The sequence below is a fragment of the Streptomyces sp. L-9-10 genome (assembly GCF_004151105.1).
Taxonomy (GTDB): Bacteria; Actinomycetota; Actinomycetes; order Streptomycetales; family Streptomycetaceae; genus Streptomyces.
This window is the reverse complement of the sequence record NZ_PHRF01000050.1, coordinates 114,673-171,821: the sequence shown is the minus strand read 5'-3', so window position 1 is coordinate 171,821 and position 57,149 is coordinate 114,673. Positions and strand designations below refer to the sequence as shown.

Here is a 57,149-nt window from a genome sequence, read left to right as displayed (position 1 = left end):
GAAGAGGCCAAGGACAGGGCGGAAGAAGCCACAAAGACCGCGCTGAAGTCCGCCATGCGGACACTTCAGGGTCTCGCCAGCGAACAGCAGCTGGCCATCACCAAACTTCAGGACAAGTACGGCGAACTCCAGATTCTCCAGGACCTCCTGGACATCGACCACATGAATTCGCAGTTCGCCCGGCGTGCGCAGTCCATCGCCGTGCTCTGCGACGGATGGCTCGGCCGTCAGCGCGATCCGGCCTCGCTGTACGACGTGGTCCGCAGCGCGAAGGGCCGCATTCGCCACTTCACCCGTGTCGAGATCCGGGCCCAGAGTAATTTCGCCATTGTCAGCCGGGCCGTCGAGCCGGTCGCGCTCACCCTCGCCGAACTGCTGGACAACGCCACCAGTTACTCGGCGCCGGAAACAGTGATCGAGATCAATATCCGGCCCGTGCCCAAGGGCGTCTGCATCATCGTCGATGACGCCGGTGTCGGCATGAACGAGGAGGAGAAGGCCAGGGCGGCCAAGCTCCTGTCGAGCGAACGCTCCCCCGGCGTCTCCGGCCTCGGCAATCCGCCGCAGTTCGGCTTCACCGTGATCGGCGTGCTCGCCGCTCGCTACGGCTTCACCGTGTCCGTGGATTCCACGTCCCCCTACGGCGGTGTGCGTGCGGTGGTGCTGCTCCCCGACGAGCTCCTCACCGCCCTGCCTGAGCGCGCGCCCGAGCCCAAGCCCACGCCCGAGCCCAAGGAGTTCCCCACCGTGGCAGCGTCCTCCCCGATGCCGCCCGAGGAAAACCCGGTGGCTCCCTCGACCACATTCGGCGGTCTCCCGAAACGCCGGCGGAGAGGCGCGATATCCATCGTGCCGACAGCCGACAGTTCGGACGCCCCGGCTCGCTCCAGCGAACAAGCCGCCTCCGTCATGGGCGCGTTCCAGCGGGGTACGCAATCGGGCCGCCGTACCACCAACGCAAGCAGCGAAGGGCATGAGACTCAGTGAATTACGATCTGTCATGGATGCTTGACAGTGCCCTTGAAGTACCCGAAGCACGGCACGCGATCCTCGTCTCGGCCGACGGCCTGCTCATGGCCCGCTCGAAGGACGTCGGCAAGGATCACGCCGATACCGTCGCCGCGGCGATGAGCGGAATGCAGTCGCTGAGCCGCACGGTCGCCGACTTCTGCGGCGCACCGCCGAACAACCGGCCGCACTGGCGCCAGACGCTGGTGGAGTTCGATCACGGCTGGGTCTTCCTCATCTCCGCGGGCGAGGGCGCCTATCTCGGCGTTTCCGCGTCGCCCGACGTCGACATGGCCGAGATCACCTTCCGTATGCAGCAGCTCGTCGGCCAGCTCGGCAAATCCCTGACCAGTCCCCCTCGCGAGATTGCTGACACCAAGGCATGACCACAACAGATGAGCCGGATCAGGAACCAGTAGCGCCGCAATTAGTGCGACCGTATGTCATCACCAACGGCCGCAGCCTGCTCGGTGACCATGAGTTCTCCTTGATCACTCTGGTCACAGCGGCCGAGGACGTACCCAGAGCGGCGACTCTCGATCCTGAGAAGCGCCGTCTGCTGGACTTGTGTTCGGGTGGCTATCTCTCGGTCGCCGAAATCGTCGGACACTCTCATCTCCCCGTGGGTGTCGTCAAAATCCTGCTGTCCGACCTCACGGAGGAGGGGTATCTCTTCACACGCGCCCCCATACCTGCCGCGAAACTCGTCGACCGGCAGATACTCGAGGAGGTGCTGAATGGTCTTCAAGCCCGCTTTGGATGACGGTGTCTATCTGCGCGAGTCAGTGCAGACCGCTGCGAAGATCCTGGTGGTCGGGCATTTCGCGGTGGGCAAGACGACATTCATCGGGACCATGTCCGAGATCCCGCCGCTGCGTACCGAAGAACTGATGACGCAGGCCGGCGAGGGAATCGACGACCTCAAGGGCACGCCCGGCAAGACCACGACGACGGTGGCCATGGACTTCGGCCGCCTCACGCTCAGCGACAGGCTGGTCCTCTACCTCTTCGGCACACCCGGACAGCAGAGATTCGTCCAGGTGTGGGAAGACATGTCCCGGGGCGCACTCGGGGCATTGGTGCTGGTGGATCCCGAGCGCCTCGAAGAGTCCTTCCCCGTGATGGACCTCGTCGAACACTACGGAATTCCCTACACCATAGCGGTCAACCGATTCGACGACACAGCGACCCATCAGGACGAGGAAATCCGAGAGGCGCTCGATCTGCTGCCCGAGACGCCCCTCGTCAATTGTGACGCGCGGGACCAGCGGTCATCAGCGAACGCCCTCATCGTCCTCGTCCGCTACCTCCAGTCACGCCTTCGCTAGGAGTTCGGCATGCAATCTCATTCGGAATTCCAGGCTCCGCCACCTGGCTGCCCGGCGCACAACAGCGGCTTGCGTGTGCCCCTGTACGGTCCCGAGTTCGCTGCCGACCCGGACGCCTTCTACGAGCACATGCGGCAGTACGGCCCGGCCGCGCCGGTCGAGCTGGCCCCCGGGGTGGAGGCCTCGCTCGTCACGGACTACGCGGCGGCGCTCCATGTACTCCAGAACCCCGAGGCGTTCGCGCGGGACTCGCGCCGCTGGCGCGCGCTCAACGAGGGGCGGGTGCCCCTCGACAGCCCGGTCCTGCCCATGATGATGTACCGGCGGAACCCGATGTTCACCGACGGCGCGGAGCACTTGAGGCTCCGTCAGGCCGTGACGGAGAGCCTGGCCAAGATCGACACGCACCGGGTGACCCGGCACGTCGAGCGCGTGGCCTCGTACCTCATCAGCCAGTTCAGCGGCCGGGGCAAGGCCGATCTGATCGGTGACTACGCGCAGGTGCTGCCGCTGCTGGTCTTCAACGACCTGTTCGGCTGCCCGGCCGAGATCGGTGACCGGCTGGTCTTCGGGCTCTCCGGCATCTTCGACGGCATCGACGCGGAGAAGGCGAACGAGGTCCTGACGGAGGCGCTGAGCGAACTGGTCGCGCTCAAGCGGGCCACGCCCGGCGAGGACGTGACCTCCTGGCTGATGCAGCATCCGGTCCGGCTCACCGACGAGGAGATGATCCATCAGATCCTGCTGCTCATCGGTGCGGGTACGGAGCCGCTGTCGAACCTGATCGCCAACTCCCTGCGGGTGCTGCTGTCCGACGACAGGTACACCGACGGACCGCACTCGGCCGGCCTGCTGGTCGAGGACGCCATCAACGACGTCCTCTGGAACAGCACCCCCATAGCCAACTACGCCGCGCACTACCCGCTGTACGACGTGGACCTCAACGGCAGCAAGCTGGACGCCGGTGACCCCGTGCTCATCAGCTTCGCCGCCGCCAACACCGACCCGAGCCTGTCCGTGAGCCGTCAGACGCTCAGCAAGCGGGCGCATCTGGCCTGGGGCGCCGGCCCGCACGCCTGCCCGGCGAAGGACCCGGCGCTGCTCATCTCCGTCCTGGCCATCGAGAAGCTGCTCAACGGCCTGCCGGACATCGAGCTGGCGGTGCCCGCGGACACGCTGCTCTCCCGGCCCGGTCCGTTCCACCGGGCGCTCAGCGCGCTCCCGGCCCGTTTCACCCCGGTTCGGAGAGAGAAGTCGGAATCGGTACCGTATCCGGCGAACATCGGGCGTACGGCCGGAAATGCCCCCGCGCAGGAGTCCCAGAACAAGCCGCAGAAGGGTAGCTTCTGGAGCGGATTCCTCGCCTGGTGGAAGGTGTGAGATCCGCAACAAAGCGGGGTCCTTTACCTTCGCATGAAGGTTCAACCGTAGGGGTAGACAGGGTGGGCGAATCTTACGTGATGCCTTGAATAAGGAGTCTCTGTGGAGCCCTCCCTGACTACCTCGTCAGTAGATCGACGCGCTGTAGTCTCCATATTCTCCCGTCTGCGTACGTCCAATGGCCAATCGAATCCATTGCCTCTCTACGCAGAACTCAGAGCGATGGGAGATGTCATCCCCGCCCCCTGGGGCGGGCATCTGGTGACCTCCTTCAACCTCTGTGACCAGGTACTGAGGAACAAGGCATGGCTGGTTCCCGACAGCGAGTGGCGTGCCAGGCAGGGCGCGGCAACCCGTTGGAACGCCTCCTCTTCCCGGGAAATGGGAAAGACTCTGCCCGCCCTGAACCCGCCGCACCACACCCGGGTGCGGCGGTCGGTCGGGAACACCTTCGACCGTAAATCCCTCGCGAATTCCAAGGATTCCGTCGAGAAGGCCACGGAGCGATTGCTCGACCGGCTCACCGATAAACTGCGGAGCGGTCAAGCCGATTTCAGTTCGCTCGTCGGCGACGAATTGCCCATCATCACGATCGGCGAATGGCTCGGGCTGCCGCCCTCCGATTACCACTTGCTCCGCTCGCTCACCCGCGATCAGGTGTACTCGCAGGAATTGCTGCCGACACCGAGTCAGCTCGCGCTGTCGGACGCCGCCACCGCCCAATTGCGTGAGTACTTCACAGCGGTGATACGCGAACGCCGCCGCGCGCCGGGCGACGATCCCATCTCGGAGTGGCTGCGGACCTGGGACGATCTCGAAGCCGACCAGGAGACGGTCGACGAGGCCGTCTACTTCCTCTCCTTCCTCTTCCTCCTGGCCGCGCCGGAGACGACGTCGACGCTCCTCTCCCACATGGTGTGGCTCCTGCTGAAGCACCCGCGCCAACTCGCCTGGCTGCGCACGCATCCGGAGCACATACCGGGCGCCGTCGAAGAGGTGCTCCGCTATGACTCGCCGAACCATGTGATCAGCAGGGTCGCCGCGGAGGACACCACCCTGGGCGGCGCGGATGTCCAGCGGGACCAGATGGTGCATCTCCTGGTCGGCGCCGCCAACCACGACCCGGAGCAGCACACCGAGCCGGAGCTCTTCGACGTACGGCGCAAGGCCGCGCACCTCAGCTTCAGCGGCGGGATCCACTACTGCGTCGGCGCCCCGCTCGCCCGGCTGGAGGCGACGACCCTGCTGACGTCCCTGCTGAGGCGGCTGCCCGATCTCCGTCTCGACGGGGATCCCGTCTGGGCGCCCCGCGTGGGTTTCCGGCGGATGACGGAACTCCCGGTGACCAGGGCCTGATCCGCCGTCAGGGCAAAAGGGACGCGATATTCGCAACGCGGCGCACGGCGACGCGACACATTGAGAACCGACATCTACACAGGGAACAGCGTGGTGGACGAGTTCAAGGCACTCCGGGTCATACAGGACGGGCCCGTGCTGAAGGTGGAGTTGAACTCCCCCGAGACCGGCAATGCCGTCTCCGGCACGCTCCTGGACGAACTGCTCTCCGTACTGGGCACCCTTCAGAACGACCCCGGAATACGGGTGTTGATCCTCTCCGGCGCGGGAGACGACTTCAGTCTCGGCGGAGATCGCGCGGAATTCGCCGAATTCCTGGCCGCGGACCCCAGTGGGGCGAGTCTTCGCATCCTGGGCAAGAAGGCACGCCGGGTCTGCGACGCGCTCGCGACGGCCGACGTGGTCACCATCGCGCGCCTGCACGGCGGCGTCATAGGGGCGGGACTCGCTCTCGCGGTGTTCTGCGATCTGCGGGCAGGGGCGGACGACTGCCGTTTCCGTATGCCCGAACTCGCCCTGGGTATGCCTCCGGCCTGGGGAGGGGCCCTGCCGAGGCTGATGCAGGAGGCGGGCGCCGCCAGGGTCCGCGAGCTGCTGCTGACCGGCGACAATTTCGACGCGGCGACGGCGGTGGAGCTGTCCGTCCTGCACAAGGTCGCCCCGATGGCCGAGCTCGACAGCGCTGTCGAGGCGTGGGTCAGGCCGATGGTCCGCCGGTCCCCGGCCGCGCTGCGCACCGCCAAGGTGATGCTGAACGCGTACGGGTCCGCGAGCCGTCTCGCGGACACCACCCTGCTCGACGCGGAGCTGATGACCTCGGCGCTGACCATGGCGGCGGCTGCCTCCCGTCATCGCTGACATCGGTGAGCCGCACAACGGAACCCGTGGCGAATCCGCGCGATGTCAGCCGGCCGAGCCCGTGAAGTGTTCCCGTATCAGCGACTGCACCACCGGCAGGTCGCGTGCCATCAACGCGTCGAGCAGCGCGGTGTGTTCGGCGGCGTCCGCGACCAGATCGGCGCGGCGTACGGCCGGGGCGCTGACCAGCGGCCACTGCGAACGGCGGTGCAGATCGTCGGCCACCATGACCAGTTGCTCGTTGCCCGAGAGGGCGAGCAGCGCGTGGTGGAAGGCGCGGTCGCACTCCGCGTACGCCGCCCGGTCCCCGACGGCGGCCGCGGCGCCCGTCGCCTCCGCCAACGGGGCCAGTCGTGCCCACCGTTCCGCGGGTACGGTACGGGCCAGCCGCAGCATCACCGGCACTTCGAGGAGCGCGCGTACCTCGGCCAGTTCGGCCAGTTCACGGGCGCTGCGTTCGATGACGCGGAAGCCGCGGTTGAGCACGACCTCGACGGCGCCCTCCAGCGCGAGCCGCTGCATGGCCTCGCGTACGGGGGTGGCGGAGACGCCGAAGCGCTCGCCGAGCACGGGAGCGGAGTAGACCTCGCCGGGCGCCAGCTCACCGCTGACGAGCGCGGTGCGCAGGGCGTCGAGGATCTGTCCGCGTACGGAATGACGGCGCACCGGCGGGGACGGGCACGCGGGCGGAGGCGGGGACGGTGCCGAGGACGGAGGCGGGGAAGGGGACGGTGGCGGGGAGTGCGTAGGGGCTCCGGCCCCCTCCCGCTCACTGTGTGTGTGCTCGCCGCGCGCCTGCTCCGGCACCTGCCGGGATCCGGGGGCCGGCGCGCCGGGCACATACGGCCGCGGCACGGCCGCGTCGCGCGCTCCGCCCTGTTCCATTCCTGTCCACCTCCTTCTCCTCGCCTGTGCACGATAGGCCGACCGGGCCGCAGTTCAAACCTCGATCACATCGGGTAAGGTAAGGCTTACCTGCAAACGATCCCGATTCGGTGGTCCCTGCATGACCCTGCCCACCCTGCTGCCCGGCCTCCTCGCCTCTCCCGTGACGGACGCGTACGCCCGTCTGGCCGAGGTGTTCCCCGCGCTGAGCATCGACCAGCTCACCGAGAGTGAGCGGCCCCCTGCCGGGAGCGGCTGGGTGAGCGCGGCGGATCTGGCGGCCGGGGGCGCGGCCCTCGATACGTTCCTCGCCTGGGACGAGGAGCAGGTGCGCCGGGACTACGGACAGGAAGCGCGCCCCGATGTGGTCGCCGGCTTCGCCTTCCACCGGTACGCCTGGCCGGCCTGTCTGCTGATCACCGTGCCCTGGTTCCTGCACCGCAGGGTGCCCCGCCTGCCCGTCGGGACCGTGTCCTTCCACCGGGCGCTGGGCCGGATGACCGTACGGATCGATGAGTTCGCCTGCCTGCCGGACGACCCGGCCGCGACACTGCCCGGCGCCCGGATCGTCCCGGACGAGGAGGCCCTGCGCGCCGAGGTGCGGGAGGCCGTCGCCGGTCATCTCGCACCGGTCCTCGACGGTTTCGCCCCGCGGATGCGGCGCGGCCGGCGGGCGCTGTGGGGGATGGCGACCGACGAGATCGTCGAGGGCCTCTGGTACATCGCCCATCTGCTGGGCGAGGAGCGGTACGCGATGGCGGAGCTGGAACGGCTGATGCCGGGCACGACCGCGCCGTATGTCGGTACGGCGGGTTTCCGTGAGCTGACCGGACCTGACGGCGAATCTTTGCCGACCCGTGACCGGGCCAGTTGCTGCCTCTTCTACACACTGCGCCCCGAGGACACCTGCGTCACCTGTCCGCGTACCTGCGACAACGACCGGGTCCGGAAGCTCGCCGCGACCGTCTGACCCCGCGTCACCCTCGGTCCCACGCCACCCGCAGGGGTGATATTAATCGAACATGACAGCCACCTGCCGAACGGCGGTGTCAGCCGTTCGTGCCTCTTCACGTGCTGCACCGCCTCGTTGGTGTTCTCTTGTCCCGAAACCCCCTGAGCGTCACCGCACTTCCGCCAAAATGGCGTCCCAAACGCCCTACTGCGATGCAAGGAACACCGCATGCGACTGACTGACATATCGCTGAACTGGCTGCTTCCCGGCGTCGTCCTGCTCGTCGGAATCCTGGTGGCGGTGGCGGTGTTCGCGCGCGGCAAGCGCGCGGCTGACAAGCCCGCACCCGTCGAGGATTCGTGGGAACGCAGCGAGGAGCGGCGCAGGCGCAAGGAAGCCATCTACGGCATCGCCTCCTACGCACTCCTCTTCTGCTGCGCGGCGGTCGCCGCCGCGCTCTCGTTCAAGGGCCTGGTCGGCTTCGGCCAGGAGAACCTCGGTCTCAGCGGAGGCTGGGAGTATCTCGTCCCGTTCGGTCTCGACGGAGCGGCGATGTTCTGCTCCGTGCTCGCGGTGCGCGAGGCCAGCCACGGCGACGCGGCCCTCGGCTCGCGGCTGCTGGTGTGGACGTTCGCCGGTGCCGCCGCCTGGTTCAACTGGGTGCACGCGCCCACGGGTCTCGGCCACGAGGGTGCTCCGCAGTTCTTCTCCGGCATGTCCCTCTCGGCCGCGGTCCTGTTCGACCGCGCGCTGAAGCAGACCCGCCGCGCGGCACTCCGCGAGCAGGGTCTCGTCCCCCGTCCGCTGCCGCAGATCCGGATCGTACGGTGGCTGCGGGCACCCCGCGAGACCTTCGGCGCCTGGTCGCTGATGCTGCTGGAAGGCGTCCGTACGCTGGACGAGGCGGTCGACGAGGTACGCGAGGACCGTCGCCAGAAGGAGCAGAACCGGCACCGCAGGCGGGAGCAGGAGAAGCTGGACCGGGCGCAGATCAAGGCGCTCAACCGCCAGCACCGGGCCTGGGGCCGGGCACGCGGCGGCCGTCAGGTGGCCCTTCCCGCCGTGAACGCGGGATCGGGCTCGCCGCCGGCCGTCGAAGCCGCCGCGGAGCCTGCCATAGTGGAGCCCGGCCAACTGAACCAGCACTCCCGGCTCTCCCTTCAGCCCGTGAAGGCCAGTGAGGCTCCCACTCCCCGTACGGTCGATCTGACCGCGGAGGACGACACCATGGCGCTGCCCAGGCTCGACTCCCTGGAGCGCAAGCTCAAGGATCTGGAGAAGCAGTTCGGCTGACGCGGACAGGTCCGCCGACGCGGGCGGGCCGGCTGGAGCGGCCTCGGGGGAACAGCACTCGGACCGGTGTGACGGACAGCCGTCACGCCGGTCCGCTGTTTCGTCCCGGCCCGCGCTCTCCCTCACCCGTCCTGCCGCCCTCACCACGCTCTCCCCCGCACCACGCTCTCCCCCACACCGTGCTCACTCTCTTACCGCGCTCACCCCTTCACCGGCCTTACGCCGCCTCGCCGTTGAGCTCGAACCACACCACCTTGCCCACCGGCCTCGCCCGTATCCCCCAGTCGTCCGCGAGACTCCGAACCAGCGCCAGCCCCCGCCCGTGCGTGGCGTCGTCGGGCACCGGCCGCTCCGGCGCGGGCGGCGTCGGCACCCCGGCCACGAAGTCCCGTACCTCCACGCGCAGCCGGGAGTCCGCGATGGTCGCGGTGACCACGGCGCCGTCGTCCGTGTGCACCAGCGCGTTCGTGACCAGCTCGCTGATCAGCAGCTCGGCCACCGCCGCGGAGTCCCGCTCCTGCCAGTGCCGCAGCATCTCCCGCAACGCGTGGCGTACTTCGGGGACGGCCGCGAGATCGGCGCCCCCGACTCTGCGCCGCAGACCTCTCATCACTCTGTCCCCCCGGTCATGACGTCCCTCTCCCCGATGGTCCTGACCCGCCCCACGCTCGTTTGCGTACAGGAGATGCATTCCCCACCCGGAATAGACCACTCATCGTGTTCATCACCTGATCGCCGCAGCGGGGGCACGGGGCGCGCGACGGGTGCGCGAGGACTGCCCGGGGAAGTGAGGGGGGAGTGAAACCGTGCGAACCGATCCCGAGGAGCGAGGAGCACCGATGCACGACGACCGATCCCTGGTGGAAGGGCGGCTGGAGCGGGCGCTGCGCCAGTTCATCCGTCCCGCGCAGTACGCGGCCCGGGAGCCGCTCGCGCTCTCCGTCTGGCACGCGCCGGGCGAGCCCGTGCCGGTGGAGCAGGCGCTCCAGGGCGGCTACGAGCCGTTCGCGACCGGCACGGAGTGGGGTTCTCCCTGGTCCACCAGCTGGTTCCGGCTGGAGGGCGTGGTCCCCGAGTCCTGGGCCGGACGGCCGGTCGAGGTGGTCATCGACCCCGGGTTCACCGGTGAGGGGCCCGGTTTCCAGGCCGAGGGCCTGGTGTACGACGCCGCGGGCGTCCCCCTCAAGGGCATCCATCCGCGCAACCGGCACATCCCGGTCGCCGCGCCCGCGGCCGGTGGCGAACCCGTCCGGCTGCTGCTGGAGGCGGCGGCCAACCCGGCCGTCCTGCACGACTTCGAGCCGACGCTCCTCGGTGACGTACTGACCGCGGGCGACCGTCCGCTCTACCGCTTCGCCGCCGCCGACCTGGCCGTCCTGGACGAGGAGGTCTGGCATCTGGTCCTCGATGTCGAGGTGCTCACGGAACTGATGCGCGAGCTGCCCGCGGACCGCTCACGCCGCCACGAGATCCTGCGCGCCCTGGAGTCGATGCTCGACGCGCTCGATCTGCACGATGTGGCGGGCACGGCCGGCGCCGCGCGCGCCGAGCTGACGGAGGTGCTCTCCCGGCCCGCGTCGCCGAGCGCCCACCGGATCTCGGCGGCGGGGCACGCGCATATCGACTCGGCCTGGCTGTGGCCGCTGCGGGAGACCGTACGGAAGGCGTCACGGACCTTCGCCAATGTCACTGCGCTCGCCGCCGACTACCCCGAGCTGGTCTTCGCCTGCTCACAGGCGCAGCAGTACGCCTGGGTGCGGGACCACCAGCCGCACATCTGGGAGCGGATCAAGCAGGCGGTGGCGGACGGGACATGGGCGCCGGTGGGCTCCATGTGGGTGGAGTCGGACGCCAATATGCCGGGCGGTGAGGCGCTGGCCCGGCAGATCGTGCACGGCAAGCGGTTCTTCCAGGAGGAGCTGGGCGTCGAGACGGAGGAGATCTGGCTGCCCGACTCCTTCGGCTACACGGCGGCCTTCCCGCAGTTGGCGAAGCTCGCCGGGGTGAAGTGGTTCCTCACGCAGAAGCTCTCCTGGAACCAGTCGAACAAGATGCCGCACCACTCCTTCTGGTGGGAGGGCATCGACGGTTCGCGGGTCTTCACCCACTTCCCGCCGGTCGACACGTACAACTCCCAGTTCCATGGCAGCGAACTGGCCCACGCGGAGCGGAACTTCGCCGAGAAGGGGCGGGCGTCCCGCTCGCTGGTGCCGTTCGGCTGGGGCGACGGCGGTGGCGGCCCCACCCGGGAGATGATGGAGCGGGCACGGCGGCTGAAGTCCCTGGAGGGCTCGCCCCGGGTCGAGATCGAGCACCCGGCGGCGTTCTTCGCGGCGGCCGAGGAGGAGTACGGCGACCGGGCCCCGGTCTGGTCGGGCGAGCTGTACCTGGAGCTGCACCGTGCCACGTACACCACCCAGGCCAAGACCAAGCAGGGCAACCGCCGCGCCGAACATCTCCTGCGGGAGGCCGAGTTGTGGGCGACGGCGGCGGCACTGCACTCGGGGGGCCGCGCCGCTTCGTACGCGTATCCGTACGAGGAGCTGGACCGGATCTGGAAGACGGTGCTGCTGCACCAGTTCCATGACATCCTGCCGGGCTCGTCGATCGCCTGGGTGCACCGGGAGGCGCGCGCGACGTACGCGGCGGTACAGGACGAGCTGACGGGCATCATCGGGGAGGCGCTGGCGGCGCTGGGCGGCGACGGGAGCGCGGTGGGGGTGTGGAACGCGGCCCCGTTCGCCCGCCGCGATGTCGTCGCGGCCCGCGCCTCCGATGTGGCGGAGGGTGTCGTGACACAGCCGCTGGCCGACGGTGAGGTGCTCGCCCCGGCCCTGGTCAGGGCGGTGGCGCCGGGCACGTTCACCACGCTCGCCCCGGCCCCCGTGACGGCGGTACCGGCCGACGGCGGCTTCGTGCTGCGCGATCAGCGGCTGGAGGTGGTCATCGACGCGGACGGGCTGCTCGCCTCCGTACGCGATCTCGTCGCGGGCCGCGAGGTGCTCGCGCCGGGCGGCCGGGGCAATCTGCTGCAGCTGCACCCGGACCACCCCAATCAGTGGGACGCCTGGGACATCGACCGGCACTACCGGCACCGGCACACCGATCTGACCGCCGCCGACTCCGTCGAGCTGATCGAGGAGGGGCCGCTGAGGGCGGCGGTACGGGTGGTGCGGACGTTCGGGGCGTCCCGGATCACCCAGGAGATCAGTCTCACCGCCGATACCCGCCGGATCGATATCGTCACCGAGGTCGACTGGCAGGAGTCGGAGAAGGTCCTCAAGGCCGCGTTCCCGCTCGACGTGCACGCCGAACGGTCCACCGCCGAGGTGCAGTTCGGCCATGTGCACCGGGCGACGCACGACAACACCGGCTGGGATGCCGCCCGGTTCGAGATCTGCGCGCACCGCTGGCTGCGGGTCGCGGAGCCCGGCTACGGCATCGCGGTGCTCAACGACTCGACGTACGGGCACGATGTGACCCGGACGCCGCACCCGGACGGGCTCGGCACGACCGTACGGCTGACGCTGCTGCGCGCCCCGCACAGCCCGGACCCGGAGACCGATCTGGGCACACACCGGTTCCGGTACGCGCTGCTGCCCGGCGGGACGGTGGAGGAGACGGTACGGGAGGGCCTGGCGCTCAATCTGCCGCTGCGCGTGGCACCGGCGCCGGAGCAGCCGCCGCTGGTGAACGCCGACCACCCGGCGGTGACCGTGGAGGCGGTCAAGCTCGCCGAGGACCGCAGCGGGGATGTGATCGTACGGCTCTACGAGTCGGCGGGCGGCCGGGCCGAGTCGACATTGCGGGTCGGTTTCCCGGTGATCGGCGCACGGGTGACGGATCTGCTGGAACGGCCGCTGCACGACGCGGAGACGGACGAGGAGGGACTACGGCTGCGGCTGCGGCCGTTCCAGATCCTGACGCTGCGGCTCACGCCCGCCTGAGCTTCAGGGCGAACCGAGCCATGAGTATCGCGGCGAGGCGAACCGGGCCGTAAATATCAGGGCCGTGGCACGTTCCGCAGGTTGGAGCGTGCCATCTGGACCATGCGGCCCACCCCGCCGTCCAGGACGATCTTGCTGGCCGAAAGCGCGAAGCCCGTCACCATGTCGGCGCTGATCTTCGGCGGGATGGACAGCGCGTTCGGGTCGGTGACGACATCGACCAGCGCGGGGCCCTTGTGCTTGAAGGCGTCCTTGAGCGCGCCCGCGAGCTGCCGGGGCTTCTCCACCCGTACTCCGTAGGCCCCGGCGGCGCGGGCGACGGCGGCGAAGTCCGGGTTGTGGTTGGTCGTGCCGTACGACGGCAGACCGGCCACCATCATCTCCACCTCGACCATGCCGAGCGCGGAGTTGTTGAACAGGACGATCTTCACCGGCAGGTCGTACTGGACGAGGGTGAGGAAGTCGCCCATCAGCATGGAGAACCCGCCGTCCCCCGACATCGAGACGACCTGGCGGCCACGGTCGGTGAACTGCGCTCCGATGGCCTGCGGAAGCGCGTTGGCCATCGAGCCGTGGCTGAACGAGCCGATGACACGGCGCCGTCCGTTCGGTGTGAGGTAACGGGCCGCCCAGACGTTGCACATGCCGGTGTCGACGGTGAACACGGCGTCGTCGTCGGCGAGTTCGTCCAGCACGGAGGCGACGTACTCGGGGTGGATCGGGACGTGCTTCTCGACGTTGCGGGTGTACGCCTTGACCACGCCCTCCAGCGCGTCGGCGTGCTTCTTCAGCATCTTGTCGAGGAACCTGCGGTCCGTCTTGGCCCGCACGCGCGGTGTCACACAGCTCAGGGTCTCGCGGACATCCCCCCAGACGGCGAGGTCCAGCTTGGAGCGGCGGCCGAGGTGTTCCGGCCTGATGTCGACCTGGACGATCTTGACATCGTCGGGCAGGAAGGCGTTGTACGGGAAGTCCGTGCCGAGCAGGATCAGCAGATCGCACTGGTGGGTGGCCTCGTAGGCGGCGCCGTAGCCGAGCAGTCCGCTCATCCCGACGTCGTACGGGTTGTCGTACTGGATCCACTCCTTGCCGCGCAGGGCGTGCCCGACGGGGGACTTGACGCGCTCGGCGAACTCCATCACCTGGGCATGCGCGCCGGCTGTGCCGCTGCCGCAGAAGAGGGTGATCCGGTCCGCCTCGTCGATCATGCGGACGAGCTTGTCGATCTCCGCGTCGCCGGGGCGCACGGACGGCCGGGAGGTGACGAGCGCGTGCTCCTCCGCCTTCTCGGGGGCGGGCGCGGAGGCGATGTCGCCGGGCAGGGTGACCACGCTGACGCCGCTCCGCCCGATGGCGTGCTGGATCGCCGTCTGGACGAGGCGCGGCATCTGTCTCGGGTTGGAGATCATCTCGTTGTAGTGGCTGCACTCACCGAACAGCAGGTCCGGGTGGGTCTCCTGGAAGTAGCTGAGACCGATCTCACTGGACGGGATGTGGGAGGCGAGGGCGAGGACGGGCGCCATGGAACGGTGGGCGTCGTACAGGCCGTTGATGAGATGCAGGTTGCCGGGACCGCAGGAGCCGGCGCAGGCGGCGAGCTTGCCGGTGATCTGGGCCTCGGCGCCGGCCGCGAAGGCGGCGGTCTCCTCGTGCCTGACCTGGATCCAGTCGATCGCGCGGTTGCGCCGGATGGCGTCGACGACGGGGTTGAGGCTGTCCCCGACGACTCCGTACAGCCGTTGGACCCCTGCCCTGACGAGGATGTCGACGAACTGTTCCGCCACGCTCTGCTTGGCCATGGAAGCGCACCCCTTCTGTCCGGTGTCCATCAACGCACGCCGGACGGGGTTACGCCTCCCAGACGCCGACCGCTGTGCGGTCGTCGGCGTAACCCTTCACCCGCAGCCGGGTGTCCGCGAGGAAATCGGCCATGTCCGGTGGACCGCCCGGACCCCAGCGGCCGGCCAGTTCGCGGGCGAGCGCGGGCTCGCCGCGCAGCGGTGCGGCCAGACCGGCGCTGCACAGCAGGAGGGTGTCGCCCGGCCGGGCCACCGAGGCGCGGAACCGGAACGGCTCGGGCGGCGGAGGAGGTTGCGCCGCCTCGCCGTACGGGGAGGCGGCGTGCGGGGAGGCGGCGTGCGGGGGCGAGGGGTACGGCGACGGAGGGTACGGGGACGAGGTGTACGGGGACGGGGGCTTCGTGATCGCCAGATCCATCGTCAGCCTGTCGCCCTCGGGTGTTTCGGGCGGCGGGGAGCCGAAGCCGACCACGGGCGCGCCGGTGGCGGCGGCGGGGTCGGCGAGGGGCGGCTCCAGGTCCTGCCACGCGCCGTCCCTGAGCCGGAAGAGGCCACCGTCGCCGACCCCGAAGAACACGCGGGTACGGCAGCCGGGATCGGCGGAGAGCAGCAGACAGCGCAGGTCGGCGGTGTACTGCCCCGGAGACAGTCCCCGTTCGGCGGCGCGGGCCCGGAGCTTGCCGAACCCCCGGTCGGTCAGCCGGTGCAGCCCGGACTTGAGGTCGCCCCTGCGGCCCGCCCGTATGTCCGCGGAGAGGCTGCCGTGGCTGTGTCCGACGGCGCCGCCGATCCACCGCGCCACGTCCGCCGCGGCGCGATGGGCGCCCTCGGTGGCGCGGGCCCCACTGGCCACGGCGACGAGGACGAGCGCGTCGGCGCCCTCCCCGAAGCGGGCGGTCAGGAGCGCGTCGCGGCGGGGATCGCCGCGGTAGCGGGCGGAGTCGCCCCGTACGGACATGGCCCTCAGGGTGTACGCGCCGTAGCGCGCGCCGTCGAGGACGGTGTCGGCGACGATCTCGTCCAGCCGGTCGGCGTGCGCGGCGGGCAGGGCGGTGGGTTCGGGGTCGTAGGTGGGCAGCCCGTCGCCCACGTGGGTGACGGGGGCGGGCGGAACAGGCGGGATCTGCGGCGTATACGAGGCGGCAGGGGCGGGCGGAGCGGCAGAGGCGGCGGGCTCACGGGGCGCGGGGGGTACGGGAGTTGACCGACGCGGGTCCGGGGGCCGGGGCGGGTCCGGGGGTCGCGGAGCGGGCGCGGGCGTGGGCGTCGGCGTGGGTGACCCGGCCGTCGCGCCCGGCAGCGGTCGTGCGTCGCTGGGCACGTAGGGGGCGGCCGGCTCCCACGGCGCCCCCGCGACGGGACGCTGAGCCCCCGGTCGCTCCGGAGGCACGTCTTCCTGCCGCGTCCCGGCCGCGTCCGACACCCGGTCCGCGACCGCGTCCGGGGCCGGGGCCGGGGCCGGGGCCGACTCCGGGTCCGACAGTGCGTCGGCCGCCGAGTCGAAGCGGTCGTCGAGCGTGTCACCCGCCGCCGGGGCGGGGCCGGTGTCCGGCACGGACGCGTCGTACAGCCGGTTCCACCAGTCGCCGTCGGCCGGCCTCTCCCCCTGCTGGCTCATGAGCCTATTTTCGACCGCGGCGGGGGCGCGAAAACGGGGCGCGCGGAAAAAGCGGGGAGAAACCCGGAATCCGCCGGGCGACCCCACCCCCCACGGGAAGGACGCCCGGCGGACGTTCACAGATTCGAGCAGAGCCGAGTCATGCATACCCAGGGGGCATATGACCGGGTCTGTTGCTGCTGTGATGGCGCCACCTTGGCAGACAAAGGGCCTGTACAGGGATGATGGGGAGCGGCGGGTTTACGCCGTGGCCGGTTTCCGCCACGGCGCATGGCGGAAAGAGCGCGGCCGGGGAGGCCGCGTGGGCGTCCAGGGAGGGGTTGGCAGGGATGCTGGGAGCGATAGGTCTCGACGCGAGACAGGAGTCCGCGTACCGCGCGCTGGTGGCGATCGGCGCCGCGGAGGTGGCGGATCTGGCCCATCGGCTCGCGCTCCCCGAGCCCGACACCGAACGGGCCCTGCGCCGGCTGGAGCGGCAGGGCCTGGCCGCGCAGTCCTCGTCCCGTGCCGGACGGTGGGTCGCGGCGCCACCTGCCGTCGCGCTCGGCGCGCTGCTCACCCAGCACCGCCATGAGCTGGAGCAGGCCGAACTGGCCGCCGTGCTGCTCGCGGAGGAGTACCGCGCGGAGGCCACCGAGCCCGCGGTGCACGATCTGATCGAGGTGGTGACCGGCGCGAGCGCGGTGGCCCACCGCTTCCGCCAGTTGCAGCTGGGCGCCGCGGAGGAGGTCTGCGCCCTCGTCACCGGCCGGCCGGTGGCCGTGACCGGGATGGACAACGAGGCCGAGGAGCGGGCCGCCGAGCGCGGGGTCGCGTACCGGGTGGTGCTCGAACGCGAGGTGCTCGCACTGCCGACCGGCATCACCGAGCTGTCCGCCGCGCTCGGCCGCGACGAGCAGGTCCGGGTGACCGAGCGGGTGCCGACGAAGCTGGTGGTGGCGGACCGCGCCCTGGCGATGGTGCCGCTGACGGGGCGTGGCGTCGGGCCCGCGGCCCTGGTCGTGCACGCCAGCGGACTGCTGGAGTCGCTGATGGGGCTCTTCGAGGCGGTGTGGCGCGAGGCGCTGCCGCTCCGGCTCGGTACGGGCGGCACGGTCATGGAGCTGGACGCTCCCGGTCCCGACACCACCGACCTGGAGGTCCTCTCCCTGCTGCTCGCCGGCATGACCGACGCGAGCGTGGCCAAACAGCTGGACCTGGGGCTGCGCACCGTACAGCGCCGGGTGAAGGGGCTGATGGAGCTGAGCGGGGTGACGACCCGTCTCCAACTGGGCTGGCACGCCTACGAGAAGGGCTGGGTGGCACGGGACCCCCGGCCCTGAGCCCGGGACCGCCTCCGGTCCCGGGACGGATGCGCCGCGAGAGATATCCGTGTGAGGCTGGGACCATGACCGAATTCAGTGAGGCCGAGCGCGCGTATCTGAGGTCCCAGAGGCTGGGGCGGATGGCGACCGTCGATCCCAAGGGACAGCCGCAGGCCAACCCGGTCGGCTTCTTCCCGCAGGACGACGGCACCATCCTGATCGGAGGTCTGGCGCTGGGGACCACCAAGAAGTGGCGCAATCTCCAGGCGAATCCGCGGGTGGCGCTGGTCGTCGACGACATCGTCAGCACCGATCCGTGGCGGGTGCGCGGGGTGGACATCCGGGGTGAGGCGGAGCTGCTGACCGGACCCCACGACCTCGGTCCGCGCTTCAGCGAGGAGCTGATCCGTATCCACCCCCGGTGGATCCACAGCTGGGGGCTCGACTGACCCGCACGGCCGCCGTGTGACCCGTCACGCGGAGCCCGGATCCGGCTCCCCGCCCCCGCCCGCGCCCGCGTATACGGCGCGGTCCGCGTCGGGACCGTCCGGACCGTCCGGACCTTCGAGACGCAGATGCCGTGTCGCGTAGGACCGCCAGGGCCGCCATGGCTCGGCGTCGCATTCCCCCTCGGGCCCCGCGTCCGGCGCGACATCCGGGTCGCCGAGCGCCCGCATCCGGATCAGCGCCGCCGTACGACGGGTCATCCCGGGCACGGTCAGCAGGGCCCGCTCGGCCTCGTCGCGGTCCGCTCCGGGGTCGAGCCGTACGGTGCCGTCGGCGAGCGCGGTGGCGAGCGGGCCCGCCACCGGGTCGGCACGCAGGGCCGCCGGCCCGGGGAACAGCCGGTCGGGCCGGCCGTGGGGGTGGTCCACCGGCTCGCCGTACCTCTCGACGAGACGCACGGCCTCCGCGTGGCCCACGAACGCGCGCAGCGCGTACTCCTCCGGTTCGGCCGCGCCGGGTGAGCGCAGCCCGGGGCGGGCCGCGACGAGCGGGGCGAGCCGCGGGTCTGCGCCGAGCCGCTCGTCCACGGCGTACGGATCGGCGTCGAGGTCGAAGAGCCGGCGCAGCCGCTGTACGGCGGTGGTGAGGTCGCGCAGCTCGGTGAGGTGGATCCGCGCCTCCAGCCAGCCGCTCCGGACGCGTGGGTCCCCCGTGCCGCCCGCGTCGCGCCGGTCACGTCGGTCGCGTGCGTCGCCGGCCGGCCGGGCCTCGTCCACGGAGACGAAACCGGGGCCGTGCGGCAGCCGCAGCGTACGGCGGTAGGTGCGGGCGCCGGGTTCGCCCGTCACCTCTTCCGTGTGCGGGAGCGCTTCACCGGCGAGGAGGTCGAAGACCTCGCGCGCCGCGTAGGGGCCCCGGTAGGCGAGCCGCAGAGGGATGCCGGTGAGAGGCGGCAGGCCGGTGCGCGACGCCCCGTCCGGCGGGAGCACCGGGGCCGTGGTCACGGCGCGGGTCCCCGCCCGGGTCCCCGATTCGGCGCGCAGCGCGCTGGGGGTACGGGCGTAGATCTGCCGGATCGTGTCGTTGAACTGGCGCACGCTCGCGAAGCCGGCCGCGAACGCGATCTCCGTGACCGGCAGCCCGGTCGTCTGGAGCAACACCCGTGCCGTGTGCGCCCGCTGGGCACGGGCGAGGGCGACAGGTCCCGCGCCCAGTTCGGCGGTGAGCTGGCGCTGCACCTGCCGGGCGCTGTAACCGAGGCGCCCGGCCAGCCCCGGCACCCCCTCCCGGTCCACGATCCCGTCGCCGATCATCCGCATCGCGCGGCCGACGACATCGGCGCGTACGTTCCACTCCGCCGACCCGGGCACGGCGTCCGGCCTGCACCGCCGGCAGGCGCGGAAGCCGTGGCCCTGGGCGGCGGCCGCGGTCGCGTAGAACCGTACGTTCTTGCGCTTCGGGGTCACGGCGGGGCAGCTCGGCCGGCAGTAGATCCCGGTCGTCTCGACGGCGAAGAAGAACGCGCCGTCGAAACGCGCGTCACGACTGGCGACCGCCTCGTATCTCGTCTCCTCGTCCATCACGCTTCCAGTGTGCGACGGCCCGGCCCGCCGGACTGGCGGATTTCGGACGCCACAGTCGCGCTTTCGTACGCCACCGGTCGGCGGCGTACGGCACGTCCGGCGGCCCGGGGCGAACGCGCCCCCGGGACGCCGGACGCCCGTACGTCCGGCCCGTCGCTACCGGATCCGTCCGCGCTTGGCCTCCATGGCCGCGCGGCCCTCCGCGCCCTTGCGCTTCCAGTCCCGCCGGATCTCACCGCGCAGCCGGGCGTCGGTCTTCGCGACGATGCGCTGGTTCTCGCGCAGCAGCTTGCGGTAACTCTCCAGCCGCCGCACGGACAGCGAGCCGTCCTCCACCGCGGCGAGCACGGCGCAGCCCGGCTCCGCCAGATGCGCGCAGTCGTGGAACCGGCACTCCCCGGCGAGCCCCTCGATCTCCGAGAAGACCTGCCCGACGCCGGTCTCGGCGTCCCACAGCCCGACCCCGCGCAGCCCCGGCGTGTCGATGAGCACGCCGCCCCCGGGGATGGTGAGGAGATTCCGGGTCGTGGTGGTGTGCCGCCCCTTCCCGTCCGCGTCACGGGTGGCCTGTACCTCCATGGCCTCGTCCCCGAGCAGGGCGTTGGCGAGGGTCGACTTCCCCGCCCCGGAGATGCCGAGGAGGACGCTGGTGCCGCCCGACAGCACGGCGGAGAGCACATCGATCCCCTCCCCCGTGGCCGAGCTGACGGACAGCACCTGCACTCCGGGCGCGGTGTTCCGTACGTCCTCGGCCAGATGGCCGAGGACGGCGGGGTCGGCCACGAGGTCGGCCTTGGTGAGCACGATGACCGGAAGGGCGCCGCTCTCCCAGCCGAGGGCGAGAAAGCGCTCGACCCGCCCGAGGTCGAGTTCGACGGCGAGGGAGATGGCGATGACCGCGTGATCGACGTTGGCCGCGAGGATCTGTCCCTCGGACCGGGTGGAGGCGGTGGACCGTACGAACGCGGTGCGCCGCGGCAGATACTCCCGTACGAACCGGGGATCGCCGCCCGGGTCGACGGCGGCCCAGTCGCCGGTGCAGATCACCCGCAGGGGATCGCGCGGCGTCACGAACTCGGTGTCGGCCCGCACCAGTCCTGACGGGGTGACGACATCACACTGTCCGCGGTCGACCCGCACCACGCGGCCGGGCACCAGACCGCGTTCGGCGTACGGGGCGAACTCGGCTTCCCAGCCCTCGTCCCAGCCGTACGGGACGAGCGGGTGTGACGTGGGAAAAGCGAGCAGAGAGGAGAAAGACAAGGGGAACCCTTCACAAGGGTGGCCCCGGCACGCGCGTGGGCGCGGGAAGAAACAGAGGAAGGTCAGCCGGAGACCACGGGGGTGGGATCGATGAACTTCTGTTCCTGGGCAGCGCCCAGCGTGGTGACAGTCATCAATGTCCTCACCTCCGGATTTCTCGTTCCGTTCTGTTCCGATCCGGACTGATCCTCATCGGAACGAACCGCGACGGCCGACAACCGACGGCGTCGGTCGGCCGTACGGCGCTCACCCTAGCCGTACCGGACGAGATGACGCGAGGTATTTATCCGGTCCCGTCCGCCGGTACGGCCGGGGCCGCCACCTCGGCGGACGCCGCCGCGTGGCACGCGCCGCGGCCGTCGGCGCGGGCGACGATACGGCCCGCCTCGACCCGTACGGCGGCCTCGGTCGCGTCGCTGACGGCGGGCAGGCCGGCCGCCGCCGCGAAGGCGCCCGACTCGTCGAACACCACTTGCAGCCGGGGCCAGGCCGCGGGCGGGAACGCCTGGCGCAGACAGTTGCAGAGGTCGGCGACGGTCAGCCGGGCCAGTGGCGCCAGTTCGGCGGGGTCGCCGGTGACGAGGACGGCGGTGATACGGGCGCCGGGCGGTGCGGCCCGTACCGCCTCTTCCACGGCCTCGATCCGGTGCAGACCGAGGATCACCACCACGCCGTCGTCCGTGAGCCGCGCGGGCTCGCCGCGTACCGCGTCCCGCACCCGCGGCGGGTCCCACGGCTCGTCGGTCGGCCATGCCTGGGTGATCACGTGCGGGGGCGGCCACCAGTCGTGGAGCACGAGGCCGGCCAACTGCTCGACGGCGCTGACGACATTGAAGGGCTCCACGAATCCGGGCGCCACGGCGGCGAGCCGGCTCGCGCCGTGCAGGATGGTGAGCGCGGCCTCCGCGACCCGCACCTGACTGCCGGACCCGTCGTGCCCCTCGGGCGGCCGAAGGCGCTCCAGGGCCAGCCCGAGCAGGATCGCGTCCAGCTTCATCAACTGCGCGAAGGGCCGCCGGATCCGCCCCTCGGCGAGGACTTCCGGCATCACATGCATCCCGAGCCGGGCCGGGCCGTGTTCCTCGTCGGTGTCGGCGAGCGGCAGCCGTGCGACCCACGCGCGGGCGAGCGCGCCGAGCGCGTCACGGGTGGTCTCGGAGACGGCTTCGGGCGCGCTCTCACGTACGGACCCGGACAGGGAATCGGACCCCGACAGGGAATCGGCCAGAGATACGGATACGGACTCGCGCCGAGAGACGGAAACGGACTCATGCTCGGCGAGGCCGGCCAGGACGGCGAAGTAAAGGGCCCTTTTCCCGGGGAAGTTGGAGTAGACCGCCCCGCGCGTCAGTCCGGCGCGTCCGGCGATATCGTCGACCTTGGCGTCCCTGAATCCGCGCTCCGCGAACTCGTCCCTGGCGGCGGCGAGTATCTTGGCGCGGTTGTGCTCCTGCAGCTCCGCTCTGCTGAGCCGGCCCATCGCCCTCACTCGTCCCCGCTTTGCTGTTCAGTGCCGCTTCAAGATACCGTGACCGTTCAGATGGTGATGTCATATGGTCCAACCATGCGACTGCCGCACAACCGTTGAGGAGACGCTTCCCAGTGGCACACATCGGTGACGGCGGCGAACTGCTGAGGTGCACTTTCTGCGGGAAGAACCAGAAGCAGGTCAGGAAGCTCATCGCGGGTCCGAGTCCGGTCTGCATCTGCGACGAATGCGTGGGGCTCTGCAACGAGTTGATCGCTGAGGAGCTCGACGGCGAGCACGGGGACGGGCACTGGGAGCTGCCGAAGCCGCGCGAGATCCACGCCTTCCTCGACCAGTATGTCGTCGGCCAGACGAACGCCAAGATGGCCCTCTCGGTGGCGGTCTACAACCACTACAAGCGCATCCGGACGGACGAGCGCGCGGAGGCCGCGCACGGGGGCGAGCCGGTCGAACTCGGCAAGTCCAACATCCTGTTGATCGGCCCGACCGGCTGCGGCAAGACGTATCTGGTCCAGACGCTCGCCCGGATGCTCGACGTGCCGTTCGCGATCGCCGACGCCACCGCGCTCACCGAGGCCGGGTATGTGGGCGAGGACGTGGAGAACATCCTGCTGAAGCTGATCCAGGCGGCCGACTACGACGTCAAGAAGGCCGAGACAGGGATCATCTACATCGACGAGATCGACAAGGTCGCCCGCAGGAGCGAGAACCCGTCGATCACCCGCGATGTCTCCGGCGAGGGCGTCCAGCAGGCCCTGCTGAAGATCCTGGAGGGCACCGTCGCCTCCGTACCGCCGCAGGGCGGCCGGAAACACCCGCAGCAGGAGTTCCTCCAGATCGACACGGCCAACGTGCTGTTCATCGTCGGCGGCGCCTTCGCCGGTCTGGAGCGCATCGTCGAGCAGCGGGCCGACCGCGGGGGCATCGGCTTCGGCGCGACGATCGCCGGCAAGGAGGAGCGGGAGCGGCGCGACGTCTACGCCGAGGCGATGCCCGAGGATCTGCTGAAGTTCGGGCTGATCCCGGAGATCGTCGGCCGCCTCCCCATGGTGACGACCGTCCAGCCGCTGGACCGTGCGGCGTTGACACGGATCCTCACCGAGCCGCGCAACGCGCTGATCAGGCAGTACCAGAAGCTCTTCGAAATCGACGGCGTGGAGCTGGAGTTCACCGAGGACGCCATCGGCGCGATCGCCGAACAGGCGCTGCTGCGCCGCACCGGCGCCCGCGCGGCCCGCGCGATCCTCGAAGAGGTGCTGCTCAACGTGATGTACGAGGTGCCGAGCCGCGACGATGTGGCGCGGGTCGTGGTCGACCGCGACACCGTGCTCGACAACGTCAACCCCACGCTCGTACCGCGCGAGAAGCCCGCCCGCACCCGGGAACGCCGCGACCGCTCCGCGTAGCGCCCGACGGGCGGCCGGGTGGCCCGACGGGTGCCCGGGTGGCCGGCCTGGTGGCCGGAAACACGCCGGGGCGGTAGCCCACGGCCACCGCCCCGCGTGTCATACCGGCCCGGCCGCCCGGCCCTGTCGGGTTCGGGCTCCGCTTCCGCTTCCGGCTCCGGCTCCGCCGAGTCCTGTCGCGTCGTGTCTCGTGGAGCCCCGTCCGGGTCCCGTCAGATCTCCCTCATGTCCAGCCAGACCGCCGTGTCCGGCGGCAGCAGAGTGGTGTCCTGCCGGGCGCCGGTCGTCAGTTCGCCGCTCGCCAGCAGCGGCTTCGCCCCGGCGGGCAGGGGCAACGGCAGGGGCGCGTCGGAGAGGTTGACCCGGCAGACCAGACCCGCGCCCTTCCTGAAGGCCAGTTCGCCCGGGGCCGACGGCAGCCACGCGAAGCTCTCGTCGCCGAGGAAGCCCCGGCGCAGGGACAGCGCCGTACGGTACAGCTCCAGGAAGGAGTCCGGCCTGCCGGACTGGGCCTCCACCGACCACGTGCCCCAGTCGTCGGGCTGCGGCAGCCAGCTGCCGCCGGGGCCGAAGCCGTACGAGGAGCCGGCCGTGGTCCACGGCAGCGGCACACGGCAGCCGTCGCGGCCCTTCACCCGGTGTCCCGTGCGCTCCCACATCGGGTCGCGCAGCGCGTCCGCCGGCAGATCGGTGACCTCGGGCAGGCCCAGTTCCTCGCCCTGGTAGAGATATGTCGTACCGGGCAGCGCGAGGGTCAGCAGTGCGGCGGCCCGCGCCCGCCGGCCGCTCAGGGCGTCGTCGGGCTCCGGGTCCCGGCCGTCGGTCCGCAGCCAGGCACGGAGGTCGATGCCCTCCGGCAGCCCGTACCGGGTGCGGTGGCGCACCACATCGTGGTTGGAGAGCACCCAGGTCGGCAGGGCCCCGGCCGAGGCCGCCCCGGTGAGTGAGGTGTCGATGACCTCGCGGAAGGAGCCCGCGTCCCACGGGCAGCGCAGATGGAAGAAGTTGAACGCCTGGTGCAGTTCGTCGGGCCGGGTGTAGAGCGGCAGCCTGGCGGCGCTCACCCCCGCCTCGGCGACCATGATCCGGGGCGGGGCGTACGAGTCGGTGATCTTCCGCCAGACGCGGTAGATGTCATGGACCTCGTCGCGGTCCCAGAAGGGGTGGTTCTCACCGCTGGGCGGGGAGTTGAGGGGCGCGGTGTCACCGCCCCGGGTGTCGCGCAGCGGCGCGGTGAGGTCCTTCCGCAGCCCGTGCGCCACATCGATACGGAAGCCGTCGACCCCGAGGTCCAGCCAGAAGCGCAGGACGCTCTCGAACTCGGCCGCGACGTCGGGGTTCTCCCAGTTCAGATCGGGCTGCTCGGCCGCGAAGATATGCATGTACCACTGGCCGTCGGGGACCCGCGTCCAGGCCGGGCCGCCGAACTTCGACTGCCAGTCCGCGGGCGGCTCGGCGCCGTCGGGACCGCGTCCCTCCCGGAAGACGAAGCGGTCGCGGGCGGCCGAGCCGGGCTCGGACGCCAGTGCCTCGGCGAACCAGGGGTGCTGGTCGGAGCAGTGGTTCGGCACGATGTCGACGATCGTACGGAGCCCGAGCTCGCGGGCCCGGCCGAGAAGCGCGCGGAAGTCGTCGAGGGTGCCGTGCCGCGGGTCGACGTCCCGGTAGTCGGCTACGTCATAACCTCCGTCGGCCAGCGGGGAGCGGTAGAACGGCGTGAGCCAGACGGCGTCCGCGCCGAGTTCGGCGACATGGCCGAGCCGGTCGGTGATCCCGCGGAGGTCGCCCATCCCGTCGCCGTCGGCGTCGGCGAAGCTGGGGACGTAGATCTGGTAGACGACGGACTCCCGCCACCAGTCGCGCCCGTGGTCTCTTTCGCCGTGGCCGCCGGTGCCGTGGCCGCCGAAGCCGTTGCCGCTTCCGTCGCCGTCGCCGTTGCCGTCCGGGAACGCGTGCTGAGTCACTGATACCTCTCGTGCTGGGCTGAGGGGGCGCTGAAACTGTAGTGGTGCGGTGCGATCATCCCTTCACCGCACCGGACGCTCAGCCCGTCCCCTCGTACCCGCCCGACGGCCCTCGGCGTGGGCCGCTCCACCGTGCGCGAGGCGCTGTGCGCCACGGCCGTCGCCGCGGCGCACAGCGCCGTACCGACCGATCCGTTCACCGTGCTCCCGCCCGCGCGGCGACGGTGCGGCGGATCGCGAGCGGGTCAGCGGCCCAGTTCGCGCATCAGCTCGGCCTTGTTCATGGACGAGCGGCCGTGCACATTGCGGCGCTGCGCCTCGGCGTACAGCTGGTCGTACGTCGGTCCCGCGGCCCCGCTGTGCGAGCGCTGCCCGCCGCGCTTGGAGGACGCCATGTCCTGGATCGACGTCTTGCTCGCGGTACGGGACTCCCCGGCGCGGGCCCTTTCCTTGTTCACGGTGCGCGCGGCGATCTCCTCCGACCGCATCGCGCTCTCGCCGCGCTCTCGCGCGCTGTCCTTGATGTGTTCGTACTGGCGCTCACGTTTGGGGCTGGAGCCTCGTGGCACGTGGATCACTCCTCATGGTCCGTTTTATAGCGGATAGTGCGGATGATGCTCTTGAGGTCACCCTCCTACCCCCCTTCGGGACCGGCAACTTGATGGCGACGACTGGAGCCGGTCCCGCCGCGGATGAGGCGTTCCGTCCGGTGCCGCGCGGCGTCGTGCGGCACCGCCCGCGTCTTCCCGCCGGTCCGACCAGTCGGTACGTTTCGGGACAACCGGATCGGCAAGCGGGCCACCCGGCCCGCCCGGGGCGACGGAGGGCCCGATGACACCACAGGCACCACGCATACAGGGACACTGCGACGAACGGTTCGCCGCTGTGCGCGCCGCGTTCGAGCGGAACTTCGAGGAGCGCGGCGAACTCGGCGCGGGCGTCACCGTGCTGGCCGGCGGCGAGCCGGTCGTCGACCTGTGGGCGGGATGGGCCGACGGCGCGCGGACCCGGCCGTGGGAGCGCGAGACCCTGGTCAACGTGTGGTCGACGACCAAGGGGCCGACGGCCCTGTGCGCGCATCTGCTGATCGACCGCGGACTGCTCGACCCGGACGCGCCGGTCGCCGCGTACTGGCCCGAGTTCGCCGCGGCCGGCAAGGAGTCCGTGCTCGTACGGCATCTGCTCGCGCACCGCGCGGGGCTGGCGGGACTGCGCGAGCCGCACTCCGTCGAGCAGCTCTACGACTGGGAGCTGACCACGTCCCGGCTCGCCGCGACGGAGCCCTGGTGGGAGCCGGGCACCCGGTCCGGCTATCACCCGATCACCTACGGCTTCCTGGTCGGCGAGGTCGTCCGACGCGTCACGGGCCTGCTGCCGGGTGCATTCCTGCACCGGGAGGTGACCGGGCCGCTCGGTATCGACTTCACCATCGGGCTGCCGGAGAAGGAGGCCGCCCGATGCGCCGAGCTGGTGCATCCGCGCGTGCCCCTCACCGCCGAACAGACCGCCGCCTTCGGCCGGATGGAGCCGGTCGCGCTCGCGGCCCTGGGCAACCCCGCGACCGGCGCGGCCGAGGCCAACACGGCCGCGTGGCGCGCCGCCGAGCTCCCCGCCGCCAATGGGCACGGCACGGCCCGCGCGGTCGCGGCGCTGTACGGGATCGTGGCCGGGCGCGGGCGCCTCGGCGAGCACCGCGTGCTCTCCCCGGAGACCGTGGAGCTGGTCCGCGAGGGCCAGGGCGCCTGCCGGGACCTGGTGCTCGGCGCGGGCTTCGCCCATGACACGGAGACCGGCCTCGGACTCTGGCTGAGCGGAGCCAACGGCTCGTACGGCCCCAATCCCCGGGCGGTCGGCCACGACGGCTTCGGCGGTTCCTGCGGCCTCGCGGATCCGGAGGCGGGCATCAGCATGGGTTACGTGATGAACCGGATGGGGCCGCACATCGCCGATGATCCACGCAAGATGGCGCTGATCGACGCGCTGTACAGCGCGCTGTAGTCCGCGCCGAGGCCGCGCCGAGGCCCGCGCCGAGGCGCGGCGCGGCTGCCGTGACAGTCCTCGGCCCATCCGCAGCACACGTCACATGGGTACGCAAGGGCGCCCCGCCGGTCGAATCACCGCTCCATCTCGGGCCGTTGCGTACCCGTTCGGCACCCGTACCAATGAAATTCAGCCATGATCAACACGAGGGCAATTCGGCGGTACGTCACATAAACGGGCGACGGACGCGCATAGATACGAGCGATCACCCTCCTCCCGCCGGGAACGCGAAACCGCTGTGTCATACATCCAGCACCCTCGGTGAAGCATGTGTGTTTGTGACGGCTCTTCGCGTGGCCGAATGACGTCAGGACACAAACCCCCTGCCTGGCACGGGCTTTGACGGGCTTTTGCCGGCGCTTTGCCATCCGCACAGGCTTTGCAGCAGCTCACACGCCCGCCGTCGGCCGGGCCCGCGGGCTCGGCCGACAGGCCGGTCCGCCGGGGGACTTCGGGGGGCGCGGAGGCCGCGACGGCCGGCCCTCGCAGTCGGTCCAGAAGTCGGCCTTGCCTCAAGAGCGGGCGGAGTCAACGATTCGGACCGTGCGGTTGACAGGTCCACGGCCAAAACCGAATGGCCATGGACGATCGCATCCCCAACGGCCTGCTCACCCAACGGGCCACGCGGTTCCCCCACCAATGGAGGATTTTGTGACCTTCAAGCGCTTCTCCCCCCTCGGCTCGGTTTCCAGACGAGCCCAGCTCATCGCCGCCGCCTCCGGTCTGGTGACCGCCGTCGCGATTGCCGTCCCGGCGGCCGTCGCCGCGCCCGCCCCGGCCCCCCAGCCGACCGCGGCGCAGTTCGCCACCGCCAGCGCCGCCATCGCCGAAGCGGACGTCGCCGGTACGGCCTGGTACACGGACAAGGCCACCGGCAAGATCGTCCTCACCGTCGACAGCACGGTCTCGAACGCGGAGATAGCCACGATCAAGGACTCCGTGGGCGACGCCGCGGGCGTCACGGTCAAGCACACCCCCGGCAAGATCAACAAGCTCATCGCCGGCGGCGAGGCCATCACCACCAGCGGCAGCCGCTGTTCGCTCGGCTTCAACGTCCGCAGCGGCTCGACGTACTACGCCGTGACCGCCGGACACTGCACCAACATCGGCGCCTCCTGGAACATCGGCACCAGGGCCGGTACGAGCTTCCCGACCAACGACTACGGCCTCATCCAGCACTCCAACCCGGCTGCGGCCGACGGCCGGGTGTACCTGTACAACGGCTCGTACCAGGACATCACCTCCGCCGCGAACCCCTCCGTCGGCCAGAGCGTCCGTCGTAGCGGCTCGACCACCGGTGTCCACAGCGGTACGGTCACCGGCCTCAACGCGACCGTCAACTACGGTAGCGGCCAGATCGTCTACGGCATGATCCAGACCAACGTCTGCGCCGAGCCCGGCGACAGCGGCGGCGCGCTCTTCGCCGGCAGCACGGCGCTGGGCCTGACCTCGGGCGGCAGCGGCAACTGCTCCTCCGGCGGCACCACGTTCTTCCAGCCGGTCGTCGAGGCCCTCAACGCCTACGGCGTCAGCGTCTTCTAAGCGACACCCTCCCTCGGACCGCCCGACGGGCCGCGCACCTGGTGCGCGGCCCGTCGTGTCGTTGTGCCGTACCCGGGTGTCCCCCGGTGGCCGCGGGTGTCAACCGGTGGCCGCGGGTGTCAACCGGTGGCCGCCGCGGGCAGCGTGACCTCGAACCGGCAGCCGCCCGTCACGTTGCGCACCTCGGCCCGGCCCTCGTGCGCCTCCACGATGCCCCGGACGATCGCCAGTCCGAGGCCCGCGCCCGCGGGCGGGGTACGCGCCTGGGTGCCGCGCCAGCCGGTGTCGAAGACACGCGGCAGGTCCTCGGACGGGATACCGCCGCAGCCGTCCGTCACGGAGAGGACCACGGAGTCCGCGCGCCGTTCGGCCGCCACCGCGACCGTGCCGTCCGCCGGGGTCCGGTGGATGGCGTTGACCAGGAGATTGGCGAGGACGCGGGTCATCTCCTTGCCGTCCACCTCGACCGGTACGGCCTCCACCCGGCCCCCGACCAGCCGTACGCCGTGCTGCCTGGCGAGCGGATCGGCGCCCGCGAGCGCCTCGCCGACCAGGTCGTACGCCGACATCCGGGTCGGGGCGAGCGCCAGCGCCCCGGCGTGGATACGGGACAGTTCGAAGAGATCGCCGACCATCGAGTTGAGCCGCTCCACCTCGGCCCTGATCTGCCGGAAGTAGCGCTCCGGGTCCTGGACGACACCGTCCTCCAGCGCCTCGGACATGGCGCGCAGTCCGGCGAGGGGCGTACGCAGATCGTGCGAGATCCAGGCGACCAGTTCGCGCCGGGAGGTCTCCAGCGCCCGTTCGCGCTCCCGGGAGGCGGTCAGTCTGGCGCTGGTGGCCGCCAGCTCGCGCCCCAGCGCGGCGAGTTCGGCGGTGGAGGCGCCGCCGGGCGCGGCGAAGCTGCCGCCGTCGCCGAACGAGCGGGCGGCCAGCGTCAGATCGTGGCTGCGGGCGACCACCCAGCGCCCCAGCAGCAGCGCGGTGGCCAGCGAGACGACCGCGGCCATCGCCACGACCGTGGTGACGACGGAGAGGTCGTGGGCGGACAGGAACATCGCGCGGGCGACGACGAGCGTTCCCGCGAACATCGCGGTGACGGCCACGGCGGCGACGACGGTCAGGGCGACGGCGACCGAGCGGTCCCGCAGCAGCCGCAGGACCAGCGCGCCGAGCAGACCGGCGGCAGCGGCGCCGAGAAAGGCCAGCAGCGCGATCAGTGCCATGTCACGCACGGCGCCCCCGGCTCCCGTCGGCGGGTACCTGTGCGGGCGCGGGCACCTGTGCGGGCGCGGGCACGGCCTCCACGGAAGCGACCGGGTCGTCGGCCGGGGCCCGGTCGTCGGCCGGCACGTCGAAGCGGTAGCCCACGCCCCAGACCGTCCGGATCAGCCGGGGCCTGGCCGGATCGTCCTCGATCTTGCCGCGCAGCCGCCGTACATGCACCGTGACCGTCGACAGATCGCCGAACTCCCATCCCCAGACGTCGTGCATCAGCGTCTCCCGGCCGATCGCCAGGCCGGGATGGCGCATGAGGTGGGCCAGCAGATCGAATTCGCGGAGTGTGAGCGCGAGCGGCCTGCCGTCCTTGGTGGCACGGCGGCCGGCGGGGTCGAGGGCGATACCGGCCCGCCGCAGCTCGGGCTCCGCGGCCCCGGCCGCGCGCCCCTGGTCACCGCTGTGGCGACGCAGTACGGACTCGACGCGGAGCACCAGTTCCCGGGGGCTGAAGGGTTTGGTGACATAGTCGTCCGCCCCTATTTCCAGCCCGAGGATCCGGTCGTCCTCGTCGCCGCGCGCGGTCAGCATGATCACCGGAACGGGCGCGGTGGCCCGCAGCCGCCGGCACACCTCCAGGCCGTCCATACCGGGCAGCATCAGATCGAGCACCACCAGCGCGGGCGGGCCGGCGGCGGCGAGCCGCAGCGCCTCGGGGCCGTCGGCCGCCCGGTCCACGGAGAAGCCGGCCCGTTCCAGATAGCCGGTGACGACCTCGGCGACGGTCGGATCGTCGTCGACGACCAGGATGGAGTGCATACGTCCAGTCTCCTCGGGCGGTGGCCGGTGCACCGCCTCTCACCTCTTACGAAACCATGACGGCCACGGATCCCGGCATGTCCGATTCGTTCAAGACCCGCCCGGCCCGTGCTCCTACGGTGGGCGCATGACCACTGATCCCATGACCACTGATCCCCTGACCCCTGACCCCCTGACCCCTGATCCCGTGACCGCTCCGGGTGCACCGCGACTCGACGCCATCGGCCTGGTCGTCTCCGACATGGCCGCCTCGCTCGCCTTCTACCGCCGGCTCGGTGTGGACGTCCCCGCCGGCGCCGACGCCGCGCCCCACGCCGAGGCCACCCTGCCCGGCGGACTGCGGATCCTCTGGGACACGGAGGAGACCGTCCGCTCCTACGATCCGGGCTGGACCCGGCCGCAGGGCGGCGAGCGGATCGGACTCGCCTTCCTGTGCGCCGGCCCCGCCGAGGTGGACGCCACCTACGAAGCGCTGGTCGCGGCCGGGCACACCGGGCATCTCAAGCCCTGGGACGCGGTCTGGGGACAGCGTTACGCGGTGGTGCTCGACCCGGACGGCTGCGTGGTCTCGCTGTTCGCCAGCGCCGCGTAGGCACCGAGCGTGAGCCCGGCCAGCTCGCGGGTCTCCCGGGCGAGATGCGCCTGGTCGGCACAGCCCGCCGCGAGCGCCGCCGCGGCGAACGGCGCCCCGTCCCGTACGAAGGTCAGCGCGCGCTGGAGCCGCAGCACCCGCGCCAGGGTCTTCGGCCCGTAGCCGAAGGCGTCCAGCGAGCGGCGGTGCAACTGACGGGCGCCCAGGCCGACGGCGTCGGCGGTGGCGGCGACCGTACGGCCCGCTTCCAGGGCGTCGACGACCGCCCGGAGCAGCGGGTCCGGCGGTTCCGCCGCGGCGGCCCGGCGCAGCGCGACGGCTTCCAGGGCGGCGGCCGGGTCCTGAGCCGCCGCCAGCCGGGCCGTCAGCCGGCGCACCTCGGCAGGCGACCACAGGTCGGCCAGCTCCACGCGCCGGTCGCGCAGCTCGTGCGCCGGTACGCCGAGCAGCGCCGGCGCGGTCCCGGGCGCGAAGCGCACTCCGGCGCAGTACAGCCCGGCGATCCCCTCAGGCGCGTACGCGTGGGTGTCGGGCCCCGCGACCACCAGTCTGCCGCCGATCCACAGCAGGTCCATACAGCCGTCCGGCAGCACCGGATAAGGCGGGGAGTCGTCGTCGGCCCGCACCGTCCGCGTCCAGACGATCGCGCCGTCCAGCCGCGACGGCCGTTCCTCGTACATAGGGACCAGGCTAAAGCCTCGCCGCCCACGCGGATCAGGCCAAAGCCTCGCCGGGACGTGGGCCATTGATCCAGAATGGGCATGCGGCAGGTCCGGCAGGACGTGGGACGTTTCAATCGCGGGGGCGGCGATGACGGCACTGATGGAGTTCACGACGGACAGCGGTGCCACCGTCGTGGTCGAGGTCGACCGTGACACGCCGGGCGCCAGACCGGTGGCGCGCGGCAACTCTCTCGCACAGGCGGGCCACACCTTCGGCGAGGCGCTCCAGGGGATCCGCTCGGCCGCGGAATCGGCCCTCGCGGTGTTCCGGGACGGCTCGCTCAAGCCGGACGGTGTGGAGCTGGAGTTCGGGGTGAAGCTGGTGGCGGAGGCGGGGGCGGTGATCGCCAAGACCTCGGCCGAGGGCCATATGACGGTCAAACTCTCCTGGAACCCGGGCACGACCGGTGAGCCGGACGTGGCCTGTGAGCCGGACGCGGCCGTTGGTCCTGCGGTCGCCGGGGACTCCGGATCGGCGGGGAGTCCGGGAACGGCGGGCCGGTGACGCGCTCCCCGGCCTGGCACGCCAGGATCGACGCCGACGGGGCGGTGGGCTCCGGCTTCCTCATCGCCGACCGGACGGTACTGACGTGCGCCCATGTGGCGACGGGCGACCGGGCCTCGGTGGTGTTCCCCGGTGTGCCGGGGCTCGGCCGCTTACCCGCCAGGGTCGTGTTGCGGGGGCACACCTGGGCGGGCGGCGACCGCGACCCGGGCGATCTGGCCGTCCTGGAGCTGGACCGGCCGCCGGGCCTCGCTCCCGCGGCCTTCGCCCCGCTCGACGCGCCGTACGCCTCGCCCACGCCGAAGCTGGTGGCGTACGGCTTCCCCTACGGGTACGACGAGGAGGGCGTGCAGAGCGAATTACGCGCCACCTCCCGCCAGTTGATCCGCGACGAGTGGGCGCAGCTGGCGGGCTGGCGCGGATACGGGCAGGAGACCGACCACGGGTTCAGCGGCGCCGCCGTGATGCTGGAGGACACCGGCGCGGTGGCCGGGATGGTCGTCTCGCACGATCCGGTGAGCCACACCAGCCGGATGATCCCGGCCCGGATCCTCGCCCGGCACTGGGCGCCGCTCGCCGATCTCGTCCCCACCCCCGGCTATCCGACGGAGGAGAAGCGGAGACTGCGCGAGCTGGTGGCCCGCGCCGGCTTCCCCGGCTCCCACGGCTTCCCCGACCCGCACAGCTCCCCCGACTCCCACAGCTCCCCGGCCTCCCACGGCGCCTCCGGCTCCCCCGCCCTCGTCGGCGCCCTCGGCAGACTGCTGCGTGCCGCCGCCGGGCCCCTGGGCGTCGAGCCGCCGCCCGGTGAGCCGGGCAGCCTCTGGGAGGCGGTCTGGTATCTGCTGTCGGAGGCCGGGCGGCCGGAGCCGGGGGCGCTGCCGCTCGCCGAGCTCACGGTACGGCTGGCCGGGCTGGTCGGTGACGAGACGCTGGGCACGGAGCTGCGCGACTGGTCCCGCGCGCACCGCGCGCGGCACGATCCAGCGCCCGTGGCACCGCACGACGGGAGTCACGCGGCCGTGGGGATCATGAGCCACGCGCCACGGGTGCCGTACGCCACCGAGTACGCCGTGCGGCAGGCCGCCCCGTACACGTCGGCGCCGTACGCCACCGCACCGTACGAGGCCCCGCACACGAGCGCGCCCCACGCGACCGCCCCGTCCGTGGCCGTGGTCCCGGGACCCGCCGTCGCGATGCCGCCCGTCAGCTCCTCCCCCCGCCGCTGGTCGCCGATCCTCGTCGAGATCAAGCGCAGCGGGGCCGACCGCGGCGCGCTGCTGGTCGGGGTGTCCGCGTACCGCGACGGAGGACGGCGCCTGGTCGGTGAGGAGCGGCTGCCGGAGCGCGAGGTCCGTGCCTGGGTGCTGGACCGTATCGATGACGCGTTCGCCGAGATCGACACCGAGGGAAGAGAGCTGATCGCGTTCGCGCTGCCGCGCGCCTGGCTCAACAAGCCGGTCGACCGGTGGACCGCGCGCAAGGGGATGAGCACACCGCTGGGGTGTGTCGCCCCCGTGGTGGTGATGGACCATGACCGGCGGGCCAACAAGCGGCTCCAGTTCCGGCTGAAGAAGATGTGGGACGTGCTCGACCGGCAGCCGGGCTCGGCCGTCTACGGGGTCAACTGCGCGGGCACCGCCAGGCCCGAGTGGCTGACCGTACAACTCCAGGACGTGGCGGGCCCGGTGGGGCTGACCAGACCACCCAAGGGCCCCCGCGACCGGCTGCACACCGCGGTACTGGACGCCCCGGCCCCGATCGTGCTGTGGCCGCGCACGGGCTGCACCGACGGCGCGGCGTGCGGCGGCTCCTGCCGGGGTGCCGCGTTCCTGAACGCGCTGGCCGACCAGCTCTCCGTGCTGCCGCCCGGCGATCTGCCCGAGCGGATCTTCGAACTGCGCAAGAGCGCCTTCGGCCATGACGGACCCGAGCCGCACTGGGCCGCCGATCTCTCCTTCGTCTGGGAGGATCCGCGATGGTTCCCCGACGTCCCCCCGCTGACCCGGTCGCCTGTCGGCTGAGCCGGCAGCCCGACACCGCCGAAGCCGAGACCTGGAGAACGGAATGCCTCTGTGGCCCGTCTACACCGGAGCCGATGAACCGCACGACGGCATCGGGCGGTTGCCCGAGCCGCCGCCCTGGCGCGCCTTCGACGGCGGCCCCGTCATCGAGCCCCCCCAGGACGACCCGGCGCCCTCGCCGGACCGGGTGCACCGCGCGCGGGCGTACCGCGCGACGGAGGAGAGCGTGCAACTGGTCAACGCGGCGCTGTACTTGAGGCGCCCCCTGCTGGTGACGGGACCTCCGGGCAGCGGCAAGTCGAGCCTCGCGTACGCGGTGGCAAGGGAGTTGGGGCTCGGTCCCGTACTGCGCTGGAACATCACCAGCCGGACCGCCCTCGGCGACGGGCTCTACCAGTACGACCCGCTCTCCCGGCTCTACGCGGCGGGCCGGGGCCCGGAGAGCGGCGATCCGGAGCACACCAACATCGAGGACCATCTGCGGCTGGGCCCGCTGGGCACGGCGCTGCTGCCGTACGAGCGGCCCCGGGCACTGCTGATCGACGAGATCGACAAGAGCGATCTCGATCTCCCGAACGACCTGCTGAACATCCTGGAGGAGGGCCAGTACGAGATCCCCGAGCTGGTACGCGCCGCGCGCACCCGCACCACCGCGGAGGTGCTGGTCGCCGACGCGGACCGGCTGGTGGCGCTGGAACGGGGGCGGGTGCGCTGCCGCGCTTTCCCGTTCACCGTCCTGACCAGCAACGGGGAGCGGGAGTTCCCGCCGGCGTTTCTGCGGCGCTGCGTCACACTGGAGCTGAAGCAGCCGGAGGCGGCCCATCTGGAGGCCATCGTCCAGGCGCATCTCGGCCCGCTCGACGGGCAGGCACGGGAGCTGGTCCACCGGTTCCTCGAGCGGGGCAGCGGTGGCGAGCTGGCGACGGACCAGCTGCTCAACGCCATCTATCTGGCGAGGACTTCGGGGCTCGAAGCGCCGACGCGCGATGAGCTCGCGGACCGGCTGATGAGCTATCTGAGCCGGGCACCGGAACCCGATGACTTCTGACCGGGCGCTCTCCGGACCGGCCGCGCTGCGCGAGGTGCTGACGGCGGCGGGCGGCGACCCGCCGACCGGCAGGGAGCTGGCCGAGGTTCTCTGGCTGGCGACGCATGTACGGCCCGAGCCCGAGCAGGTTGCCGGGCGGGACTCCGAGGACGCCGGGCCGGACGCCGCGTCCGCAGCCGGGCCCGGGGACGTCCCTCCGCCGCCCGAGCCGGAGACCGCCCCTCCTACGGCCGTCCCCCGCGGGGAGGCCCAGAGCATGGGTCCACGGGGGATTCCCGGAGGGGCCATGCCGGTCCCCGGCTCCGGAGCCGCCCTCTCCCCGAACGGTCCGGACGGTCGGGTCGCCCTGTACCGCCTGGCGCCGCCCACCCTCAGCGGGCGGGCGGTGTCGCCCCCGGCTCCGGACGCGCGGTCCGAGGTGCTCGCCCCCGCCCCGCCGATGATCCCCCATCCGCTCGCGGTCCAGCGGGCGTTGCGTCCGCTGCGCAGGACCGTGCCGTCGACGCGCGCACGGGAACTGGACGAGACGGGCACCGCGCACCGCATCGCCGCGCTCGGCGCCCGGCGCGGCCAATGGCTGCCCGAGCTGCGGCCCGCACCGGAGCGCTGGCTCCATCTGGCGGTCGTCCTGGACTGCGGCCCGACGATGGCCATGTGGCAGCCGCTCGCGCGCGATCTGTACACGGCCTTCGGGCAGACGGGCGCGTTCCGCACGGTGGAGCTGGTACGGCTCGGCGCGGACGGTTCCGCACCCCCTCGGCAGTGGACCCCCGGGCGGACGATCGTGCTCGTCCTCAGCGACACGATGGGCCCGCAGTGGCGGCCGGAACTGTTCGGAGCGGCGGGGGCCGCCGGACGGCGGTGGTTCCCGACGCTGCGGCGCTGGACCCGTGAACTGCCGGTGGCCGTGGTCCAGCCGCTGCCGGAGCGGATGTGGCGGCAGACCCCGCCGGAGCCGGTGCCGGGGCTGTTCACGGCGGCCGGTCCCGGCGCCCCCACCACCGCGCTGCGCTTCACGCCGTACGACGGCGAGGCACGGGGCATTCCCGTGCCGGTGCTCGAACCGACGGCGGAGTGGCTCGGCCACTGGGCCGGGCTGGTGGCCTCACCCGCCGGAGCCGAATTCCCGGGCGCGGCGGCCCTGTTGCCCGCCGGACCAACGGCCGGTCGTTCCGTAACGCTCCGGGACGAGGACGGAGAGGGCGAGGCCGGCGTGATGTATCTGGACTTGTCGGCCAGGGAACTGGTGCAGCGCTTCCGCTCGGTCGCCTCTCCGCAGGCGGTCCGGCTCGCGGCCCATCTGGCGGTCGGCCCACCGCACCTGCCGGTGATGCGGCTCGTACAGGCGGCCGTCGAGGAGCGTCCGCAGCCGCAGCATCTGGCGGAGGTGGTACTGAGCGGCATGCTCACCGCCGTTCCGGGCCCCGCCGGTTCCTATGACTTCCGGCCCGGCGTGCGCGAACTGCTGCTCGGTGCGCTGCCGCGTACGGGGCTGGCCCGTACGGTCCACCTGCTCGAACAGGTGGGGGCCGTCATCGAGTCGCGCGCGGGCTCGGCGCCCGGTGAGTTCCGGGCACTGGTCGCCGGCGACGGCCGGGCGGGGTACGGCCGGGCGGCGGGCGAGCCGTTCGCGCTGGTGAGCCGGGAGAGCGTACGGCTGTTGCGAGGGCCCGAGCCGGAGAGCGGCGGGCGGGAGCTGGTCGGGCGCTACCGGCTGACGGAAGTCATCGGACGCGGTACGGACGCTGTGGTGTGGCGGGCGCGCGACCGCTATCGGGACCGGCATCAGGACCGGGACCGTACGGTCACCGTCAAGGTCTTCGACAGCCCGGGGGCGACGAGGGATTCCCTCGTGGAAAGGGCGCGGGCGGAGCACGAGGCCACCGCCCTGCTGCGGCACCCCGGTGTCGTGAAGGTGCGTGAGCACGGCGGGGACGGTGACGTCGGCTATCTGGTCAGCGAGGCCCTGGAGGGTCGAACCCTCGGCGAACTGCTGGTGGAGAACGGACACCGTCCGCTCCCCGTGGCCGAGATCATCGGCATCGCGGCACAGGTGCTCGACGTCCTCGCCCATGCCCGGAGGAGGGGCGTCCGGCCGGAGCCGCCGTCCCTGACGAACATCATGCGGCTGCGGGACGGGCTGGTGAAGCTCCGCGGGTTCCGGGGCGCTCCCCCGGACGACGCCTACGGCGAACTCCACGCCCTGGGCCGTGTGCTGTACGAACTCGCCACCGGCGTCGAGCCCTTCGGCGCCGTGAACGCCCTGCCGGCCCCGCTGGAGGCGGCGATCACGGATCTCCTCTCCGGCACCCCCGAGACCCGCCGGCGCGGCGCCGACGCGCTGAGGTCGGCCGTACCGGGCAGCACCTGGCAGTACGGCGTGCTGGGCCCGCTGAGGGCGATGCACGGCGGGCGCGACCGTACACCCGCCCCGCGCCACGCACAGATCATCCTCGGCAGGCTGCTGCTGGCCCGTGGCGAGCCGGTGTCCGACATCGAGCTGGGCCTCGCTCTGGGGGACGCGCCCTCGCTCCGGGACTCGCCCCTCGTCGGGAACGTGATCGACACCCTGCTCGACGACGGGCACGCCGTGGAGGGCCCCGAAGGCGACTACCGTCTGCGGCTGGAAACCGAGTTGGACCTCTCACTCGCCGAACAGCTGGCCGCCTCCGCCGCGCGTGCGGCGCGGGCGGGCGAGACCGGGCGCGCCGCCGGGCTGTACGACGCGGCGCTCGGGCACTGGTACGGGGAGCCGCTGGACGGTGTCGAGGGCGCCTGGGCGGAGCGGGAGCGCGAGCGATTGCGCGCGTGGCGCCGCACGCTGGAGGCGGCCCGCGCCGCACTGCCGGAACCCGGCACGGCGAGCCGGCCGCGATCCGGAACCGCGCCGGGGGCCGCACCGCCGAGCGGGCTCCGGTCCACCCCCGCCAGACCCGACCTCACGCCACCTCCCGACACCACGCCCCGGCCCGGCACCACGCCACCTCCCGAGGCCACGCCCGTCTCCCGGCCCTCCACCCCGCCCTCCTGGCTGCGCCGTCTGTTCGGCGGCGGCCGGACCACCGAGGACGACAACACGGAGACCTGGGTGGGCAGGGAGAACGACGACACCGAGTAGCCGGAGGGCTAGGGCGTGTTGCGAAAGTCCCGCCTGGCCCGCGACGCCCGGTACGCACGCTCGCCGCGTTGTCGGAGTCGTCCAAGTACGTCCAGTACGAGGACGATCCTCCGCCTTGCGATCGCACGCACCGGACGCCGCAGGCCCCGCCCTGCGGGCGGAAGGCGCTACTTTCGCAACACGCCCTAGCTCCCCTGGCCGTCACGCCCCTTGTCGCGGTTCTCCCGCACCCCGTGCAGCCCCGACCTCATCCGCGACTTCACATCGTCCGGCGGCAGGAACCTGGACCAGCGCTCCGGGAACTCCGACGGCATGTCCGGGTCGGTCACATCGTCGTCCTGCGGCCCGTCCGGTCCCTCCGCCGCGACCGCGCGGGCCACCAGCTCCGCCGCCTGGGCCGCGCGCAGCCGCTCATTGGCCGCCCGCGCCGCCGCGGTGGCGACCGACGGCCACACGCGGTCGATGGCGGCGTTGACCGCCGCGCCCACCAGCACCGCGAACGCCGAGACACCGATCCAGAGCAGTACGGCGATGGGGGCGGCGAGGGAGCCGTAGATGGTGGGGCCCTCGACCGTACTGGTCAGATAGATCCGCAGCAGGAAGCTGCCGAGCACCCACATCCCGAGGGCGACCAGACCGCCGGGAACGTCCTCGATCCAGCGCGACCGCGCCGGTACGGAGACGTGGTACAGCGTGGTGAGGAAGGCGATGGAGAGCAGGATCACCACCGGCCAGTACAGGACGCTGACGACCTCTGTGCCCCAGGGGATGAACTCCACGACCCGGTCGGGGCCGACCACGGCGAGCGGCAGGACCACCGCGCCGATCAGGATCGCCACGATGTAGAGCAGGAAGGCGAGCAGCCGGGTCGCGACGATGCCGCGCCGGCCGTCGAGCCCGTACATCACCGTGATGGTGTCGACGAAGACATTGACCGCCCGGGAGCCCGACCACAGCGCGATCGCGAAACCGAGCGAGATGACATCGGGCCGCCCGCCGTGCGTGATGTCGGCGAGCAGGGGTTTGGCGATCTCGTCGACACCGCGCTGCGAGAGCACCGTGCCGGCCGCCGCGAGGATGTTCCGCTCGATGGAAGCGACGGTGGTGGTGTTCGTCCAGTCGTCCACGTAGCCGAGCAGCCCGATGAGTCCGAGCAGCAGCGGCGGCAGCGAGAGGAGGGTGAAGAACGCCGCCTCGGCCGCGAGACCCAGGATGCGGTACTCGATGCACGAGTTGACGGTGTCCTTCAGCAGCAACCAGGCCATCTTCCGCTTGGATACGTCGCGATAGAGGACTCGGGCCCGGTGGAGTCGACCCGCTGGTCGCTCGGGTGTTTCTTTTGCTGCCTGCACCTCCTTACCGTATCGGCATGGCAGCCAGCACCCACACAGTGACCAACCAGGTTCCGCCCCTGGTGGGGTACGACGTCTTCAGCGCCGACCGTGCCCTGACCGAGGGCGTGGAGCGGCACAGCGCGCCCGCACTCCTCGACGAGACCCGTGCGGAGCTGACGGCCCTCGGCCGGGCCGCCGGATCCGCCGAGGCCCAGGAGTGGGGTGCGCTGGCCAACGAGAATCCCCCGAAGCTGCGCACCCATGACCGCTACGGGAACCGGATCGACGAGGTGGACTTCCATCCGGCCTGGCATCAGCTGCTGGGGCGCTCGGTCGGCACGGGGCTCACCGACGCCTGGGGCCGGCCCGGTGGCCATCTGCGCCGTGCGGCCGGCTTCTTCGTCTGGACGCAGGCGGAGGCCGGGAACGGCTGTCCTGTGTCGATGACCCACGCCGCGGTGCCCGCGCTGCGTACGGAACCGGCGCTCGCCGCCGAGTGGGAGCCGAGGCTGACCTCCCACCGGTACGAGCCGGGGCTGCGGCCCGCCGCGGAGAAGGCCGGCGCGCTCTTCGGGATGGGCATGACGGAGAAGCAGGGCGGCAGCGACGTACGGGCCAACACGACGCGGGCGGTGCCGCTGGACGCGGCCGGCGAGTATCTGCTGACCGGGCACAAGTGGTTCTGCTCCGCGCCGATGTGCGACGGCTTTCTCGTCCTGGCGCAGGCGCCCGGCGGTCTGACCTGTTTCCTCGTACCGCGCGTGCTGGCCGACGGCACCCGCAACGTGTTCCGTATCCAGCGCCTCAAGGACAAGCTGGGCAACCGCTCCAACGCGTCCGCCGAGGTCGAGTTCGACGCAACGTGGGCGCACCGGGTCGGCGAGGAGGGCCGCGGGGTGCGCACCATCATCGAGATGGTGGCGGCGACCCGGCTCGACTGTGTGGTGGGCTCGGCCGCGCTGATGCGGCAGTCGGTGGCGCAGGCGGTGCATCACGCCACGTATCGCGCCGCGTTCGGCGGTGAGCTGATCGACAAGCCGCTGATGCGCAACGTACTGGCCGATCTGGCGCTGGAGTCGGAGGCGGCGACGACGCTCGCGCTGCGGCTGGCGTCCGCGTACGACACCGTCCAGAACGGCGGCGACGGCGCGGACCGGGAGCGGGCCTTCCTGCGGCTCGCGGTGCCCGCGGCCAAGTACTGGGTGACCAAGCGCTGTACGCCGGTCGCGGCCGAGGCCCTGGAATGCCTGGGCGGCAACGGCTATGTGGAGGAGTCGGGAATGCCGCGGCTGCTGCGCGAGTCGCCGCTCAACTCGATCTGGGAGGGCTCGGGGAATGTGCAGGCCCTTGACGTGCTGCGGGCCCTCCAGCGCGAGCCCGAGGCGCTGAACGCCGTGCTCCGGGAGGTCGGCGAGGCACGGGGAGCCGATCACCGGCTGGACGGCGCGATCAAGGGGCTGCTGACCGAACTGGCCGATCTGTCCGGCGTGGAGGCACGGGCCCGGCGGCTGGTGGAGCGGCTGGCGCTGGTGCTCCAGGGCTCGCTGCTGGTGCGGTGGGCGCCGCCGGAGGTGGCCGACGCGTTCTGCGCCTCCCGGCTGGGCGGGGACTGGGGTACGGCCTTCGGCACGCTGCCCCCCACGCTCGATCTGGCGTCGGTCGTGGACCGGGCACGGCCGGGCGGGAGTTAGGGCGTGCCTTCAGAGTCCCGCCTGCTCGGCGGAGCCCGCCGGACAGGGCCGAGGCGCTGTCCGGCGGCAAGCCGGGGTGGCGCCGCGCCGACACGGCACCACCCCTGACTTGCTTTCACTTTCACGCGCTCACCCGCGGTCCGCCAGAGTTGCAGGCCGTTGCAAGCGGGTGCGCCGGATATCCGAAGCACCGCAGGTGACACGGGGGCCCGATGAAGGACGTACCGCTGAAGGACGACGCACCACTGAACGACAAGGACACACCACCGCACGACGTGCCGCTCGATCTGGCGCGGCTCATGGCCGTGGACGGTGCGCGGGCCGCTCGGCTGCTGCACCGGGTACGGGACGCCGCGCTCGCGGGCGAGCCGCCGCCGGTGGCTCCCCGGCCGGTGATCGAGGCGTCCTGGCGGCGGATGCTCGATATCGGGCTGGATCCCGACCGGTCCGCGAACGGTGTGCCGCTGGAGCCGGACGAGGTGGAGCGGCGCAGACGGGCCTCCGCGCTGGGCGAGGCGATGGACACGCTCAGCGGTGCCCTCCGCGAGATCGTCCACTCCTCGCGCCAGGTGATGGTGGTGACCGACGACGAGGGGTGGGTGCTGTGGCGGGAGGGCGGTGTCGCCACGCTGCGGCAGGCGGACGACGTCAGGCTCGCGGAGGGCGCCGCCTGGTCCGAGCGGGCCATGGGGACCAATGCGATCGGTACGGCGCTGGCGGTGCGCCGGCCGGTGCACGTCCACTCCGCCGAGCATTTCGTCCATGACCTGCACACCTGGACCTGTGCGGCGTCGCCGGTGCACGATCCGCGCGACGGGCGGCTGCTGGGTGTGGTCGATGTGAGCGGCCCGGCGACGGGCTTCCATCCGACGACGCTGGCGCTGGTCAGTTCCGTCGCCCGGCTCGCGGAGAGCGAGCTGCGCCAGCGGCACGGCCGGGCCGTGGAGCGGCTGCGTTCGGTGGCGGCGCCGATCCTGTGCCGGCTGGGGGGCCGCGCCCTGGCGGTCGACCCCGACGGCTGGACGGCGGCGGTGACGGGCATGCCGCCGGTGGACCGGCTGCCGCTGCCGAAGACGCTGCGCGCGGGCCGGCTCTGGCAGCCCTCGCTGGGCATGTGCACGGTCGAGCCGCTGCCGGGCGGCTGGCTCATACAGGTGGACGAGGAGTGTCCGCCCACCGAGACGCCCAGCCGGGTGGTGCTGGATCTGAGCCGCCCCCGGCGCTGGTCGGTCGCGGTGTCCGGGTCGGCGGGCGGCTGGGCGCAGGAGCTGACCCCGCGCCATGCCGAGCTGCTGTACATCCTGGCGGTGCACCGGGCCGGGCGCAGCGCGGCGGAGCTGGCGGGCGATGTCTTCGGCGACCCCACCAGGACGGTGACCGTACGGGCCGAGATGTCGCGGGTGCGGCGCCATCTGTCGGGCGTGCTGGCGCACCGGCCCTACCGCTTCAGCGAGGAGGTCGAGGTGGAGGTCGTACGGCCCGAGGACCCCGCCGATCTGCTGCCGCACTCGACGGCCCCCGCGGTGCTCGGCGCGCGGCGGCTGCCCTGTCCGTGACGCCGGTGGAACCTCAGCGTGCGGGGCCGCGTCCCGGAGTGTCCGGGCGACGTGGTTTTCTGTCCGGTATGAGCATCTCCGTGACCACCTGGTCCCTGGAACAGACCTCGCCCGACGATCTGCGGCCCGCCGCCGGGCCCGCGGGCGACGTGCGGATCGTACGGGCGGAGGTGCCGTCGGCGGAGTTCAGCCGGTTCCTGTACACGGCCGTCGGTGACGATGTGAGCTGGCGCGACCGGCTCGCGCTGACGCGGGAGCGGTGGCAGGAGGTCGTCGCCGCGCCCGGGGTGGAGACCTGGGTGGCGTACGAGCGGGGCACCCCGGCGGGGTACATCGAGCTGGCGGCTCAGGACGGGGCCACGGTCGAGATCGTCTACTTCGGGCTGATACCGGCCTTCCGCGGCCGGCGGATCGGCGGCCATCTGCTGTCGTACGGCGTGGCCAGGGCCTGGGACCTGGCCGAGCGGTGGCCGGGTACGGAGCCGACCAAGCGGGTCTGGTTGCACACCTGCTCGAAGGACGGGCCGTACGCCATGGACAACTATCTGCGCCGGGGCTTCCGGCTCTTCGACACCACGATCGAAGAGGAGCTGTAGACCAGGTCCTAAACCCGCCGGGCCCGTGACGGGCACCACACCGTCTTGCATCATGGGACACCTGAGTCCATATCATGGACAACAGTGGACTGCCCGGAGATCCGCGTGACACGCTTCCGTCATGTCCCGAGCTGGAATTGCCTTGGTGAGTCGGCTGCACGTCGACCTCGGCCGCATGTCCAGCGCCATCTGTCCGGCGGGCTGAGAGTCCCGGCACCGCCGCGATCCAGCGATCTTCCGCTGTCCTGAATTCTCTCTGAATCCTCAGCCGCGCACCGCCGCGCCCACGCGCGGGTGTGCGGCTCAGAGCCGCCCTCCTGCATGTCTCGAAGGACGTATCCGCCATGGCCGCCACCCCGGAAAAGCCCTCCAGCGCCACGCCACGCCGCAAGGTGAGCCGTCACCGCGGCGAGGGCCAGTGGGCCGTGGGTCACTTCACTCCGCTCAACGGCAATGAGCAGTTCAAGAAGGACGACGACGGTCTCCATGTGCGGGCGCGCATCGAGAACGTCTACTCCAAGGCCGGGTTCGACTCGATCGATCCCAACGACCTGCGCGGCCGGATGCGCTGGTGGGGTCTCTACACCCAGCGCAAGCCCGGGATCGACGGCGGCAAGACCGCGATCCTGGAGCCGGAGGAGCTGGACGACGAGTACTTCATGATGCGGGTACGGATCGACGGCGGCCGGCTGACCACCGAGCAGCTGCGGGTCATCGGCGAGATCTCGCAGGAGTTCGCGCGCGGCACGGCCGACATCACCGACCGGCAGAACATCCAGTACCACTGGATCCGGATCGAGGACGTGCCGGAGATCTGGAACCGGCTCGAAGCGGTGGGGCTCTCCACGACCGAGGCGTGCGGTGACACCCCCCGCGTGATCCTCGGTTCGCCGGTGGCCGGTATCGCCGAGGACGAGATCATCGACGGCACCCCGGCGATCGACGAGATCCAGCGCCGGATCATCGGCAACCCCGACTTCTCCAATCTGCCGCGCAAGTTCAAGTCCGCGATCTCCGGGTCGCCGTCGCTGGACGTGGCGCACGAGATCAACGACATCGCGTTCGTCGGGGTCGAGCACCCGGAGCACGGCCCCGGTTTCGACCTCTGGGTGGGCGGCGGGCTCTCCACCAACCCCAAGATCGGCCAGCGGCTCGGCGCCTGGGTGCCGCTGGACGAGATCCCGGACGTCTACACCGGTGTCATCTCGGTCTTCCGTGACTACGGCTACCGCCGGCTGCGCACCCGCGCCCGGCTGAAGTTCCTGCTCGCCGACTGGGGCGCGGAGAAGTTCCGCCGGATCCTGGAGGACGAGTACCTCAAGCGCGCGCTCGTCGACGGCCCCGCGCCCGAGCAGCCCGTACACCGCTGGCGCGACCACGTCGGTGTGCACCGGCAGCGCGACGGTCTCTTCTACGTCGGATTCGCGCCGCGCGTCGGCCGGGTGGACGGCGTCACGCTGACGAAGATCGCCGAGCTGGCTGCGGCTCACGGCTCGGGCCGGCTGCGTACCACCGCCGAGCAGAAGATGATCGTCCTCGATGTGGCGGAGGACCGGATCGAGTCGCTGGTGGCCGGTCTTGAGGCGCTGGACCTGCGGGTCGACCCGTCGCCGTTCCGGCGCGGCACGATGGCCTGCACCGGCATCGAGTTCTGCAAGCTGGCGATCGTCGAGACCAAGCGGCGCGGCGCCACGCTCATCGACGAACTGGAGCGCCGCATCCCGGAGTTCGACGAGCCGATCACGATCAACGTCAACGGCTGCCCGAACGCCTGCGCCCGTATCCAGACCGCGGACATCGGCCTCAAGGGCCAGCTGATGCTGGACAAGGACGGCAACCAGGTCGAGGGCTTCCAGGTGCATCTGGGCGGCGCGCTGGGCCTGGAGGCCGGATTCGGCCGCAAGGTCCGCGGTCTGAAGGTCACCTCCGAGGAACTGCCCGACTATGTCGAGCGGGTGCTCGGACGGTTCCAGAAGGAGCGCGAGGACGGCGAGCGCTTCGCCAGCTGGGCGGCGCGCGCGTCGGAGGAGGCGCTGTCGTGAGCGAGCGCGCGGCCCCCTTCTACTGCCCTTACTGCGGCGACGAGGACCTGCGTCCGAACGAGCAGGGACACGGCGCCTGGGAATGCGCGGCATGCAATCGCGCCTTCCAGTTGAAGTTCCTCGGGCTGCTGTCCCGTGGACTCCAACGGAGCGATGGAGGCGAAGAGATATGACAGCGCTGACGGAGACCGGTGATCCCCGTGCCCTCGCCGAGCGCGCGGGCCGCGCGCTCGAGGACGCCTCGGCCCTGGAGATCCTCACCTGGGCCGTCGACACCTTCGGCGAGCGGTTCTGCGTCACGTCCTCGATGGAGGACGCGGTGGTCGCCCATCTCGCCTCCCGGGTGCGGCCCGGTGTCGACGTGGTCTTCCTCGACACCGGCTACCACTTCCCCGAGACCCTCGGCACCCGGGACGCGGTGGACGCCGTGATGGACGTCCGGGTCATCACCCTCACCCCGCACAGGACCGTCGCCGAGCAGGACGCCGAGCACGGCCCCCGGCTGCATGACCGCGACCCCGACCTGTGCTGCGCCCTGCGCAAGGTCGCGCCCCTGGAGGAGGGCCTGACGGCATACGACGCCTGGGCCACCGGACTGCGCCGCGACGAGTCCCCGAGCCGGGCCGGCACCCCGGTCGTCGGCTGGGACGAGAAGCGCGGCAAGGTCAAGGTCTCCCCGATCGCCCGGTGGACGCAGGACGACGTGGACACCTATGTCGCCGAGCACGGTGTGCTCACCAACCCGCTGCTGATGGACGGTTACGCCTCCGTGGGGTGCGCCCCCTGCACCCGCCGGGTGCTGGAGGGCGAGGACCCGCGCGCCGGACGCTGGGCCGGACGTGCCAAGACCGAGTGCGGGCTGCACGGATGACGGGCCGTCAGGAGGAGGGACGTGCGAGCGTGACGGAGCCGACGGATGCGACGGGGACGGCGGACACGAAGGGGACAACGGAGCTGGGCGCGACGGTCTGGCTCACCGGACTGCCGAGCGCGGGCAAGACGACCCTCGCGAACGCGCTGGCGGACCGGCTGCGCGCCGAGGGCCACCGCGCCGAGGTGCTCGACGGCGACGAGATAAGGGAGTTCCTCTCCGCGGGCCTCGGCTTCAGCCGCGAGGACCGGCACATCAACGTGCGGCGCATCGGCTTCGTCGCCGAGCTGCTCGCGTCGAACGGCGTCAAGGCGCTGGTGCCGGTGATCGCACCGTACGCGGACAGCCGTGAGGCGGTGCGCGAACGCCATCGGACCGAGGGCACCGGGTATCTGGAGGTGCATGTGGCCACGCCGGTCGAGGTGTGCTCCGTACGCGATGTGAAGGGGCTGTACGCCAAGCAGGCGGCCGGCGAGATCTCCGGCCTCACCGGCGTCGACGACCCCTACGAGGCACCGGACTCGCCCGATCTGCGGATCGAGTCGCACACCCAGTCCGTCCAGGAGTCCGCCGCCGCGCTCCACGCACTGCTCACCGAGAGGGGTCTCGCGTGACCACCACCGTCGCCGCCGTCACCGAGGGCACCGACGCCCCGTACGCGCTGAGCCATCTGGACGCCCTGGAATCCGAGGCGGTGCACATCTTCCGCGAGGTGGCGGGCGAGTTCGAACGGCCGGTGATCCTCTTCTCCGGCGGCAAGGACTCGATCGTCATGCTGCATCTGGCGCTGAAGGCGTTCGCGCCCGCGCCGGTGCCGTTCTCACTGCTCCATGTGGACACCGGGCACAACTTCCCCGAGGTCCTCGAATACCGCGACCGTACGGTGGCCGCGCACGGACTGCGGCTCCATGTCGCGTCCGTGCAGGAGTACATCGACGCGGGGAAGCTGCGCGAGCGGCCCGACGGCACCCGCAATCCGCTCCAGACCGTGCCGCTCACCGAGAAGATCCAGGCCGAGCGGTTCGACGCGGTCTTCGGCGGTGGCCGGCGCGACGAGGAGAAGGCCCGCGCCAAGGAGCGGGTGTTCTCGCTGCGCGACGAGTTCTCGCAGTGGGACCCGCGCCGTCAGCGGCCCGAGCTGTGGCACCTCTACAACGGCCGGCACGCCCCCGGCGAGCATGTCCGGGTCTTCCCGCTCTCCAACTGGACCGAGCTGGACGTCTGGCAGTACATCGCCCGCGAGGGGATCGAGCTGCCGGAGATCTACTTCGCGCACGAGCGGGAGGTCTTCCCGCGCAGTGGCATGTGGCTGACCGCCGGGGAGTGGGGCGGCCCCAAGGAGTCCGAGTCCGTCGAGAAGCGTCTGGTGCGCTACCGCACGGTCGGTGACATGTCCTGCACGGGCGCCGTCGACTCCGACGCCACCACGCTCGACGCGGTGATCGCCGAGATCGCCGCCTCCCGGCTCACCGAGCGCGGCGCGACCCGCGCCGACGACAAGCTGTCCGAGGCCGCGATGGAAGACCGCAAGCGCGAGGGGTACTTCTAGCCATGACGAGCACGAGCACGGGTGACAGCGCCACGGAGCGGTTCGCGGAGCGGCTGTCGGCCACCACACTGCTGCGGTTCGCCACCGCGGGCTCGGTCGACGACGGCAAGTCCACGCTCGTCGGCCGACTGCTGCACGACTCCAAGTCGGTGCTGACCGACCAGCTGGAGGCCGTCGAGCACGCCTCCCGCAGCCGCGGCCAGGAGGCACCCGACCTGGCGCTGCTCACGGACGGGCTGCGGGCCGAACGCGAGCAGGGCATCACGATCGATGTCGCCTACCGCTACTTCGCCACGCCCCGGCGGCGGTTCATCCTCGCCGACACCCCCGGGCATGTGCAGTACACCCGGAACATGGTGACCGGAGCCTCCACCGCCGAGCTGGCCGTGGTGCTCGTGGACGCCCGTAACGGCGTGGTCGAGCAGACCCGCCGGCATGCCGCGGTGGCCGCCCTGCTGCGGGTCCCGCACGTGGTCCTGGCCGTCAACAAGATGGACCTCGTCGAGTACGCGGAGCCCGTGTTCGCCTCGATCGCCGAGGAGTTCACGGCGTACGCCGCCTCCCTGGGCGTCCCGGAGATCACCGCGATCCCGATCTCCGCGCTCACCGGTGACAATGTGGTGGAGCCGTCCGCGCACATGGACTGGTACGGCGGCCCGACCGTGCTGGAGTATCTGGAGACCGTCCCGGTCAGCCATGACCTGGCCGGGTGCCCGGCGCGCTTCCCGGTGCAGTACGTGATCCGCCCGCAGAGCGCCGAGCACCCCGACTACCGCGGCTACGCGGGCCAGATCGCCTCCGGGGTACTGCGCGTCGGCGACCCGGTGACCGTCCTGCCCTCGGGCCGTACGAGCACGATCGAGGGCATCGACGCGCTGGGCGTCGGCGTGGGCGCGGCCACCACCGTGGACCTCGCCTGGGCTCCGCAGTCCGTGACCGTCCGGCTCGCCGACGACATCGACGTCTCGCGCGGCGATCTGATCGCACCCACCGCGCACCTGCCCGTCACGACCCAGGATGTCGAGGCGACCGTCTGCCATGTCGCCGACCAGCCGCTGACCGTGGGCCAGCGGGTGCTGCTGAAGCACACGACCCGTACGGTCAAGGCGATCGTGAAGGACATCCCGTCCCGGCTGACGCTGGACGACCTCTCCCAGCATCCGGCCCCGGGACAGCTCGTCGCCAATGACATCGGGCGGGTGAAGGTCCGTACCGCCGAGCCGCTCGCGCTCGACAGCTACGCGGACTCCCGGCACACCGGCTCCTTCCTGCTGGTCGACCCCGCCGACGGAACGACACTGAGCGCCGGTATGGCGGGCGACGCCTTCGCCGCCGCCGCGCCCGACACCGTGCCCGCCGTCGACGACGAGGGCTGGGACTTCTGATGACACCCGGACAGGACCTGACGGTCCACGACGTCTACGCGACGTTCGCGAAGGAGGGCGGCCGGGTCGGCAGCGGCGCCCTCGGCGCGGGAACGGGCGGGGTGGCGCGATGTGCGCGATGACGTACGCGCACCGCATGCGCGCCCGCACCCCCCACCCGCTTCACCTGTACGACCCGTTCCGCCGAAAACCCGCCGACTTCCCGGCCGCGCCCCCGACTCCGTAGAAAAGGGCGTGAGCACCGGGCCAACGAGAGGACCCCCTCCCGTGCCTGTCTCCCGCACCACCGCCCGCCGCAGACTCACCGCCGTGGCCGCGCTGCCGCTGCTCGCCGTCGCGCTCACCTCCTGCGGCTACGGCTCCGAGGCCGACAAGAGCGACACCGCCTCCCCGGCCGCCGAGGGCAAGGCGCTCTCCGCCGACACGGTGAAGATCGGTTACTTCCCGAACCTCACCCACGCCACCGCCCTCGTCGGTATCCAGGAGGGTCTCTTCCAGAAGGAGCTGGGCGGTACGAAGGTGGCGCCCTCGACCTTCAACGCGGGCCCCTCCGAGATCGAGGCCCTCAACGCGGGCAGCATCGACATCGGCTTCATCGGCCCCTCTCCGGCCATCAACGGCTACACCCAGACCGGCGGCAAGAGCCTGCGCATCATCGGCGGCTCCGCCTCGGGCGGGGTCAAGCTCGTCGTCGACCCGGCGAAGATCAAGACCCTGGACGACGTCAAGGGCAAGAAGATCGCCACCCCGCAGCTGGGCAACACGCAGGACGTGGCGTTCCTCAACTGGATATCCGAGAAGGGCTGGAAGGTCGACGCCCAGTCCGGCAAGGGCGATGTCTCCGTCGTCCGTACGGACAACAAGATCACCCCGGACGCCTACAAGTCCGGTTCCATCGACGGCGCGTGGGTGCCGGAGCCGACCGCGTCCAAGCTCGTCGCGGACGGCGCCAAGGTACTGCTGGACGAGTCGGATCTGTGGCCGGACAAGAAGTTCGTGATCACGAACATCATCGTGTCGCAGAAGTTCCTCGGCGAGCACCCGGACGTGGTCGAGGCCGTACTGCGCGGCTCCGTGAAGACCAACGAGTGGATCAACGCCAACGAGGACAAGGCGAAGGCGTCCGCCAACGAGGCGCTGAAGACGCTCTCCGGCAAGGCACTGCCGCCCGAGGTCCTCGACCCGGCGTGGCAGTCGATCCAGATCACCAACGACCCGCTGGCCGCGACGCTCCAGGCGGAGGCCGATCACGCGGTCAAGGCCGGGCTGCTCAAGAAGCCGGACCTGAACGGCATCTACGACCTGGGGCCCCTCAACAAGGTGCTCAAGGCCGCGGGTCAGCCCGAGGTGGCCGACGCCGGTCTCGGCGCCAAGTAGGCCAGGACCAGGACCGCATCCACCCGTTCCCAGGAGGTGACGACCATGGCCACCACGTTCGCCAAGGCCGCCGAGAGCACCCCGGCGGTGGACCACGCCGCCCGTATCGCGCATGTCTCGAAGTCCTTCGTGACACCGGCCGGGCAGCAGCTCGTCCTGGACGACATCACGCTCGATGTCGCGCCGGGCGAGTTCGTCACCCTCCTGGGAGCCTCAGGATGCGGTAAGTCGACCCTGCTCAATCTGGTCGCCGGGCTCGACCGGCCGTCCGCCGGGTCCATCGAGACACCCGGCGGCCGGCCCGCCCTGATGTTCCAGGAGCACGCGCTGTTCCCGTGGCTGACCGCGGGCAAGAACATCGAACTGGCGCTGCGGCTGCGCGGCGTGCCCAAGCAGGAGCGGCGCGGCGAGGCGGAGCGGCTGCTCGGTCTCGTACGGCTGGAGGGCTCGTACGGCAAGCGGGTGCACGAGCTGTCCGGCGGGATGCGGCAGCGGGTCGCGCTGGCGCGCGCGCTCGCCCAGGACAGCCGGCTGCTGCTGATGGACGAGCCGTTCGCGGCGCTCGACGCGATCACCCGGGACGTCCTGCACGACGAGCTGACCCGGATCTGGCGCGAGACAGGTCTGTCGGTCCTCTTCGTCACACACAACGTGCGCGAGGCGGTACGGCTCGCCGAGCGCGTCGTCCTGCTGTCGTCGCGCCCCGGCCGGGTGGCCCGCGAGTGGCGGGTGGACATCCCGCAGCCGCGCCGTATCGAGGACAGCGCCGTCGCGGAGCTGTCGGTCGAGATCACCGAAGAACTGCGTGGGGAGATCCGCCGCCATGGCCAGCACTGAGACGACGCGGAAGGACACGTCGCCGGGGGACGCGGCGCGCGAGGACACGTCGCCGGGGGACACGGCGCGCGAGGACACGTCGCCGGGGGACACGGCTCCGGCGGACGCCTCGCCGCACGGCGACATGGCCGGTCTGGAGGCCGGGCTCGACGCGCTGGACACCGTACAGACCGGGCGTACGCCACTGCGCCAGACGCTCGTCAGGAAGGTGCTGCCGCCGGTCGTCGCCGTCGCGCTGGTGCTGGTGGTGTGGCAGATCCTCGTCTGGGCCAGGATCACCGACGACTACAAGCTCCCCTCGCCCGGCGCGGTGTGGGGCGAGGTGTCCGACGCCTGGGCGCAGGGCACCCTGCTCGGCTACATCTGGACCAGCGTGTCGCGCGGTCTGCTGGGCTTCCTGCTGGCGCTGGTGATCGGCACGCCGCTGGGACTGCTGGTGGCCCGGGTGAAGTTCGTCCGCGCGGCCATCGGCCCGATCCTCTCCGGACTCCAGTCGCTGCCGTCGGTGGCCTGGGTGCCGCCGGCCGTGATCTGGCTGGGGCTCAACGACTCGATGATGTACGCGGTCATCCTGCTCGGCGCGGTCCCCTCGATCGCCAACGGCCTGGTGTCCGGCGTCGATCAGGTGCCGCCGCTCTTCCTGCGGGCCGGGCGTACGCTCGGCGCCACCGGAATGCGCGGAACCTGGCACATCGTCATGCCGGCCGCGCTGCCCGGCTATCTGGCCGGGCTGAAGCAGGGCTGGGCGTTCTCCTGGCGTTCGCTGATGGCCGCGGAGATCATCGCGTCCTCGCCCGATCTCGGCGTCGGTCTCGGGCAGTTGCTGGAGAACGGCCGTACGGTCGGCAGTATGCCGATGGTGTTCCTCGCCATCTTCCTGATCCTGATCGTCGGTATCGCCATCGACCTGCTGATCTTCAGCCCGCTGGAGCGACGTGTGCTGCGCGGCCGTGGTCTCCTGGTGAAGAGCTGATCCATGCACGAGTCGCACCGCACGCATCGCACGCACCACAGGTACTCCAGGTATCCCATGGCCCACCCACACCCTCCCGTCCTGCTGGTCATCGCCCACGGCAGCCGCGACCCGCGGCATGCCGCGACCGTGCACGCCCTCGCCGGGCGGCTGCGGTCGCTGCGGCCGGGGCTGCGCGTGGAGACCGGCTTCCTGGACTTCAACGCCCCGTCCGTCCCCCATTTGCTCGACCGGCTGGCGCGGGAGGACGTACGGGACGTGATCGCGCTGCCCCTGCTGCTGACGCGCGCCTTCCACGCCAAGTCCGACATCCCCGCGGTGCTGCGCGAGGCGTCGGCGCGCCACCCGCTGCTGCGGATCCGGCAGGCCGAGGTGCTCGGCCCCTCGCCGCTGCTGACGGACGCGCTGGAGCGGCGGCTGTACGAGGCGGGGCTCACCCCCGCCGACAAGGGCTCGACCGGGGTCGTCCTGGCCTCGGCGGGCTCCTCCGACCCGGAGGCGATCGCGGTGATCGCTGAAATCGCGCGGGAGTGGCGGCACACCGGTTGGTGCGCCGTGCGGCCCGCGTTCGCCTCCGCATCACTGCCCCGCACCGAGGACGCGGTGCGCGCGCTGCGCGCCGAGGGCGTACGGCGGGTCGCCGTGGCCCCGTACGTCATCGCCCCCGGCCGCCTGCCCGACCGCATAGCGGCCGGTGCCCGGGAGGGCGGCGCGGAGGTGCTGGCCGGGGTGCTGGGCGCCGCCCCCGAGCTGGCGCGGCTGCTGCTGCGCCGGTACGACGAGAGGGCCTCGGCCCCGGAACGCCTCACGACGCTGGCCCGTCCGGCCTAGGTCCTGTCTTCAAAGTCCCGCCTGCTCGGCGACGCCCGGTACGCACGCTCGCGGCGTTGTCGGGATCACCCCAGTACGTCCAGTACTGGGGCGACCCTCCGCCTTGCGATCGCACACACCGACCGCCGCCGAGCCCGCCCTCCGGGCGGACGGCGCTCCTTTGAAGACAGGACCTAGCGGTACCGTTCGGCCCTATTCATTCCGCTCGTCCGTACGGAGACTCGGAGGAGCGGAAGGTGGTAACCATGGAATCCAAGGAATGGACCGTGCGGATCCACATCACGGAAGAGGGTGACGAGACCACGGCCGATGCCGTCCTGACCAGCCGCGACACCTCACGTATCGCGGGCAGGGGCATGGCCCGGCGCAATCCGATCGACCGGACCGTGCCCGAGATCGGCGACGAGCTCGCCGCCAGCCGCGCGCTGGAGGATCTGGCCATCCGCCTGCATGACGTCGCCTCCGACGACATCGTCGACCTCGCGGGCCCCGCGGAGGCGTCCCGCAGGTAACGGCGACCGGAAGCACTCCCCGGCGAGCTGCGGCGGGAGGGTAAGATCCGGTATGTCGGTCCGGACACCATCACCGCCGACCAGCTGGAGCGGGCGCTCTCCCTGACCGGGATCGCCTCGGTGCGGAACCGCTTCCCTCTCCTCGACCGGACCTCGGCCGTGGTGCTCGCGTCTGTGCGAGGCCCGCGGTCTCGCGTTTCCGCCCTGGTTCCTGCGGCCAACGGCGCGCTGACCTGAACACGCCGGCAGCGCTCACCACGCCTGTCACGCCTGTCACGCCTGCCACCGACTGACGGAACCAAGGAGCGCATACGCATGATCACCGCGGCCACCGTGGTACGCGCGCAAGATGTCGATGTCGTCCGCGACGGAAAGCTGCTGCTGGACTCGGTCTCACTGACCGTACGCGGCGGGGAGCACTGGGCGCTGCTCGGTGCCAACGGCGCCGGGAAGAGCACCCTGCTGGGGATGGTGGGCGCGGTCACGCACCCCACCCGCGGCACGGTCGAGATCCTCGGAGAGTCCCTCGGCCGGGTCGATCTGCGGCAGCTGCGCACCCGGCTCGGCCATGTCAACCCCCGCCATCCGCTGCGTTCGCCGCTGCGGGTGCGTGATGTCGTACTGACCGGGCTGACGAACTCGGTCGAGCCGGTGCCCCGTTGGTCCCCCACCCCGCGCGAGCGGGGGCGCGCGGGCGAACTGCTGGCCATGCTGGGGATGGACGGCAAGGACGAGGCGCGCTGGCCGACGCTCTCGCAGGGCGAGCGCGGCCGTACGCTCATCGCCCGCGCGCTGATGCCCCGGCCGAGGCTGCTCCTGCTCGACGAACCGGCCACCGGTCTCGATCTCGCCGCGCGCGAGCAGTTGCTGAGCAGTCTGGACGCGCTGCGGCGGGAACATCCCGAGCTGGCGACGGTGCTGGTCACCCACCATCTGGAGGAGCTGCCCGCCTCCACCACGCATGCGATGCTGCTGCGCGCGGGACGGTGTGTGGGGGCGGGGCCCGCGGACGAGGTGCTCACCACGGACCGGGTCAGCGACTGCTTCGACCATCCGGTGCGGATCTCCCGTACGGACGGCCGGTGGACGGCGCGCGCCGAGCGGGTCGGTCCGGCCGCGGCGCGTGGACAGGAACAGGCACAGGTACGGGCACAGAGTCCCGGGCTAGTCGAACAGCGTGCCCTGGTGGAAGAAGAGCAGCCAGCGGTCATCGGTCAGCCGCCACAGTGAACTGCGGTGGGCCCGGCGGCCGTTGGAGTCGCTGTCGTAGGTCAGCTGCACCACATCGGGAGCGAGCCGCACGCCCCGCATCTTGGAGGTGGTGATCGGCCGGGGCACCGAGGCGCCGCCCTGCTCCGTGAGCATCGTGATGACCGAGGCGCGGTCCCACTCCCGGCCGGAGGCGCCGAACTCCCTGAAGTCCGGGTGGAGCAGCTCCGCGAGCAGGATCGGCGAGGACCGTACCGCCCGGTCGAGCAGCCGCAGTTCGGCCCGGATGGCGGCGGAGATCGCGGAGGTTCGGTCAGTCACGGGTGAGCTCCACCAGTTTGAGTACGGTGTTCCAGTTCCGGGAGGTGGCGATGACGCCCTTGAACAGAGCCGGCCTGGCCAGCGCCCCGGCGAGCTTGGAGCGGCCGAGGCCGTCCGGCGCGTACAGATAGAGCGCGCGGTCGCCCAGCCGGAACTCCTCGGGGAGGTACGCGGCCGGATCGAGTGACGCGAGCCGCTCGGGGCCCACCGGCTCGGAGAAGCAGGTGAGATGGAGCTGCCTGCCCTCCAGCGAACGCGCGGGAAAGGGGCAGGCCTCGGCGACGGCCCGCAGATACGGACCGCCGCGCACCAGGCAGTCGACGGTGAACCCGAAGCGCCGCTCGATGGCGTGTTCCAGAGCGGCGCCGAGGGCGCTCTCGTCGTCCGATTCGCTGGTGAAGACGGCGTTGCCGCTCTGGAGGTAGGTACGGACATCGCCGTGGCCCAGCTCCGAGAGCAGCTCACGGAGGTCGGCCATCGGGACCCGTCTGTGGCCGCTCACATTGATCCCGCGCAGGAGGGCGGCGTACGTCGTGGTCATGAGCACACGATAGGAC

Annotated in this window: 52 protein-coding genes (1 of these 52 running past the window's edge); 37 read left to right on the top strand and 15 right to left on the bottom strand. The window is 71.5% G+C overall.

Going from position 1 to position 57,149, the window contains the following annotated elements; genetic code table 11:
- The 7 genes from CU044_RS14215 to CU044_RS14185 form a co-directional block, all read left to right on the top strand.
- Positions 1-987, top strand: partial view of an ATP-binding protein gene (locus tag CU044_RS14215; protein ID WP_129768923.1) — the 3' portion only. The gene continues 168 nt to the left of window position 1, outside the view; 987 of the gene's 1,155 nt are visible here — the last part of the coding sequence; its start codon lies beyond the left edge, outside the window; the stop codon is at positions 985-987.
- Positions 984-1,394, top strand: coding sequence for a roadblock/LC7 domain-containing protein (locus CU044_RS14210; protein WP_129768922.1), 411 nt, complete (start codon positions 984-986; stop codon positions 1,392-1,394). Before CU044_RS14215 ends, CU044_RS14210 begins: the two co-directional genes overlap by 4 nt.
- Complete coding sequence (locus CU044_RS14205) at positions 1,391-1,771, top strand: DUF742 domain-containing protein (protein ID WP_129768921.1); 381 nt, start codon at positions 1,391-1,393, stop codon at positions 1,769-1,771. The genes CU044_RS14210 and CU044_RS14205 overlap by 4 nt, the downstream gene beginning before the upstream one ends.
- Positions 1,746-2,336, top strand: a complete 591-nt coding sequence (locus CU044_RS14200; RefSeq protein WP_129768920.1) for an ATP/GTP-binding protein — start codon at positions 1,746-1,748, stop codon at positions 2,334-2,336. Before CU044_RS14205 ends, CU044_RS14200 begins: the two co-directional genes overlap by 26 nt.
- Positions 2,337-2,345: 9 nt before the next feature.
- Positions 2,346-3,716 (top strand): cytochrome P450, encoded by a 1,371-nt coding sequence (locus CU044_RS14195; RefSeq protein WP_129768919.1) that lies wholly within the window; start codon positions 2,346-2,348, stop codon positions 3,714-3,716.
- 222 nt (positions 3,717-3,938) lie between these two features.
- On the top strand, positions 3,939-5,072 hold the full coding sequence (locus tag CU044_RS14190; protein ID WP_240045578.1) for a cytochrome P450: 1,134 nt from the start codon (positions 3,939-3,941) through the stop codon (positions 5,070-5,072).
- 90 nt (positions 5,073-5,162) lie between these two features.
- The gene (locus CU044_RS14185; RefSeq protein WP_129768917.1) at positions 5,163-5,930 is read left to right on the top strand and encodes an enoyl-CoA hydratase/isomerase family protein; all 768 of its coding nucleotides are present in this window, start codon (positions 5,163-5,165) and stop codon (positions 5,928-5,930) included.
- A 45-nt stretch (positions 5,931-5,975) separates the two neighbouring features.
- Here CU044_RS14185 and CU044_RS14180 read toward each other — a convergent pair whose 3' ends face one another.
- Positions 5,976-6,815: a GntR family transcriptional regulator gene (locus CU044_RS14180; protein WP_129768916.1), complete on the bottom strand. Its 840-nt coding sequence runs from the start codon at positions 6,813-6,815 to the stop codon at positions 5,976-5,978.
- Positions 6,816-6,936: 121 nt separating this feature from the next.
- On the opposite strand from CU044_RS14180, the gene CU044_RS14175 reads away from it, so the two are divergent.
- Both CU044_RS14175 and CU044_RS14170 read left to right on the top strand, forming a co-directional pair.
- Entirely contained in the window at positions 6,937-7,785 is an 849-nt protein-coding gene (locus CU044_RS14175) for a (2Fe-2S)-binding protein (RefSeq protein ID WP_129768915.1), read from the top strand.
- 210 nt (positions 7,786-7,995) lie between these two features.
- Positions 7,996-9,060 (top strand): DUF2637 domain-containing protein, encoded by a 1,065-nt coding sequence (locus tag CU044_RS14170; RefSeq protein ID WP_129768914.1) that lies wholly within the window; start codon positions 7,996-7,998, stop codon positions 9,058-9,060.
- Positions 9,061-9,277: 217 nt separating this feature from the next.
- Here the strand turns inward: CU044_RS14170 and CU044_RS14165 are convergent, their stop codons facing one another.
- A complete protein-coding gene (locus CU044_RS14165) occupies positions 9,278-9,670 on the bottom strand; it encodes an ATP-binding protein (protein WP_193563969.1) in 393 nt (130 codons plus the stop codon).
- Between the two features lie 229 nt (positions 9,671-9,899).
- Here CU044_RS14165 and CU044_RS14160 point away from each other — a divergent pair, with 229 nt between their 5' ends.
- Positions 9,900-13,007 carry a glycoside hydrolase family 38 C-terminal domain-containing protein gene (locus CU044_RS14160; protein ID WP_129768913.1) on the top strand — a complete coding sequence of 1,036 codons (3,108 nt, stop codon included), beginning with the start codon at positions 9,900-9,902 and terminating at the stop codon, positions 13,005-13,007.
- Between the two features lie 56 nt (positions 13,008-13,063).
- Here CU044_RS14160 and CU044_RS14155 read toward each other — a convergent pair whose 3' ends face one another.
- Complete coding sequence (locus tag CU044_RS14155) at positions 13,064-14,806, bottom strand: pyruvate dehydrogenase (RefSeq protein WP_129768912.1); 1,743 nt, start codon at positions 14,804-14,806, stop codon at positions 13,064-13,066.
- Positions 14,807-14,855: 49 nt separating this feature from the next.
- Positions 14,856-16,424 (bottom strand): protein phosphatase 2C domain-containing protein, encoded by a 1,569-nt coding sequence (locus tag CU044_RS14150; protein ID WP_129768911.1) that lies wholly within the window; start codon positions 16,422-16,424, stop codon positions 14,856-14,858.
- Positions 16,425-16,753: 329 nt separating this feature from the next.
- On the opposite strand from CU044_RS14150, the gene CU044_RS14145 reads away from it, so the two are divergent.
- Entirely contained in the window at positions 16,754-17,746 is a 993-nt protein-coding gene (locus tag CU044_RS14145) for a helix-turn-helix domain-containing protein (RefSeq protein WP_129768910.1), read from the top strand.
- A 65-nt stretch (positions 17,747-17,811) separates the two neighbouring features.
- A complete protein-coding gene (locus CU044_RS14140) occupies positions 17,812-18,177 on the top strand; it encodes a PPOX class F420-dependent oxidoreductase (protein WP_129768909.1) in 366 nt (121 codons plus the stop codon).
- 24 nt (positions 18,178-18,201) lie between these two features.
- Here CU044_RS14140 and CU044_RS14135 read toward each other — a convergent pair whose 3' ends face one another.
- The 3 genes from CU044_RS14135 to CU044_RS14125 form a co-directional block, all read right to left on the bottom strand.
- Complete coding sequence (locus tag CU044_RS14135) at positions 18,202-19,755, bottom strand: DNA-3-methyladenine glycosylase 2 family protein (RefSeq protein ID WP_129768908.1); 1,554 nt, start codon at positions 19,753-19,755, stop codon at positions 18,202-18,204.
- 159 nt (positions 19,756-19,914) lie between these two features.
- Positions 19,915-21,021: a ribosome small subunit-dependent GTPase A gene (gene rsgA / locus CU044_RS14130; RefSeq protein ID WP_129768907.1), complete on the bottom strand. Its 1,107-nt coding sequence runs from the start codon at positions 21,019-21,021 to the stop codon at positions 19,915-19,917.
- A gap of 283 nt (positions 21,022-21,304) precedes the next feature.
- A complete protein-coding gene (locus tag CU044_RS14125; RefSeq protein ID WP_129768906.1) occupies positions 21,305-22,501 on the bottom strand; it encodes a helix-turn-helix domain-containing protein in 1,197 nt (398 codons plus the stop codon).
- Positions 22,502-22,623: 122 nt separating this feature from the next.
- Between CU044_RS14125 and clpX the strand changes: the two genes are divergently transcribed.
- Entirely contained in the window at positions 22,624-23,916 is a 1,293-nt protein-coding gene (gene clpX / locus CU044_RS14120; protein ID WP_129768905.1) for an ATP-dependent Clp protease ATP-binding subunit ClpX, read from the top strand.
- A 212-nt stretch (positions 23,917-24,128) separates the two neighbouring features.
- On the opposite strand, the gene CU044_RS14115 is transcribed toward clpX, so the two are convergent.
- Both CU044_RS14115 and CU044_RS14110 read right to left on the bottom strand, forming a co-directional pair.
- Positions 24,129-25,880 (bottom strand): glycoside hydrolase family 13 protein, encoded by a 1,752-nt coding sequence (locus CU044_RS14115; RefSeq protein WP_240045576.1) that lies wholly within the window; start codon positions 25,878-25,880, stop codon positions 24,129-24,131.
- Positions 25,881-26,125: 245 nt separating this feature from the next.
- Complete coding sequence (locus CU044_RS14110; protein WP_129768904.1) at positions 26,126-26,449, bottom strand: plasmid stabilization protein; 324 nt, start codon at positions 26,447-26,449, stop codon at positions 26,126-26,128.
- A 262-nt stretch (positions 26,450-26,711) separates the two neighbouring features.
- Between CU044_RS14110 and CU044_RS14105 the strand changes: the two genes are divergently transcribed.
- Both CU044_RS14105 and CU044_RS14100 read left to right on the top strand, forming a co-directional pair.
- Complete coding sequence (locus CU044_RS14105) at positions 26,712-27,878, top strand: serine hydrolase domain-containing protein (protein WP_129768903.1); 1,167 nt, start codon at positions 26,712-26,714, stop codon at positions 27,876-27,878.
- A 693-nt stretch (positions 27,879-28,571) separates the two neighbouring features.
- Positions 28,572-29,462, top strand: a complete 891-nt coding sequence (locus CU044_RS14100) for a S1 family peptidase (RefSeq protein ID WP_129768902.1) — start codon at positions 28,572-28,574, stop codon at positions 29,460-29,462.
- Positions 29,463-29,581: 119 nt separating this feature from the next.
- Here CU044_RS14100 and CU044_RS14095 read toward each other — a convergent pair whose 3' ends face one another.
- Together CU044_RS14095 and CU044_RS14090 are read right to left on the bottom strand one after the other, a co-directional pair.
- On the bottom strand, positions 29,582-30,697 hold the full coding sequence (locus tag CU044_RS14095; RefSeq protein ID WP_129768901.1) for a HAMP domain-containing sensor histidine kinase: 1,116 nt from the start codon (positions 30,695-30,697) through the stop codon (positions 29,582-29,584).
- Positions 30,690-31,499, bottom strand: coding sequence for a response regulator transcription factor (locus CU044_RS14090; RefSeq protein WP_193563968.1), 810 nt, complete (start codon positions 31,497-31,499; stop codon positions 30,690-30,692). Before CU044_RS14090 ends, CU044_RS14095 begins: the two co-directional genes overlap by 8 nt.
- Positions 31,500-31,740: 241 nt before the next feature.
- On the opposite strand from CU044_RS14090, the gene CU044_RS14085 reads away from it, so the two are divergent.
- On the top strand, positions 31,741-32,091 hold the full coding sequence (locus CU044_RS14085; protein ID WP_240045583.1) for a VOC family protein: 351 nt from the start codon (positions 31,741-31,743) through the stop codon (positions 32,089-32,091).
- Here CU044_RS14085 and CU044_RS14080 read toward each other — a convergent pair.
- Positions 32,031-32,771, bottom strand: a complete 741-nt coding sequence (locus tag CU044_RS14080; RefSeq protein WP_129768900.1) for a DUF6597 domain-containing transcriptional factor — start codon at positions 32,769-32,771, stop codon at positions 32,031-32,033. The genes CU044_RS14085 and CU044_RS14080 overlap by 61 nt on opposite strands.
- A gap of 130 nt (positions 32,772-32,901) precedes the next feature.
- Here CU044_RS14080 and CU044_RS14075 point away from each other — a divergent pair, with 130 nt between their 5' ends.
- The 4 genes from CU044_RS14075 to CU044_RS14060 are packed head-to-tail and all read left to right on the top strand — an operon-like array spanning position 32,902 to position 39,508.
- Positions 32,902-33,318: a CU044_2847 family protein gene (locus CU044_RS14075; RefSeq protein WP_129768899.1), complete on the top strand. Its 417-nt coding sequence runs from the start codon at positions 32,902-32,904 to the stop codon at positions 33,316-33,318.
- Positions 33,315-35,342 carry a trypsin-like peptidase domain-containing protein gene (locus CU044_RS14070; protein ID WP_129768898.1) on the top strand — a complete coding sequence of 676 codons (2,028 nt, stop codon included), beginning with the start codon at positions 33,315-33,317 and terminating at the stop codon, positions 35,340-35,342. The genes CU044_RS14075 and CU044_RS14070 overlap by 4 nt, the downstream gene beginning before the upstream one ends.
- A gap of 43 nt (positions 35,343-35,385) precedes the next feature.
- A complete protein-coding gene (locus tag CU044_RS14065; protein WP_129768897.1) occupies positions 35,386-36,390 on the top strand; it encodes a MoxR family ATPase in 1,005 nt (334 codons plus the stop codon).
- Positions 36,380-39,508, top strand: a complete 3,129-nt coding sequence (locus tag CU044_RS14060) for an SAV_2336 N-terminal domain-related protein (protein WP_129768896.1) — start codon at positions 36,380-36,382, stop codon at positions 39,506-39,508. The genes CU044_RS14065 and CU044_RS14060 overlap by 11 nt, the downstream gene beginning before the upstream one ends.
- A gap of 185 nt (positions 39,509-39,693) precedes the next feature.
- On the opposite strand, the gene CU044_RS14050 is transcribed toward CU044_RS14060, so the two are convergent.
- On the bottom strand, positions 39,694-40,860 hold the full coding sequence (locus CU044_RS14050) for a YihY/virulence factor BrkB family protein (RefSeq protein ID WP_129768895.1): 1,167 nt from the start codon (positions 40,858-40,860) through the stop codon (positions 39,694-39,696).
- 17 nt (positions 40,861-40,877) lie between these two features.
- Here CU044_RS14050 and CU044_RS14045 point away from each other — a divergent pair, with 17 nt between their 5' ends.
- From CU044_RS14045 to CU044_RS13975, 17 genes are all read left to right on the top strand, one after another.
- Complete coding sequence (locus tag CU044_RS14045) at positions 40,878-42,533, top strand: acyl-CoA dehydrogenase family protein (protein WP_129768894.1); 1,656 nt, start codon at positions 40,878-40,880, stop codon at positions 42,531-42,533.
- Between the two features lie 299 nt (positions 42,534-42,832).
- Positions 42,833-44,089 carry a helix-turn-helix domain-containing protein gene (locus tag CU044_RS14040; RefSeq protein ID WP_240045582.1) on the top strand — a complete coding sequence of 419 codons (1,257 nt, stop codon included), beginning with the start codon at positions 42,833-42,835 and terminating at the stop codon, positions 44,087-44,089.
- A 68-nt stretch (positions 44,090-44,157) separates the two neighbouring features.
- The gene (locus tag CU044_RS14035; protein ID WP_129768892.1) at positions 44,158-44,685 is read left to right on the top strand and encodes a GNAT family N-acetyltransferase; all 528 of its coding nucleotides are present in this window, start codon (positions 44,158-44,160) and stop codon (positions 44,683-44,685) included.
- Positions 44,686-44,806: 121 nt separating this feature from the next.
- Positions 44,807-44,890, top strand: a complete 84-nt coding sequence (locus tag CU044_RS40190; protein ID WP_326614601.1) for a putative leader peptide — start codon at positions 44,807-44,809, stop codon at positions 44,888-44,890.
- 139 nt (positions 44,891-45,029) lie between these two features.
- Positions 45,030-46,727 (top strand): nitrite/sulfite reductase, encoded by a 1,698-nt coding sequence (locus CU044_RS14030; protein WP_129768891.1) that lies wholly within the window; start codon positions 45,030-45,032, stop codon positions 46,725-46,727.
- Entirely contained in the window at positions 46,724-46,900 is a 177-nt protein-coding gene (locus CU044_RS38575) for a hypothetical protein (RefSeq protein WP_165371890.1), read from the top strand. Before CU044_RS14030 ends, CU044_RS38575 begins: the two co-directional genes overlap by 4 nt.
- On the top strand, positions 46,897-47,598 hold the full coding sequence (locus tag CU044_RS14025) for a phosphoadenylyl-sulfate reductase (RefSeq protein ID WP_129768890.1): 702 nt from the start codon (positions 46,897-46,899) through the stop codon (positions 47,596-47,598). The genes CU044_RS38575 and CU044_RS14025 overlap by 4 nt, the downstream gene beginning before the upstream one ends.
- A gap of 29 nt (positions 47,599-47,627) precedes the next feature.
- Positions 47,628-48,212 carry an adenylyl-sulfate kinase gene (cysC, locus tag CU044_RS14020; RefSeq protein ID WP_240045574.1) on the top strand — a complete coding sequence of 195 codons (585 nt, stop codon included), beginning with the start codon at positions 47,628-47,630 and terminating at the stop codon, positions 48,210-48,212.
- Positions 48,209-49,147 (top strand): sulfate adenylyltransferase subunit CysD, encoded by a 939-nt coding sequence (gene cysD, locus CU044_RS14015; protein WP_129768888.1) that lies wholly within the window; start codon positions 48,209-48,211, stop codon positions 49,145-49,147. Before cysC ends, cysD begins: the two co-directional genes overlap by 4 nt.
- A 2-nt stretch (positions 49,148-49,149) precedes the next feature.
- Positions 49,150-50,532, top strand: a complete 1,383-nt coding sequence (locus CU044_RS14010) for a GTP-binding protein (protein WP_129768887.1) — start codon at positions 49,150-49,152, stop codon at positions 50,530-50,532.
- The gene (locus CU044_RS40025) at positions 50,532-50,654 is read left to right on the top strand and encodes a hypothetical protein (protein WP_275670190.1); all 123 of its coding nucleotides are present in this window, start codon (positions 50,532-50,534) and stop codon (positions 50,652-50,654) included. The genes CU044_RS14010 and CU044_RS40025 overlap by 1 nt, the downstream gene beginning before the upstream one ends.
- A gap of 145 nt (positions 50,655-50,799) precedes the next feature.
- Positions 50,800-51,909 (top strand): aliphatic sulfonate ABC transporter substrate-binding protein, encoded by a 1,110-nt coding sequence (locus CU044_RS14005; protein WP_129768886.1) that lies wholly within the window; start codon positions 50,800-50,802, stop codon positions 51,907-51,909.
- Between the two features lie 45 nt (positions 51,910-51,954).
- Complete coding sequence (locus CU044_RS14000) at positions 51,955-52,746, top strand: ABC transporter ATP-binding protein (protein ID WP_129768885.1); 792 nt, start codon at positions 51,955-51,957, stop codon at positions 52,744-52,746.
- Positions 52,747-52,870: 124 nt separating this feature from the next.
- Positions 52,871-53,719, top strand: a complete 849-nt coding sequence (locus CU044_RS13995; protein ID WP_129768945.1) for an ABC transporter permease — start codon at positions 52,871-52,873, stop codon at positions 53,717-53,719.
- Between the two features lie 57 nt (positions 53,720-53,776).
- A complete protein-coding gene (locus CU044_RS13990) occupies positions 53,777-54,550 on the top strand; it encodes a sirohydrochlorin chelatase (RefSeq protein WP_129768884.1) in 774 nt (257 codons plus the stop codon).
- 245 nt (positions 54,551-54,795) lie between these two features.
- Complete coding sequence (locus CU044_RS13980) at positions 54,796-55,062, top strand: DUF1876 domain-containing protein (RefSeq protein WP_129768882.1); 267 nt, start codon at positions 54,796-54,798, stop codon at positions 55,060-55,062.
- A 315-nt stretch (positions 55,063-55,377) separates the two neighbouring features.
- Entirely contained in the window at positions 55,378-56,292 is a 915-nt protein-coding gene (locus CU044_RS13975; protein ID WP_129768881.1) for an ATP-binding cassette domain-containing protein, read from the top strand.
- On the opposite strand, the gene CU044_RS13970 is transcribed toward CU044_RS13975, so the two are convergent.
- Together CU044_RS13970 and CU044_RS13965 are read right to left on the bottom strand one after the other, a co-directional pair.
- Positions 56,227-56,592, bottom strand: coding sequence for a nuclear transport factor 2 family protein (locus tag CU044_RS13970; RefSeq protein ID WP_129768880.1), 366 nt, complete (start codon positions 56,590-56,592; stop codon positions 56,227-56,229). The two genes, CU044_RS13975 and CU044_RS13970, sit on opposite strands and share 66 nt — an antisense overlap.
- Positions 56,585-57,133 carry a DUF1697 domain-containing protein gene (locus CU044_RS13965; RefSeq protein WP_129768879.1) on the bottom strand — a complete coding sequence of 183 codons (549 nt, stop codon included), beginning with the start codon at positions 57,131-57,133 and terminating at the stop codon, positions 56,585-56,587. Before CU044_RS13965 ends, CU044_RS13970 begins: the two co-directional genes overlap by 8 nt.
- Between the last annotated feature and the right edge of the window lie 16 nt (positions 57,134-57,149).

What these genes read in the sequence shown, in the direction of transcription:
- CU044_RS14180 (WP_129768916.1), bottom strand. Translation starts at nt 6,815, where the DNA reads ATGGAACAGGGCGGAGCGCGCGACGCGGCCGTGCCGCGGCCGTATGTG.
- CU044_RS14160 (WP_129768913.1), top strand. Translation starts at nt 9,900, where the DNA reads ATGCACGACGACCGATCCCTGGTGGAAGGGCGGCTGGAGCGGGCGCTG.
- CU044_RS14150 (WP_129768911.1), bottom strand. Translation starts at nt 16,424, where the DNA reads ATGAGCCAGCAGGGGGAGAGGCCGGCCGACGGCGACTGGTGGAACCGG.
- CU044_RS14090 (WP_193563968.1), bottom strand. Translation starts at nt 31,499, where the DNA reads ATGCACTCCATCCTGGTCGTCGACGACGATCCGACCGTCGCCGAGGTC.
- CU044_RS14030 (WP_129768891.1), top strand. Translation starts at nt 45,030, where the DNA reads ATGGCCGCCACCCCGGAAAAGCCCTCCAGCGCCACGCCACGCCGCAAG.
- CU044_RS14165 (WP_193563969.1), bottom strand. Translation starts at nt 9,670, where the DNA reads ATGAGAGGTCTGCGGCGCAGAGTCGGGGGCGCCGATCTCGCGGCCGTC.
- CU044_RS14000 (WP_129768885.1), top strand. Translation starts at nt 51,955, where the DNA reads ATGGCCACCACGTTCGCCAAGGCCGCCGAGAGCACCCCGGCGGTGGAC.
- CU044_RS14035 (WP_129768892.1), top strand. Translation starts at nt 44,158, where the DNA reads ATGAGCATCTCCGTGACCACCTGGTCCCTGGAACAGACCTCGCCCGAC.
- CU044_RS14170 (WP_129768914.1), top strand. Translation starts at nt 7,996, where the DNA reads ATGCGACTGACTGACATATCGCTGAACTGGCTGCTTCCCGGCGTCGTC.
- CU044_RS14190 (WP_240045578.1), top strand. Translation starts at nt 3,939, where the DNA reads ATGGGAGATGTCATCCCCGCCCCCTGGGGCGGGCATCTGGTGACCTCC.
- CU044_RS40190 (WP_326614601.1), top strand. Translation starts at nt 44,807, where the DNA reads ATGTCCCGAGCTGGAATTGCCTTGGTGAGTCGGCTGCACGTCGACCTC.
- CU044_RS14145 (WP_129768910.1), top strand. Translation starts at nt 16,754, where the DNA reads ATGCTGGGAGCGATAGGTCTCGACGCGAGACAGGAGTCCGCGTACCGC.
- CU044_RS13965 (WP_129768879.1), bottom strand. Translation starts at nt 57,133, where the DNA reads ATGACCACGACGTACGCCGCCCTCCTGCGCGGGATCAATGTGAGCGGC.
- CU044_RS14155 (WP_129768912.1), bottom strand. Translation starts at nt 14,806, where the DNA reads ATGGCCAAGCAGAGCGTGGCGGAACAGTTCGTCGACATCCTCGTCAGG.
- CU044_RS14065 (WP_129768897.1), top strand. Translation starts at nt 35,386, where the DNA reads ATGCCTCTGTGGCCCGTCTACACCGGAGCCGATGAACCGCACGACGGC.
- CU044_RS13980 (WP_129768882.1), top strand. Translation starts at nt 54,796, where the DNA reads ATGGAATCCAAGGAATGGACCGTGCGGATCCACATCACGGAAGAGGGT.
- CU044_RS14175 (WP_129768915.1), top strand. Translation starts at nt 6,937, where the DNA reads ATGACCCTGCCCACCCTGCTGCCCGGCCTCCTCGCCTCTCCCGTGACG.
- CU044_RS14040 (WP_240045582.1), top strand. Translation starts at nt 42,833, where the DNA reads ATGGCCGTGGACGGTGCGCGGGCCGCTCGGCTGCTGCACCGGGTACGG.
- CU044_RS14135 (WP_129768908.1), bottom strand. Translation starts at nt 19,755, where the DNA reads ATGGACGAGGAGACGAGATACGAGGCGGTCGCCAGTCGTGACGCGCGT.
- CU044_RS14045 (WP_129768894.1), top strand. Translation starts at nt 40,878, where the DNA reads ATGGCAGCCAGCACCCACACAGTGACCAACCAGGTTCCGCCCCTGGTG.
- CU044_RS14200 (WP_129768920.1), top strand. Translation starts at nt 1,746, where the DNA reads ATGGTCTTCAAGCCCGCTTTGGATGACGGTGTCTATCTGCGCGAGTCA.
- CU044_RS14060 (WP_129768896.1), top strand. Translation starts at nt 36,380, where the DNA reads ATGACTTCTGACCGGGCGCTCTCCGGACCGGCCGCGCTGCGCGAGGTG.
- CU044_RS14025 (WP_129768890.1), top strand. Translation starts at nt 46,897, where the DNA reads ATGACAGCGCTGACGGAGACCGGTGATCCCCGTGCCCTCGCCGAGCGC.
- CU044_RS14080 (WP_129768900.1), bottom strand. Translation starts at nt 32,771, where the DNA reads ATGTACGAGGAACGGCCGTCGCGGCTGGACGGCGCGATCGTCTGGACG.
- CU044_RS14125 (WP_129768906.1), bottom strand. Translation starts at nt 22,501, where the DNA reads ATGGGCCGGCTCAGCAGAGCGGAGCTGCAGGAGCACAACCGCGCCAAG.
- CU044_RS14075 (WP_129768899.1), top strand. Translation starts at nt 32,902, where the DNA reads ATGACGGCACTGATGGAGTTCACGACGGACAGCGGTGCCACCGTCGTG.
- CU044_RS40025 (WP_275670190.1), top strand. Translation starts at nt 50,532, where the DNA reads ATGACACCCGGACAGGACCTGACGGTCCACGACGTCTACGCGACGTTC.
- CU044_RS13990 (WP_129768884.1), top strand. Translation starts at nt 53,777, where the DNA reads ATGGCCCACCCACACCCTCCCGTCCTGCTGGTCATCGCCCACGGCAGC.
- CU044_RS14195 (WP_129768919.1), top strand. Translation starts at nt 2,346, where the DNA reads ATGCAATCTCATTCGGAATTCCAGGCTCCGCCACCTGGCTGCCCGGCG.
- CU044_RS14010 (WP_129768887.1), top strand. Translation starts at nt 49,150, where the DNA reads ATGACGAGCACGAGCACGGGTGACAGCGCCACGGAGCGGTTCGCGGAG.
- CU044_RS14085 (WP_240045583.1), top strand. Translation starts at nt 31,741, where the DNA reads ATGGCCGCCTCGCTCGCCTTCTACCGCCGGCTCGGTGTGGACGTCCCC.
- CU044_RS13995 (WP_129768945.1), top strand. Translation starts at nt 52,871, where the DNA reads ATGGCCGGTCTGGAGGCCGGGCTCGACGCGCTGGACACCGTACAGACC.
- CU044_RS14105 (WP_129768903.1), top strand. Translation starts at nt 26,712, where the DNA reads ATGACACCACAGGCACCACGCATACAGGGACACTGCGACGAACGGTTC.
- CU044_RS14140 (WP_129768909.1), top strand. Translation starts at nt 17,812, where the DNA reads ATGACCGAATTCAGTGAGGCCGAGCGCGCGTATCTGAGGTCCCAGAGG.
- CU044_RS14205 (WP_129768921.1), top strand. Translation starts at nt 1,391, where the DNA reads ATGACCACAACAGATGAGCCGGATCAGGAACCAGTAGCGCCGCAATTA.
- CU044_RS13975 (WP_129768881.1), top strand. Translation starts at nt 55,378, where the DNA reads ATGATCACCGCGGCCACCGTGGTACGCGCGCAAGATGTCGATGTCGTC.